At 71.1% G+C, this 53058-nt stretch carries 60 protein-coding genes and 1 pseudogene (1 of these 61 only partly in view); 35 read left to right on the forward strand and 26 right to left on the reverse strand.

Annotated features, from left to right (window positions below; all coding sequences use genetic code 11):
- The first annotated feature begins 122 nt into the window (after positions 1-122).
- Both ACWC2T_RS27265 and ACWC2T_RS27270 read left to right on the forward strand, forming a co-directional pair.
- Positions 123-245 carry a hypothetical protein gene (locus ACWC2T_RS27265; RefSeq protein WP_450672995.1) on the forward strand — a complete coding sequence of 41 codons (123 nt, stop codon included), beginning with the start codon at positions 123-125 and terminating at the stop codon, positions 243-245.
- 318 nt (positions 246-563) lie between these two features.
- Positions 564-1214, forward strand: a pseudogene (locus ACWC2T_RS27270) (ABC transporter transmembrane domain-containing protein); the annotation flags it as partial.
- Between the two features lie 156 nt (positions 1215-1370).
- On the opposite strand, the gene ACWC2T_RS27275 reads toward ACWC2T_RS27270, so the two are convergent.
- The 7 genes from ACWC2T_RS27275 to ACWC2T_RS27305 all read right to left on the reverse strand — a co-directional run bounded on the left by ACWC2T_RS27275 (position 1371) and on the right by ACWC2T_RS27305 (position 8041).
- A complete protein-coding gene (locus ACWC2T_RS27275; RefSeq protein WP_450672996.1) occupies positions 1371-2018 on the reverse strand; it encodes a Uma2 family endonuclease in 648 nt (215 codons plus the stop codon).
- Between the two features lie 170 nt (positions 2019-2188).
- On the reverse strand, positions 2189-3664 hold the full coding sequence (locus tag ACWC2T_RS27280; protein WP_450672997.1) for a sensor histidine kinase: 1476 nt from the start codon (positions 3662-3664) through the stop codon (positions 2189-2191).
- Entirely contained in the window at positions 3661-4395 is a 735-nt protein-coding gene (locus tag ACWC2T_RS27285) for a response regulator transcription factor (protein WP_450672998.1), read from the reverse strand. Before ACWC2T_RS27285 ends, ACWC2T_RS27280 begins: the two co-directional genes overlap by 4 nt.
- A 340-nt stretch (positions 4396-4735) precedes the next feature.
- On the reverse strand, positions 4736-4975 hold the full coding sequence (locus ACWC2T_RS27290; RefSeq protein WP_450672999.1) for a hypothetical protein: 240 nt from the start codon (positions 4973-4975) through the stop codon (positions 4736-4738).
- 31 nt (positions 4976-5006) lie between these two features.
- The gene (locus ACWC2T_RS27295; RefSeq protein ID WP_450673000.1) at positions 5007-6008 is read right to left on the reverse strand and encodes a S1C family serine protease; all 1002 of its coding nucleotides are present in this window, start codon (positions 6006-6008) and stop codon (positions 5007-5009) included.
- Between the two features lie 131 nt (positions 6009-6139).
- Positions 6140-7165: a LacI family DNA-binding transcriptional regulator gene (locus tag ACWC2T_RS27300; protein ID WP_351213686.1), complete on the reverse strand. Its 1026-nt coding sequence runs from the start codon at positions 7163-7165 to the stop codon at positions 6140-6142.
- 72 nt (positions 7166-7237) lie between these two features.
- Entirely contained in the window at positions 7238-8041 is an 804-nt protein-coding gene (locus ACWC2T_RS27305) for a response regulator transcription factor (protein WP_450673001.1), read from the reverse strand.
- A gap of 193 nt (positions 8042-8234) precedes the next feature.
- Here ACWC2T_RS27305 and ACWC2T_RS27310 point away from each other — a divergent pair, with 193 nt between their 5' ends.
- From ACWC2T_RS27310 to ACWC2T_RS27320, 3 genes are read left to right on the forward strand one after another with little or no spacing between them, the layout of a single operon-like run.
- Positions 8235-9128: an alpha/beta hydrolase family protein gene (locus ACWC2T_RS27310; protein ID WP_450673002.1), complete on the forward strand. Its 894-nt coding sequence runs from the start codon at positions 8235-8237 to the stop codon at positions 9126-9128.
- A gap of 46 nt (positions 9129-9174) precedes the next feature.
- Positions 9175-9429, forward strand: a complete 255-nt coding sequence (locus tag ACWC2T_RS27315; RefSeq protein WP_153543445.1) for a MoaD/ThiS family protein — start codon at positions 9175-9177, stop codon at positions 9427-9429.
- Between the two features lie 4 nt (positions 9430-9433).
- Positions 9434-10543, forward strand: a complete 1110-nt coding sequence (locus ACWC2T_RS27320; protein ID WP_450673003.1) for a hypothetical protein — start codon at positions 9434-9436, stop codon at positions 10541-10543.
- Positions 10544-10651: 108 nt separating this feature from the next.
- Here ACWC2T_RS27320 and ACWC2T_RS27325 read toward each other — a convergent pair whose 3' ends face one another.
- From ACWC2T_RS27325 to ACWC2T_RS27345, 5 genes are all read right to left on the reverse strand, one after another.
- Positions 10652-11308 (reverse strand): hypothetical protein, encoded by a 657-nt coding sequence (locus ACWC2T_RS27325; RefSeq protein ID WP_450673004.1) that lies wholly within the window; start codon positions 11306-11308, stop codon positions 10652-10654.
- A 389-nt stretch (positions 11309-11697) separates the two neighbouring features.
- Entirely contained in the window at positions 11698-11988 is a 291-nt protein-coding gene (locus ACWC2T_RS27330; protein WP_384776111.1) for a DUF1416 domain-containing protein, read from the reverse strand.
- Positions 11989-12046: 58 nt separating this feature from the next.
- Positions 12047-12892 carry a sulfurtransferase gene (locus tag ACWC2T_RS27335; protein WP_450673005.1) on the reverse strand — a complete coding sequence of 282 codons (846 nt, stop codon included), beginning with the start codon at positions 12890-12892 and terminating at the stop codon, positions 12047-12049.
- 129 nt (positions 12893-13021) lie between these two features.
- Positions 13022-13102 (reverse strand): Ms5788A family Cys-rich leader peptide, encoded by an 81-nt coding sequence (locus ACWC2T_RS27340; RefSeq protein ID WP_350751515.1) that lies wholly within the window; start codon positions 13100-13102, stop codon positions 13022-13024.
- Between the two features lie 197 nt (positions 13103-13299).
- Positions 13300-14043 (reverse strand): LmeA family phospholipid-binding protein, encoded by a 744-nt coding sequence (locus tag ACWC2T_RS27345; protein WP_450673006.1) that lies wholly within the window; start codon positions 14041-14043, stop codon positions 13300-13302.
- A 118-nt stretch (positions 14044-14161) separates the two neighbouring features.
- Here ACWC2T_RS27345 and ACWC2T_RS27350 point away from each other — a divergent pair, with 118 nt between their 5' ends.
- Positions 14162-14425 carry a DUF3099 domain-containing protein gene (locus tag ACWC2T_RS27350; RefSeq protein ID WP_450673007.1) on the forward strand — a complete coding sequence of 88 codons (264 nt, stop codon included), beginning with the start codon at positions 14162-14164 and terminating at the stop codon, positions 14423-14425.
- A gap of 4 nt (positions 14426-14429) precedes the next feature.
- On the opposite strand, the gene ACWC2T_RS27355 is transcribed toward ACWC2T_RS27350, so the two are convergent.
- Positions 14430-14792 (reverse strand): DsrE family protein, encoded by a 363-nt coding sequence (locus ACWC2T_RS27355; protein ID WP_450673008.1) that lies wholly within the window; start codon positions 14790-14792, stop codon positions 14430-14432.
- A 104-nt stretch (positions 14793-14896) separates the two neighbouring features.
- Between ACWC2T_RS27355 and ACWC2T_RS27360 the strand changes: the two genes are divergently transcribed.
- The 6 genes from ACWC2T_RS27360 (at position 14897) to ygfZ (ending at position 19575) form a co-directional block, all read left to right on the forward strand.
- Positions 14897-15613 (forward strand): hypothetical protein, encoded by a 717-nt coding sequence (locus tag ACWC2T_RS27360; protein WP_450673009.1) that lies wholly within the window; start codon positions 14897-14899, stop codon positions 15611-15613.
- Positions 15610-16464, forward strand: a complete 855-nt coding sequence (locus ACWC2T_RS27365) for a hypothetical protein (protein WP_450673010.1) — start codon at positions 15610-15612, stop codon at positions 16462-16464. The genes ACWC2T_RS27360 and ACWC2T_RS27365 overlap by 4 nt, the downstream gene beginning before the upstream one ends.
- Positions 16461-17297, forward strand: a complete 837-nt coding sequence (locus ACWC2T_RS27370; protein ID WP_450673011.1) for a hypothetical protein — start codon at positions 16461-16463, stop codon at positions 17295-17297. Before ACWC2T_RS27365 ends, ACWC2T_RS27370 begins: the two co-directional genes overlap by 4 nt.
- Before the next feature lie 235 nt (positions 17298-17532).
- Entirely contained in the window at positions 17533-18108 is a 576-nt protein-coding gene (locus ACWC2T_RS27375; RefSeq protein WP_363216964.1) for an FABP family protein, read from the forward strand.
- A gap of 54 nt (positions 18109-18162) precedes the next feature.
- Positions 18163-18600 carry a Fur family transcriptional regulator gene (locus ACWC2T_RS27380; protein ID WP_450673012.1) on the forward strand — a complete coding sequence of 146 codons (438 nt, stop codon included), beginning with the start codon at positions 18163-18165 and terminating at the stop codon, positions 18598-18600.
- A gap of 9 nt (positions 18601-18609) precedes the next feature.
- Positions 18610-19575 carry a CAF17-like 4Fe-4S cluster assembly/insertion protein YgfZ gene (gene ygfZ / locus ACWC2T_RS27385; protein ID WP_450673013.1) on the forward strand — a complete coding sequence of 322 codons (966 nt, stop codon included), beginning with the start codon at positions 18610-18612 and terminating at the stop codon, positions 19573-19575.
- 161 nt (positions 19576-19736) lie between these two features.
- Here ygfZ and dtd read toward each other — a convergent pair whose 3' ends face one another.
- Positions 19737-20162 carry a D-aminoacyl-tRNA deacylase gene (gene dtd / locus ACWC2T_RS27390; protein WP_450673014.1) on the reverse strand — a complete coding sequence of 142 codons (426 nt, stop codon included), beginning with the start codon at positions 20160-20162 and terminating at the stop codon, positions 19737-19739.
- A gap of 170 nt (positions 20163-20332) precedes the next feature.
- On the opposite strand from dtd, the gene ACWC2T_RS27395 reads away from it, so the two are divergent.
- The 3 genes from ACWC2T_RS27395 to ACWC2T_RS27405 all read left to right on the forward strand — a co-directional run bounded on the left by ACWC2T_RS27395 (position 20333) and on the right by ACWC2T_RS27405 (position 23474).
- Positions 20333-20953, forward strand: coding sequence for an RsiG family protein (locus tag ACWC2T_RS27395; protein WP_450673015.1), 621 nt, complete (start codon positions 20333-20335; stop codon positions 20951-20953).
- 67 nt (positions 20954-21020) lie between these two features.
- Positions 21021-22256 carry a GNAT family N-acetyltransferase gene (locus ACWC2T_RS27400; protein ID WP_450673016.1) on the forward strand — a complete coding sequence of 412 codons (1236 nt, stop codon included), beginning with the start codon at positions 21021-21023 and terminating at the stop codon, positions 22254-22256.
- A gap of 303 nt (positions 22257-22559) precedes the next feature.
- Positions 22560-23474: a winged helix-turn-helix domain-containing protein gene (locus tag ACWC2T_RS27405; RefSeq protein ID WP_450673017.1), complete on the forward strand. Its 915-nt coding sequence runs from the start codon at positions 22560-22562 to the stop codon at positions 23472-23474.
- Positions 23475-23492: 18 nt separating this feature from the next.
- Here ACWC2T_RS27405 and ACWC2T_RS27410 read toward each other — a convergent pair whose 3' ends face one another.
- Entirely contained in the window at positions 23493-23660 is a 168-nt protein-coding gene (locus ACWC2T_RS27410) for a hypothetical protein (RefSeq protein ID WP_450673018.1), read from the reverse strand.
- A gap of 143 nt (positions 23661-23803) precedes the next feature.
- On the opposite strand from ACWC2T_RS27410, the gene ACWC2T_RS27415 reads away from it, so the two are divergent.
- From ACWC2T_RS27415 to ACWC2T_RS27450, 8 genes are all read left to right on the forward strand, one after another.
- Entirely contained in the window at positions 23804-24685 is an 882-nt protein-coding gene (locus ACWC2T_RS27415; RefSeq protein WP_450673019.1) for a winged helix-turn-helix domain-containing protein, read from the forward strand.
- Complete coding sequence (locus ACWC2T_RS27420) at positions 24685-25422, forward strand: HAD family hydrolase (protein WP_450673020.1); 738 nt, start codon at positions 24685-24687, stop codon at positions 25420-25422. Before ACWC2T_RS27415 ends, ACWC2T_RS27420 begins: the two co-directional genes overlap by 1 nt.
- Before the next feature lie 191 nt (positions 25423-25613).
- Entirely contained in the window at positions 25614-26714 is a 1101-nt protein-coding gene (locus tag ACWC2T_RS27425) for a phosphotransferase family protein (RefSeq protein ID WP_450673021.1), read from the forward strand.
- 26 nt (positions 26715-26740) lie between these two features.
- On the forward strand, positions 26741-27355 hold the full coding sequence (locus ACWC2T_RS27430; RefSeq protein ID WP_450673022.1) for a TetR family transcriptional regulator: 615 nt from the start codon (positions 26741-26743) through the stop codon (positions 27353-27355).
- Positions 27356-27431: 76 nt separating this feature from the next.
- On the forward strand, positions 27432-29462 hold the full coding sequence (locus tag ACWC2T_RS27435) for a HelD family protein (RefSeq protein WP_450673023.1): 2031 nt from the start codon (positions 27432-27434) through the stop codon (positions 29460-29462).
- Between the two features lie 19 nt (positions 29463-29481).
- Positions 29482-30105, forward strand: a complete 624-nt coding sequence (locus ACWC2T_RS27440; RefSeq protein WP_450673024.1) for an RraA family protein — start codon at positions 29482-29484, stop codon at positions 30103-30105.
- Positions 30106-30175: 70 nt separating this feature from the next.
- A complete protein-coding gene (locus ACWC2T_RS27445; protein ID WP_450673025.1) occupies positions 30176-30652 on the forward strand; it encodes an HAD domain-containing protein in 477 nt (158 codons plus the stop codon).
- 162 nt (positions 30653-30814) lie between these two features.
- A complete protein-coding gene (locus ACWC2T_RS27450) occupies positions 30815-31354 on the forward strand; it encodes a DUF6817 domain-containing protein (RefSeq protein ID WP_450673026.1) in 540 nt (179 codons plus the stop codon).
- 105 nt (positions 31355-31459) lie between these two features.
- Here ACWC2T_RS27450 and ACWC2T_RS27455 read toward each other — a convergent pair whose 3' ends face one another.
- On the reverse strand, positions 31460-33829 hold the full coding sequence (locus ACWC2T_RS27455) for an ATP-binding cassette domain-containing protein (RefSeq protein ID WP_450673027.1): 2370 nt from the start codon (positions 33827-33829) through the stop codon (positions 31460-31462).
- Between the two features lie 193 nt (positions 33830-34022).
- On the opposite strand from ACWC2T_RS27455, the gene ACWC2T_RS27460 reads away from it, so the two are divergent.
- From ACWC2T_RS27460 to ACWC2T_RS27470, 3 genes are all read left to right on the forward strand, one after another.
- Positions 34023-34499, forward strand: coding sequence for a helix-turn-helix domain-containing protein (locus tag ACWC2T_RS27460; RefSeq protein ID WP_450673028.1), 477 nt, complete (start codon positions 34023-34025; stop codon positions 34497-34499).
- A 76-nt stretch (positions 34500-34575) separates the two neighbouring features.
- On the forward strand, positions 34576-35163 hold the full coding sequence (locus tag ACWC2T_RS27465) for a hypothetical protein (protein ID WP_450673029.1): 588 nt from the start codon (positions 34576-34578) through the stop codon (positions 35161-35163).
- A gap of 120 nt (positions 35164-35283) precedes the next feature.
- Positions 35284-35622, forward strand: a complete 339-nt coding sequence (locus ACWC2T_RS27470; RefSeq protein WP_450673030.1) for a DUF2516 family protein — start codon at positions 35284-35286, stop codon at positions 35620-35622.
- A gap of 131 nt (positions 35623-35753) precedes the next feature.
- Here the strand turns inward: ACWC2T_RS27470 and ACWC2T_RS27475 are convergent, their stop codons facing one another.
- From ACWC2T_RS27475 to ACWC2T_RS27485, 3 genes are all read right to left on the reverse strand, one after another.
- On the reverse strand, positions 35754-37055 hold the full coding sequence (locus ACWC2T_RS27475) for a PP2C family protein-serine/threonine phosphatase (RefSeq protein WP_450673031.1): 1302 nt from the start codon (positions 37053-37055) through the stop codon (positions 35754-35756).
- 370 nt (positions 37056-37425) lie between these two features.
- A complete protein-coding gene (locus ACWC2T_RS27480; protein WP_450673032.1) occupies positions 37426-38517 on the reverse strand; it encodes a C40 family peptidase in 1092 nt (363 codons plus the stop codon).
- A gap of 234 nt (positions 38518-38751) precedes the next feature.
- Positions 38752-39564, reverse strand: a complete 813-nt coding sequence (locus ACWC2T_RS27485; RefSeq protein ID WP_450673033.1) for a class I SAM-dependent methyltransferase — start codon at positions 39562-39564, stop codon at positions 38752-38754.
- Positions 39565-39758: 194 nt separating this feature from the next.
- Here ACWC2T_RS27485 and mshA point away from each other — a divergent pair, with 194 nt between their 5' ends.
- The 3 genes from mshA to ACWC2T_RS27500 all read left to right on the forward strand — a co-directional run bounded on the left by mshA (position 39759) and on the right by ACWC2T_RS27500 (position 43343).
- Entirely contained in the window at positions 39759-41096 is a 1338-nt protein-coding gene (gene mshA / locus ACWC2T_RS27490; RefSeq protein ID WP_450673034.1) for a D-inositol-3-phosphate glycosyltransferase, read from the forward strand.
- Positions 41089-41592, forward strand: a complete 504-nt coding sequence (locus ACWC2T_RS27495) for a YbjN domain-containing protein (RefSeq protein ID WP_450673035.1) — start codon at positions 41089-41091, stop codon at positions 41590-41592. Before mshA ends, ACWC2T_RS27495 begins: the two co-directional genes overlap by 8 nt.
- Positions 41593-41696: 104 nt before the next feature.
- A complete protein-coding gene (locus ACWC2T_RS27500; RefSeq protein ID WP_450673036.1) occupies positions 41697-43343 on the forward strand; it encodes a glycosyl hydrolase family 28-related protein in 1647 nt (548 codons plus the stop codon).
- Here ACWC2T_RS27500 and ACWC2T_RS27505 read toward each other — a convergent pair.
- A complete protein-coding gene (locus ACWC2T_RS27505) occupies positions 43322-44122 on the reverse strand; it encodes an AraC family transcriptional regulator (RefSeq protein WP_450673037.1) in 801 nt (266 codons plus the stop codon). The genes ACWC2T_RS27500 and ACWC2T_RS27505 overlap by 22 nt on opposite strands.
- A 58-nt stretch (positions 44123-44180) precedes the next feature.
- Here ACWC2T_RS27505 and ACWC2T_RS27510 point away from each other — a divergent pair, with 58 nt between their 5' ends.
- The gene (locus tag ACWC2T_RS27510; RefSeq protein WP_450673038.1) at positions 44181-44606 is read left to right on the forward strand and encodes a DUF2000 family protein; all 426 of its coding nucleotides are present in this window, start codon (positions 44181-44183) and stop codon (positions 44604-44606) included.
- A 15-nt stretch (positions 44607-44621) separates the two neighbouring features.
- Here the strand turns inward: ACWC2T_RS27510 and ACWC2T_RS27515 are convergent, their stop codons facing one another.
- Positions 44622-45095 carry a carboxymuconolactone decarboxylase family protein gene (locus tag ACWC2T_RS27515; protein ID WP_450673039.1) on the reverse strand — a complete coding sequence of 158 codons (474 nt, stop codon included), beginning with the start codon at positions 45093-45095 and terminating at the stop codon, positions 44622-44624.
- A 539-nt stretch (positions 45096-45634) separates the two neighbouring features.
- Here ACWC2T_RS27515 and ACWC2T_RS27520 point away from each other — a divergent pair.
- Positions 45635-45844, forward strand: coding sequence for a hypothetical protein (locus ACWC2T_RS27520; protein WP_450673040.1), 210 nt, complete (start codon positions 45635-45637; stop codon positions 45842-45844).
- 207 nt (positions 45845-46051) lie between these two features.
- A complete protein-coding gene (locus ACWC2T_RS27525) occupies positions 46052-46300 on the forward strand; it encodes a hypothetical protein (protein WP_450673041.1) in 249 nt (82 codons plus the stop codon).
- A gap of 152 nt (positions 46301-46452) precedes the next feature.
- Here ACWC2T_RS27525 and ACWC2T_RS27530 read toward each other — a convergent pair whose 3' ends face one another.
- Positions 46453-47706, reverse strand: coding sequence for an MDR family MFS transporter (locus ACWC2T_RS27530; protein WP_450673042.1), 1254 nt, complete (start codon positions 47704-47706; stop codon positions 46453-46455).
- A gap of 150 nt (positions 47707-47856) precedes the next feature.
- Here ACWC2T_RS27530 and ACWC2T_RS27535 point away from each other — a divergent pair, with 150 nt between their 5' ends.
- The 3 genes from ACWC2T_RS27535 to ACWC2T_RS27545 all read left to right on the forward strand — a co-directional run bounded on the left by ACWC2T_RS27535 (position 47857) and on the right by ACWC2T_RS27545 (position 50437).
- Positions 47857-48618, forward strand: a complete 762-nt coding sequence (locus ACWC2T_RS27535) for a phosphoglyceromutase (RefSeq protein WP_351213773.1) — start codon at positions 47857-47859, stop codon at positions 48616-48618.
- Positions 48619-48946: 328 nt separating this feature from the next.
- Positions 48947-49510 (forward strand): hypothetical protein, encoded by a 564-nt coding sequence (locus ACWC2T_RS27540; RefSeq protein WP_450673043.1) that lies wholly within the window; start codon positions 48947-48949, stop codon positions 49508-49510.
- 60 nt (positions 49511-49570) lie between these two features.
- On the forward strand, positions 49571-50437 hold the full coding sequence (locus ACWC2T_RS27545; protein WP_450673044.1) for a tetratricopeptide repeat protein: 867 nt from the start codon (positions 49571-49573) through the stop codon (positions 50435-50437).
- A 63-nt stretch (positions 50438-50500) separates the two neighbouring features.
- On the opposite strand, the gene ACWC2T_RS27550 is transcribed toward ACWC2T_RS27545, so the two are convergent.
- From ACWC2T_RS27550 to phoU, 4 genes are all read right to left on the reverse strand, one after another.
- A complete protein-coding gene (locus tag ACWC2T_RS27550; RefSeq protein ID WP_450673045.1) occupies positions 50501-51103 on the reverse strand; it encodes a hypothetical protein in 603 nt (200 codons plus the stop codon).
- A 100-nt stretch (positions 51104-51203) separates the two neighbouring features.
- On the reverse strand, positions 51204-51836 hold the full coding sequence (locus tag ACWC2T_RS27555) for a LuxR C-terminal-related transcriptional regulator (RefSeq protein ID WP_450673046.1): 633 nt from the start codon (positions 51834-51836) through the stop codon (positions 51204-51206).
- 136 nt (positions 51837-51972) lie between these two features.
- Entirely contained in the window at positions 51973-52128 is a 156-nt protein-coding gene (locus tag ACWC2T_RS27560; RefSeq protein ID WP_351213795.1) for a hypothetical protein, read from the reverse strand.
- A 323-nt stretch (positions 52129-52451) separates the two neighbouring features.
- Positions 52452-53058 carry the 3' portion of a phosphate signaling complex protein PhoU gene (gene phoU, locus ACWC2T_RS27565; protein ID WP_153543386.1) on the reverse strand. It continues 83 nt past the right edge of the window, so only the last 607 of its 690 coding nucleotides appear in the window; its start codon lies off the right edge, out of view — the gene reads right to left on this strand; it ends in the stop codon at positions 52452-52454.

Below are 53058 nucleotides of genomic sequence, written 5' to 3' on the forward strand. Positions count from 1 at the left end.
GACACGGTTCTCTTGGTCGAAAACCCATCTACCAGGGGCTTCACCATGTTGTCAGCCCAACTACCAGGCTGCAGCAGCAGGTTGGAAAAGGCTCAATGACACCAGAAGAGAGAGGTCAAGCCATGAGCTTCCGCAAGATCGTCCCGGTGAAGAAGACCCGCAAGCCCGCCCCGGATCCGGCCCCGAAGCCCCGGAAGCACGAGCCGAAGAAGCACGAGCCCAAGCGCCAGGTGGGCCACAAGTAATCCCGTCGTAAAAGCAAGCTGGGTATAAACCAGGAATCAGGGAGGGAAATTCCATGTCTTTCCGCAAGCTCGCCCCCGTCGGCAAGAAGCACTGCAAGCCCGGCCCGGAGCCGAAGAGGCCGGCGCCGAAGAAGCCCGCGCCGCGGCGCCGCCCGGTCGGAGACAAGCGCTGAGGCAAGCGCTGAGGCAAGCGCTGGGACAAGCGCCGAGGCAAGCGCCGAGGCAAGCGCCGAGGCAAGGGTTGAGCAAGGCCGTCGTGAGGCGGGGTCACCGGTTACTGCGTGGTCGCACCGGTGGCCCCGCCTCGGGCATGTGCGCATGCCGTGTGTCCACAGCTGTGGAAAGGAGTCGTCGATGCTCAGGGAAGCCCGGGAGGCCTTCCACCGTTTCTGGCCGCTGACGCGGGGGGACGGCAGGCGGCTCGGGGTGATCGTCGCGTGCGTGGTCGTGGCCGCGCTCGCCGAGACCGCCGCGATCCTGCTGTTCGCCGAGCTGACCGACCACGCCCTGAAGGCCGGTTCGCTGTCCGCCTTCTGGGGCCCGGCCGGCGCCTGGCTCGGTGTGGCCGCGCGCGCCGCGCTCGTCGGCTACCTCGGCAACTCGCTGGCCACCTGGACGGCGGAGAGATTCGTGCTGCGGTTGCGCGCCGCCGTCTTCCGCCATGTCCAGGACCTGCCCCCGCACTTCTTCCAGCGGCACCGCCAGGGCGACCTGGTCGAACGGCTCACCGGAGACGTCGAGTCCATCGAGCAGTTGGTGGTCTCCGGTGTCGTGGGGGCCGTGTCGGCGGCCTTCTCGGCCGTCTTCTACGCCACCGCCGCCTTCTGGCTGCGCTGGGACCTGGCGCTGGCCACCTTCGTCCTCGCGCCCCTGTTCCTGCTCGCCGCGCGCCGCTTCTCCGGCCGTATCGAGCAGGCCGCCCGGGACGGCCGGGCCGCCGACGGCGCGATCACCTCGGTGGTGGAGGACCGCGGCCGCCTGGTGGAGACGGGCACGCACGAGGAACTCCTCGCGCGGGGCGGCACGTACGCCCGTCTGGCATCACCCCTGCCGGACGCGCTGACGGCACCCGCCCCGACGACCGACGACACGCTGATCCTCCGGTGGTGACCCGAGGATCAGCGGTCAGCTCCGCTTGGGCCCGGTGATGCCCTCCCCGATGACGAACCCTTTGGCGGGGCCTTCCGGGATGGTGACCTCCGTGCCGTACGGGACCCGGTGGATGTCCTCCCAGTCGGCCTTGTCGGGGCGCGGTCCGGTGAAGAGGGTGACGGCGCCCTGACCGTCGTAGTCGTCGATGAGCACGTAGACGGGGATACCGGCGCGGGCGTATTCGCGGCGCTTGCGGACGCGGTCGCGGTCCTGGTTGCGTTTGCCGGGGGAGACGACTTCGACGACGAGGTGCACGGAGTCGGCCTTCACACCCACGTCATCCTCATCACCGCACGGTTCGGTGTCCTCGGGGGCGACGAAGGCATCAGGGACCCATGCCTTGCGCTTGTGGATGACATTCACGTCCTGATGGCAGGCGTACTCGGTCCCATCCAGAAACCTGTCGAGCGCCCTTCGCAGGCGGTTGGTGATCTGACCGTGCGAACGGCGGGCGGTGGGCGACACCTCGATGGCTGCCTCGATGATCTCGGCGCGGTAGCCCTCGGGGAGTTCCATGGCCTTCCATGCCTGCCACAGGACTTCGTCCAGGTCGGGTCCGTTCAGAGTTTCGGCCTGAGCCTCGGACATGGTCTTCGGCCTCTCTTGTGCGAGAGCGGTCAAGGTGGCACCTCCTCCTCAAGTGTGGGCTGGGTGTGCGTACGGCACAAGCAACGCGATCACCGTAGGTGTGGCGGTGTATATGACCAGGGCAAATGACAAGCGTCCACCCGTTCGAGTGAACGCGTGCGAGCCTTGTCGGTGCGCTTGAGCCAGTAGCCGATGGGTTTCGCTCAGTCGGCCAGGGGCCCGGTCGGCTCCGGTGTTTCCGGTGGGGGGGTCGGTGCTCCCGGGAGTCGTACCGTTGCCACCGTGCCGCCGCCCTCCGCGGGGGACAGGGTGACCTCGCCGCCCGACTGGTGGACCGTACGGGCCACGATGGACAGGCCGAGGCCGGAGCCCGGCAGGGCCCTCGCGCTGGGGGAGCGCCAGAAACGGTCGAAGACGTGCGGGAGTTCGTGCTCGGGGACGCCGGGGCCGTGATCGTGCACGGTCAGGACGCCGTCGGTGAGCCGCACCTCGACCGTGCCGCCCTCGGGGCTGAACTTCACCGCGTTGTCGAGGACGTTGACGACCGCCCGCTCCAGCGCGGAGGGCTCCGCCCGGACGTACCAGGGCTCCAGGTCCGCGGTGATCGTCAGCTCCGGGCCGCGCAGCCGGGCACGGCGCAGGGCCGCCTCGACCGCGTCCTGGAACGACACCACCTGGACCCGTTCACCGCGCTGTCCCTCCGAGCGCGACAGCTCCTGCAAGTCGCCGATCAGCGCGGCCAGTTCGGTCATCTGCGCCTTCACCGAGGCGAGCAGCGCCTTGCGGTCCTCCGGCGGGAGCGGGCGGCCCGTCTCCTCGCTGCGGGTGAGGAGTTCGATGTTCGTGCGCAACGACGTCAGGGGCGTACGGAGTTCATGGCCGGCGTCGGCGATCAGCTGCTGCTGGAGGTCGCGGGAGCTGGCCAGGGAGGCGGTCATGGAGTTGAAGGACCGGGAGAGCCGGGCCACCTCGTCCTCGCTGTCGTCCTCCACCGGGATCCGGATGGTCAGGTCCTCGGTCCGCGCCACGTGCTCCACGGCCTCGGTCAGCTTGTCCACGGGACGCAGACCCGCCCGGGCGACGGCGAGGCCGGCGGCGCCCGCGCCGAGGACTCCTATCCCCGACACGAGGAGAAGGACGAGCGCGAGGTCGTTCAGGGTCTTCTCGGTGCTCGCGAGCGGGACGGCGGCCATCCAGGCCGCACCCGGATACACCTGGGGCACGCCGTCCTGGACGACCAGCAGAGGCAGGGTGAGCACCCGGACCGGGTTGCCGTCGGTGTCCGTGCCGTTGCGGAGAATGCCCCGGCCGCTCTCGCGTCCCACGACCTCGCGGTCCGCCCGGGTGATCTTCACGACGCCCGGGGACTCCGTGCTGACGCAGGCCGTGCCGTCCGCCTTGACCAGCTGCCAGTAGAGATTGTTGCGGGGCGGCCCACTGGAGGACTGGGTCGGCTTCTGCGGGCAGGTGGCCAGCAGATCGAGTACCTGCCCGGTCCGCACGGGATGCTGCGACGCGTTCTGCAGATCCTTGTCGACCTGGTCGTACAGTTTCCCCTGCACGATGAACCAGCAGGTCACCGAGACCGCCGCCACGGCGAACGCCACCGCCGCCGCGACCAGCACCGCCAGCCGGGCCCTGATCGGCAGGGACCGGTAGCGCCGTACCAGCCTGCTCACTCGGCGCCGCCCTGGCGCAGCACGTATCCCACGCCCCGCACTGTGTGCACGAGGCGCGGCTCGCCGCCGGCCTCGGTCTTGCGGCGCAGGTACATGACGTAGACATCGAGGGAGTTGGAGGAGGGCTCGAAGTCGAATCCCCAGACCGCCTTCAGGATCTGCTCGCGGGTGAGGACCTGGCGCGGGTGCGCCATGAACATCTCAAGGAGGGTGAACTCGGTGCGGGTCAGCTCCACCTGCCGGCCGCCCCGCGTCACCTCCCGGGTCGCGAGGTCCATGCGCAGGTCGGCGAAGGTCAGCGCCTCGTCCTCCTGGGCCTCGGTGGACACCGCGGCCGCGTACGAGCTGCGGCGCAGCAGGGCGCGGATACGGGCGAACAGCTCGTCCAGTTCGAAGGGCTTGACCAGGTAGTCGTCGGCGCCGGCGTCCAGGCCGGTCACCCGGTCGCCGACGGTGTCGCGGGCCGTGAGCATGAGGATCGGGGTGGTGTCGCCCGCCCCGCGGATGCGGCGCGCCGCGGTCAGCCCGTCCATGCGCGGCATCTGGATGTCCAGGACCACCAGGTCGGGCTTGTAGGCGGTCGCCTTCTCCAGCGCGTCCGCGCCGTCGACGGCCACCTCCGTGTCGTACCCGTCGAAGGCGAGGCTGCGCTGGAGCGCCTCGCGTACGGCCGGCTCGTCGTCGACGATCAGGATGCGCTGGGGGTCACGGTCGCCTTCGGCGGGGCTCATGGCTCGCGGTTCCTCGGGATGCGGTGGTCGGTGTGGACGGATGTCTCTCGCCTGTCTCTCAGCCTGCCACGGCCGACGCCCCGAGAGGCACACCTACGGGGCGGGCCCGGGAGGCGACCACTGGGGCGGTGGTTGGGGCCGGTCGTCCTTCGGGTGACCGGGGCGGTTCGGACCAGGTGCCGGGTCGGCTCCACGGTGTTCGCTGTGGCCGGGCTGGTGGCGGTCGGGCCCGACCCGAAGCCGGGCCCGGCTGGGAGCCAGGTCCGGCTTGGGGGGCGGTGGCCGGCCGAGGTCAGGTCTGCTCGGGGGCAGGTCCGCTCGGGTTCAGGCCGGGTCGGGGTCAGGCGCGGACTGCGGTCAGGCGGTTCAGGGGGACCTTGCGGCGGTGGGTGCGGACGGGGGCGGTGCGCAGGCCCATCAGCTCGGGGACCGGCGTGACGACCACCTCGGGCGCGCGGGCCGCCGACTCGGGCCTGCGCGGCGCCGGGATGGGCAGGTGCAGGTCCCGGGTGACCGTGAGGGCCAGGGCGAGGGCGGCGGGACCGTGGTCGGCGATCTGGTGCGAGACCTTGGTGATCATGACGTACTCCCTGCTGACTGAGGGTGAAGCGTTAGCTGTTGTTGCCCGCCCGCAGCTTGGCCAGGTCGGACTTGACGGTGTTGACGGGGATCGCGAAACCGAGGCCGATGCTGCCCGCGTCCGAGGACGACGAGGACTGCTGACTCGACGAGTACATCGCGGAGTTGATGCCGATGACATGACCGCTCGCGTCGATCAGCGCGCCGCCGGAGTTGCCGGGGTTGAGGGAGGCGTCCGTCTGGATCGCCTTGTACGTCGTCGTCGACGAACCCGTGTCGCCGTTGAACTGGCGGCCGCCGAACTGGAACGGCCAGTTGCCGCCGCCGCCCTGGTCCTGGCCCTGGTTCTGGTCCGTCGAGACCGTCACGTCCCGGTTGAGTGCGGAGACGATTCCGCTGGTGACGGTGCCGCTCAGGCCCTCGGGGGAGCCGATCGCGACCACCGTGTCGCCGACCTGGACGCCGGAGGAGTTGCCGAGGGCGGCGGGCTTCAGACCCGACGCGCCGCGCAGCTTGATCAGCGCGAGGTCCTTGGAGCTGTCGGTGCCGACGACATCGGCGGTGTAGCTGTTGCCGTCGCTGGTGCGCACCTTGATCGACTGTGCGCCGGAAATGACGTGGTTGTTGGTGACGATCTCGCCGTTCGACGTGATGATCACGCCGGAGCCGGTGGAGGAGCCGCTGCTGAGCGTCGCGTTTATCTCGACCACGCTCGGGCTGACCGCGGCGGCGATCGCGGCGACGTCACCCCGCTTGCCGGTCGGCACCACGGTGGTGCTGGTGCCGGCCGAGGCGACCGTGTCCTTGCCGGTCAGCTCCTGGAAGCCGTACGCCGTGGCGCCGCCGACCGCCGCCGCGACGATCGCGACGGCCGCGAGCAGAGCCGCCGGACCCCGGGTGCGCTTCCGCTGGTGGGGAGCGGGTTCCGTGGCCATGGCCGGCTCGTACGGCGGCGGAGGCGGCCACTCCGGGTTCACGGGAGCGGCGTAGCTGTGCTGCTGCGGCTGGGTGTAGTCACCCTGGCTCTCGGTCATGTCCACAAGCCTCCCCTGTGACCATGAGAGCTTCCTGAGTGCTCGCTGAGAAGCCCGGCAGAACCTCGTTTGCCCGATATAAAGACCCGCCCGGACCAGGGCCCGCCCGGATCAGGTCCCGCGCGTGCGGCTCAGGACTCGCAGCCGCAGGACGTGCGTACCACCAGCCGGGACGGGAACGTCTTCAGCCGCTCCCGCCGCGACCCCGCCACCCGCAGCCCGTCGTCCAGCACCAGGTCGACCGCCGCCCGGGCCATCGCCGAGCGGTCCGAGGCGACCGTGGTCAGCGGCGGGTCGGCCAGCGCCGCCTCCTTGATGTCGTCGAACCCGGCCACCGCCAGCTTGCCGGGCACGTCGATGCGCAGCTCGCGCGCGGCCCGCAGCAGGCCGATCGCCTGGTCGTCGGTGGAGCAGAAGATCGCCGGCGGCCGCTCGGGACCGGAGAGGACCTCCAGCGCGACCCGGTAGGCGTCGTAGCGGTTGTACGGCGCCTCGAACAGCCGGCCCTCGGTGGACAGGCCCGCCTCGGCCATGGCGCGCTTCCAGCCCTCGACGTGGTCGGAGACCGGGTCGCCGACGGCGGGTGTCTCGGCCGTGCCGCCCATACAGGCGACGTACTCGTAGCCGTGCTCCAGCAGGTGGCGCACGGCGAGCTGGGCGCCGCCGAGGTCGTCGGTGACCACGGCCACGTCGTCGATGGCCTCGGGGCGCTCGTGCAGCAGCACCACCCGGGCGTCCCAGGCGTCGATCTCGGCGGCGGCGAGGTCGTTCAGGGCGTGCGAGACGAGGATCAGGCCCGAGACGCGCATGCCGAGGAAGGCGCGCAGATAGTGGACCTCGCGCTCGCCGATGTAGTCGGTGTTGCCGACCAGGACCATCTTTCCGCGCTCGGAGGCGGCCTGCTCGACCGCGTGCGCCATCTCGCCGAAGAAGGGCTGGCGGGCGTCCGGGATGATCAGGCCTATGAGATCGGTGCGCCGGGACGCCATCGCCTGGGCGACCCGGTCGGGGCGGTACCCCAGTTCCTTGATCGCGGCGAGGACACGCTCGCGCGTGGCCGGGGCGACCGGCCGGGGTCCGTTGTTGATGACATAACTGACGACGGCGGTGCTAGTGCCCGCCAGTCGCGCCACATCATCCCTAGTCACCTTGGCCACGCGCGGAGTCTACGCGGATTGACCCGTTCTGGGCAGGGCGTATCGGTGCTTGGATGTGCGGAAGCAATGCATCTACGCCTCCGCGTGCACCTCGGCACCGTCACGGACGGTGGATGTGTCCGCATCCTCCGCCTTTGCCCGCTCCGCCTTTGTCCGCTCCGCCCTGGCCCGGGCCTCCTCGCCGGCCCGCTCGGCCTTGTCGGCCTTCTCGGGCGTGACGAATCGGTAGCCGACGTTCCGGACGGTGCCGATCAGCGACTCGTGCTCGGGGCCGAGCTTGGCGCGCAGCCGCCGTACGTGGACGTCGACCGTCCGGGTACCGCCGAAGTAGTCGTACCCCCAGACCTCCTGCAGCAGCTGGGCGCGGGTGAAGACCCGGCCCGGGTGCTGGGCGAGGTACTTCAGCAGCTCGAACTCCTTGAAGGTGAGGTCGAGGACCCGGCCCTTGAGCTTGGCGCTGTAGGTCGCCTCGTCCACGGAGAGGTCGCCGTTGCGGATCTCCATGGGGGAGTCGTCGCCCGCGATCTGCTGCCGGCCCATGGCGAGGCGCAGCCGCGCCTCGACCTCCGCGGGGCCGGCGGTGTCGAGGAGTACGTCGTCGATGCCCCAGTCGGCGGTGACGGCGGCGAGACCGCCCTCGGTGACGACGAGGATCAGGGGACAGCCGGGGCCGGTGGAGCGCAGCAGCTGGCACAGGCTGCGCACCTGGGGCAGGTCACGGCGGCCGTCGACGAGGATGACGTCGGCGCCCGGCGTGTCGACGAGGGCGGGGCCCTCCGCTGGAGCCACCCGCACGTTGTGCAGGAGCAGGCCGAGGGCGGGCAGCACCTCCGTTGACGGCTGGAGGGCGTTGGTCAGGAGCAGCAGAGAACTCATACGTCTGGTTCCTCCTCGGTCCCTGCGAGGCTGTGCGGACGGGCACTGCTCTGCGATCCCGAAGGCCCGTACACCGGCGGTCGCCCCCGGCGCCTTCACCTGAGGTTTCCCACTTCGTATACAACGCTTCCGAAAGCACAAAAGGACCCGGGGGCTGCGCTGCCCGAGTCCTCTGCCCAGCAGAATAGCCCACATGAGGAACCGTTCGGCAGGTCAAGTGGCGCATTCCACCGTTCGTCCGAATGCCGAGACGCCCAGACAGGCCCCTACCCGGACGTTTCTGCGCACCGCCGACGGAATTCCGATCGATTCCGTATACGATCCGGGCTCCGTCGTATACGAAACCTCCGGATCCGATCCCGACGCCCACCGTTCGCCCTCCCGTGACCTGGTGTTCGTCGTCGCGCACGGCTTCACCGGGGACGTGGATCGTCCGCACGTACGACGGGTGGCGGGCGTGCTGCGCGGTTACGGCGCGGTCGTCACCTTCTCCTTCCGCGGCCACGGGCGCTCCGGCGGCCGCTCCACGGTCGGCGACCAGGAGGTCCTGGACCTCGCCGCGGCCGTCGCGTGGGCCCGCGGCCTCGGGCACGCGCGCGTGGCGACCGTCGGGTTCTCCATGGGCGGCTCGGTGGTCCTTCGGCACGCCGCCCTGGGCCCCGGCGCGGTCGACGCGGTGGTCTCGGTGAGCGCCCCGGCCCGCTGGTACTACCGGGGCACGGCCCCCATGCGCCGCCTGCACTGGCTGGTCACTCGCCCCGAGGGCCGCCTGGTCGGCCGCTACGGCCTGCGCACCCGCATCCACCACCGCGTGGGGGCACCTCCCACGCCTTTCGGGCAGTGGGGGAGGGACCCGGTGCCGCTGTCCCCGACCGAGGCCGTCCCCGGGATCGCCCCCACGCCGCTGCTGATCGTGCACGGCGACCGCGACGGCTACTTCCCCCTCGACCACCCCCGGATGCTCGCCGAGGCGGCCGGTGACCACGGCGAACTCTGGGTGGAGGCGGGCATGGGCCACGCCGAGCACGCGGCGGACGACGCCCTGCTCGCCCGGATCGGGGAATGGGCCGCCGCCAGGGCGGGCTAGCCTGACAGCACTCTTATTTCTTTCTTGCCGTCGATTGAGGAAACAGATGCCCAAGGTCACGGTGCGCTATTGGGCCGCCGCCAAGGCCGCGGCCGGTGTCGCCGAGGAGCCGTACGACGCGGACACGCTGGCCGACGCGCTGGCCGCCGTGCGCGCGCGACACCCCGGTGAACTCACGCGCGTGCTGCAGCGATGCTCCTTCCTCGTCGACGGTGACCCCGTCGGGACCCGCGCGCATGAGACGGTACGGCTGGCCGAGGGCGGCACGGTCGAGGTGCTCCCGCCGTTCGCAGGAGGGTGAGGCAGTGACCGACCAGCCGTATCAGGGGCCGTACGACGGCTACGACCCGTACCAGCAGCAACAACAGCAACAGCAGCAGCAGTGGCCCGGGTACGAGCGGCAGCAGTACAGGCAGTACGACCCCCAGATGACCCAGCAGTGGCAGGGCCAGACCTGGGAGACCCAGACGCACGGGCACGTGCAGATGCCGGTGCAGACGTACGAGGCGCAGCAGCAGTACCAGCACCAGCAGGCGTACCAGGCGTATCAGCAGCAGTACGCGCAGCCGGAAGTCGCACCGGAGCCCGCGCCGGAGCCGGAATCGGAGGCGGAGTCCGGTCCGGACTACGGCCCCGCCACGCTCGCCGGGAACTCCCGGATCACCGATGCCCAGCGGGCGCGCCTGGAGGGCCGTTCGCCGGTCATCGAGCCCGGTATGCAGCCGGCGCTGCTGACCGCGCTGCTCGGCCTGCTGCTGGCCGCGTCGGCGCCGGTCGCCTCGTACGCGCTCGTCGTGCCGCTCGTGGTGCTCCAGGGCGTGACGGCGGCGGGCTGGTTCCGGCTGAACGGCATGTGGCCGGCCCGGCAGGGCATCGCGCTGGCGTTCCTGGGCGGGCTGACGGCCGACGCGGCGGTCCTGGCCGCCGGCCGCGACCACGCCCCGGCGGCCATCCTCGGCCCGCTCGGCGTCTGGGTCCTGCTGGCCCTGGTCCTGCAGCTGCGCTCGCACGCCTCGCCGGACGAGCGGATGTACGGCCTGATGGCCACGGTCGTCTCGGCGGCGCTGTCGGTGCTGGCCACCGGGTATCTGGGCGCCGACGCGCACGCGGTGTCCGTGGGGGCCGCGGCGGTGGCCGTGGCGGTCCTGGCCCGGGCCCTGCCGCTGCCGGCACCGGCGTCGGTCGTGGTGTCGCTGCTGGCGGCGGCGGGCGCGGGGATCGCCGTGGGCGGGATGACCGGACTGGGCGCGAAGGGCGCCCTGCTCGGCGCGGCCGCGGGGGTGTGCGCGCTGATCGGTCACCGCGTGGCCAGTTACGACTACCCCTCCCGGTTCGTGCACTTCACCGCCGGCGTGGCGTTGCCGCTGTCGGCTGCCGCGCCGGTGGTGTGGGTACTCGGGCGGGCGCTCGGTTAGCGCCGTTCCGGCTCTATCACGTCCCGTGCGTCGTCGGACGCCGGACAAGCCGGAGCCCCGGCCCGATTCCGGCGGGCCGGGGCTCCATTTCATGCAGAGGGCTGCGGGTTACCGGCCACCGTCCTCGCCGCCCCAGCCGCCGCCCCAGCCGCCGCCCCAGCCGCCGTCCTCGAAGCCGCCTTCGCGGCCACCGTCGCGGCCGCCCCAGCCCCAGCCTTCGTGGCCGACCACGCGGAAGCTGCCGACCACGCCGTCCTTGACGTGGATGCCTTCCGTGCGGTGGACGCGCACGCCGTCACTCTGGCTGAAGGGGCCGACGGTGGCGACGGGAGCGCCGTTGTCGCAGACGGCACCGCGGAACACCTCGACGACCTTGTGGCTGTCGTTGCGGATGTTCAGCGTCTTGGCGCCCAGGCCGCTGATCACGGTGATGCAGTCACCCGGGTGGGCGGAGTAGGACCGCTCGTTGATCTGGATCCGACCCTCGAAGTGACGGCGGCCCTCGCGACCCTCGCGACCCTCCTCACCCTTGCCCTCGTTGCCCTTGCCGTTGTTGTTGTTGACGTTGTTGTTGCCGTTGCCGTTGCCGTTGTTCTCACCGGCGCCACCAAGAGGTGCGGCGGCGGCCGGGGCCGCCTGGGGCGCGGGAGCGGCCGGCGCTGCCTCCGGCGAGGAGGCGGCCGAGGCGTAGGTAACGCCAGTCGCCGCCAGAGCCGCGGCCCCCAGGCCGGCGGCGGTGACGATCGTGGAACGAGAGAACTTCATGGTGCAACTCCAGTCTCTGAGACGCCGACTCGTTGGCCGGTCGTGATGAACGTACGGACCGACCGCCATGGCTGTCATGTCGGGAATGCCGGGAGACGGAGATTTTGTGCACCAAACGGGGGAATTGCGGCACATGACGGCCGCTCAGCGTTCCTCGAGGAGATGTCAATTCCCCATAGAAAAGGGGTAATTGACAGAGCGCTAGACCTTTTGGATGATCTTATGACAAGTCGCTACCCCAGCGGCAAGCGTGTCGTTGCTGGCGCAATGAGGCGAGTCGCGCTAGCAACGGGCGGCCGCGCATGCCGAAGGGCCGCACCCCCACTGGCGTCCAACCCAGGGGTGCGGCCCTTCGACCGTCACTGTGCCGCTGCTGCGCGCAGGCCCGTTCAGACCGCGATGGCGACCTCGGCCAGCGCGCCCTTCTCCGCCACGACGACCGTGCGGTCGGCCGTCGCGCCCGGGATCAGCGCCCGGACCGTCCACGTGCCCTCGGCCGCGTAGAACCGGAACTGACCGGTCGCCGAGGTGGGCACCTCGGCCGTGAACTCGCCGGTCGAGTCCAGCAGACGGACGTAGCCCGTCACCGGCTCGCCGTCGCGGGTCACCTGACCCTGGATCGTGGTCTCACCGGGCTTGATCGTCGAGGCGTCGGGGCCGCCGGCCTTCGCTCCGCACATGTCTTTCTCCAGAGGGGTCTGACCGGAAGGAAGGCCGGTCGGGATGTGTGGGTGGGACTTACTTGTTGGCGCCGAGCTCGATCGGCACGCCGACGAGGGAGCCGTACTCGGTCCAGGAGCCGTCGTAGTTCTTGACGTTCTCCACGCCGAGCAGCTCGTGCAGCACGAACCAGGTCAGGGCCGAGCGCTCACCGATGCGGCAGTAGGCGATCGTGTCCTTGGCGAGGTCCACGTTCTCCTCGGCGTAGAGGGCCTTCAGCTCCTCGTCCGACTTGAAGGTGCCGTCGTCGTTGGCGTTCTTCGACCACGGGATGTTGCGCGCGCTCGGGACGTGACCGGGGCGCTGCGACTGCTCCTGCGGCAGGTGCGCCGGGGCGAGCAGCTTGCCGGAGAACTCGTCGGGCGAGCGCACGTCGACCAGGTTGTGCGAGCCGATCGCGGCGACGACGTCGTCACGGAAGGCGCGGATGGAGGTGTCCTGGGCCTTGGCCTTGTAGTCGGTGGCCGGGCGCTCGGGGACCTCGTCGCCGGCGACCAGCTCGCGGGCGTCCAGCTCCCACTTCTTGCGGCCGCCGTCGAGGAGCTTGACGTTCTCGTGGCCGTACAGCTTGAAGTACCAGTAGGCGTACGAGGCGAACCAGTTGTTGTTGCCGCCGTAGAGGATCACCAGGGTGTCGTTGGCGATGCCCTTCTTCGACAGGAGCTTCTCGAAGCCCTCCTGGTCGATGAAGTCGCGGCGGACCGGGTCCTGCAGGTCCTTGGTCCAGTCGATGCGGATCGCGTTCTTGATGTGGTTCTTGTCGTAGGCGGACGTGTCCTCGTCCACCTCGACGATGGCGATGGCCGGGTCGTCCAGGTGCTCCTGCAGCCAGTCGGCGTCGACCAGGACGTCTGTGCGGCTCATGCTCTTTCTCCTCCGGGGCAGTTGCGGCGGGGCGTGCGAGTACAGGGGTGCGCGCTCGTGAGAGCCGGGCGGCGCACGGGTGCCCTTCCAGCAGGGCGGGGGTGAGATGCGGAAGTCGGGGACTTTCGCTCAGAAGGGGCGACAGAGCATGGCGGCAACGCGGCACAGGTCCACTGCCCGCCGCTTCGTGAGATCCGCCTGTCGCTTCATGGGAGCGATCGTAGGGACGTCCGGGTGGGCGTGTCACCGGTGTGTCATATGACGAGACACGATCGTCCGTATGGCGGGATGAGAAGAGCGCCCGGGGAGCCCCTCGGGGCCGCCGGACGCTCGGGAGGGCCGCCGTATCTGCGGTACGGACCTGATCGTCTCGCCAATCGGACGCTCCGCGTCCACCAGCTCTGGTCCTACCCCGCCAGCCTGACGTCCGAACCCTTCACCGTGATCTCCACGCCGTCCTTCGCCGCCTGCACCTTGTCCAGCTTGATGCCGCCGGGCAGCCGGTCGACGGCCTGCTGGAAGTCGGTGATCTCGCGGACGCGGTTCTCCGCCAGGGACAGGGCGGCCAGGCTGGGCAGGGAGTCGGCGTGCACCTCGACCTTGTCGTTCAGCACGCTCACGGAGCTGAGCACGGACAGCGTCTGGTCGACCGGGACGGTGAGGAACCTGCCCGTCACGTGCACCTGGACCTTGATCTTGCCGTTGCCCCCGTCGGAGAGGCCCACGACCTTGGCCTCGATCCCGGGGGCCACCTCGGTGGGCTCGGACTTGGCGGTCTTCAGCAGCTCGGCGTAGGAGATCGTCGCGGTGCCGGTGGCGCTGGCCGCGGTGGCGGAGCTGTAGTCGCCGGAGAAGGAGACGCCCTTCATGTCGGCGTGCAGATCGTCGATCCGGATGGTCTTGCCGGCGGTCCCGGTGGCGGCCTCGTAGTCCTTGATCCCGACCTGGACGTCGTCGAGCGACCCGCTCGCGACCTGGGTGAGGAACGGGAACCCGTCGATGCTCACATCCGGCGTCGAGGCCAGGTTCTGCCTCGACTTCAGCTTGTCGGCGGCCTCCCCCTCGGCGAAGTGCACGGCCACCCGGTCCGCGATCACGAACAGCCCACCCAGGATCACGACGAGGATCAGGAGTATTCGCAGGGCGCGCATGTGGTGTTCCCCCGGGACGAGAGCGGTCTTCGGCTACGTCACGGTAACCCCACGGGCGCCGGGCGGGCGGCGATTGTGGATCAGTTGTGACAGGTACGACCCGGCCTACCCTGGACCTATGTACGCGCGGCGGCGGCACATCTACTTCGCCATGATGGGGACGTGCATCGGCCTCTTCGTCCTGGCGTGGGGAGTCGTGCGCCTCTGGTCGGTGCCGGCGGCCGTCGGCATGTGCATCGTGGCCATGATCATCCCGCCGGTGGCCGCGATGATCGCGAATCGCCGGGGCCCCGAGGACCGCTGGTGGGACGACCCCTCCGGCGATCCCCAGTCCGACGAGTGGTGGGACGAGCTGGACGGCAAGAAGCCGCCGCGTACCTGACGGGTCAGTAGACAAGCGCCTGGGTGTCGTCGGCCAGCGTCTCCTGCACGAAGACCTGCGCGCCCGCGATCCGTACGCCCTCGATGACGTCCTTCTCGGTGATCTCCCGGCGGGCCGCGCACTGGGTGCACAGCGTGATGCGGCCGGCCGCGAGGACCGAGTCGATCAGATCCGGCAGCGGGGCCGCGTGCGGCAGCTCGAACTCGGCGGCCCGGCCCGGCAGCGCGAACCAGGACGACTCCCCGGTCAGCCACAGCGACACCTCGACCCCGCTGGCCACGGCCACCGCGGCCACCGTGAACGCCTGCGAGCAGCGCTCGGGGGCGTCCGCCCCGGCCGTCACCTTGATCACGAGCTTTTTGGTCATGGCTGAATCGTAATCAAGTCACGCACAACTCCATGTGCATGCCATGGGTCTCCTGTGCGGCGCGGATGACGGAATCCGCGCTCCCTCTTCCGTAGGGAGACATCTTGGAATCGCCTGAAAGACCGGGCCGGGGCCGCCGGACCACCGTGCTTCTCGCGGGGGCCGCCGTGCTCGGTGTCGTCGCCGGTGTCTGCACCGGGTACGTCGTCCAGGCCGGCCGCCCGCCCACGAAGCTGCCCTCCCTGTCGCAGCCCGTCGTCGGGCAGGCCAAGGGCGCCGTCGAGCCCCTGTCGGCGGCGCAGGACCGCCGGGTGAAGACCGACGGCGACCTGCGCAAGCTGCTGCTGAGGCGGCCCGCGGGCGCGCGTGCCGACGACTTCGGGAGCTCCGACGGCTGGATGGACCTGGCCGGCTACGCGAGCACCTTCGAGCAGCCGACCGGGGCTTTCCGGTACCAGCTGGGGACCGAGTTCCGGCGCGCGGCCCGGACCGCCTGGCGGGTCGGCACGTACGACGTCGAGATACGGCTCGTCCAGTACCGCCAGGTGTTGGAGCCGGGCGCCGCCAAGCAGGTGGAGAGCCAGCGGAAGTGGGCCGAGCAGGTGCCGGACACCGGTAGCTCGCCCATCCCCGGGACCGGCGACGGCATGGTGTACGTGCACCGGACGCCCGAGACGAAGAGCGGGTATCTGCCGGTGTACCTGGCCGAGGCGATCGCCTCACGCGGTGACGTCTACATGGACATCTGGATCAGCGACACTCGGCCGATCCCCGAGAACAAGATCATGGATCTGGCGAAGCGGCAGGTGGCCCAGCTGTGAACGAGGCTGTGAACGAGTCGCTCGCGGAAGACCCGCGTCTGCCGGAGACCACCGAGGCCGGGGAGCCCGCCGCAGCGGCCCCCGGTCGGCGGCCCGTGGGCCGCATCGTCGCTGTCGCGCTGCTGGCTCTCGCCGTCGTCGGCGGCGTCGGGTTCACCGCGGTGACGGTCGCAGGGGCCGACCGGGATGCCGGGGACCCCGTCTGGAAGTTCCCCAAGGCCGCCAAGGCGGACCGGAGCGGCCAGGACGAGCAGCAGGGCACGGACGTCTCGGGTCTGCGCGGCCTGCTGATGCCGTACGACAGGCCCGGGTCCCAGGGCTACGTCCAGGGGCCGGACATCGGCGAGTTCGGCTCCGACGTCGCGCTCGACGGGCGCGAGGCCACCGCTCTGCGCAAGCGGGAGATCATCGGCCTGCCGTCGGCGACCCGGCAGGCGATGGACCGTGTGATCGACAAGGAGCACATCCAGGGCCTGGCGATGCGCAGCTACGCCCCGTTCAACAACTTCGGCGGTTACGACAAGTCCTTCACGCTCACCTTCGAGCTGGTCCGGATGGCGAACCGCGAGTCCGTGCGCGAGCTCTCCGCCGGCCGGGACGAGATCTTCAAGGCCCTCGGGGTCTTCCCCAAGGGGCCGCAGATACCGGGCCACAAGGAAGCGGCCTGCTTCCGGATGCCCAAGGCGAGCGACGAGAAGATCGACCGCATGGTCTGCTCCGCCTCCGTCGGTGACGTGCTCGTCACCGTCAACGCGGCCGGGAGCCGCCCGCTCGACACCGGCGCCATCGCCGTCTTCGTCGGCAGACAGCTCGACCGCATCAAGGACAAGGACCCGGGGAAGGCCGTATGAGCGAGCAGCAGATTCCCGTCACCCCCGCGCTGCCCGTGCCGGAGCCCACACCGGAGCCCGCGCCGAAGGACCGCCGGGTCCTGCGGAGCGTCCTGCGCTGGACCGCGGCCGTCGTGGTCTTCGCGGTGGCCGGCACCTCGACGGCGTACGGCATCACCCGGATGCAGCGCACCGACCTGCCCGGCCTGGCCACGCGACCGGACGGCCGCTGGGACTACCCGCAGATCGTCCGTCCGCCGCTGCCCGCCGGCCGGCCCGCCCCCTTCGCCCCCGGCAATGCGGCCGACATCCACTACGCCGACCTGCGCAAACTGGTGCTGCCCGCGCCGAAGGGCGCCAAGGCCGACCCCGCGCTCGCCGGTGACCACGGATGGACGAAGCCGACGGTGTTCCTCGCGGAGTACGCGAACAAGGACGACCGGGACACCCTCCAGGGCGAACTCACCGACCACGGCCTGCGGCACATCACCGCGCGTGGCTGGACCATGCCGGACGGCACCCGGACCCGGATCTACCTGCTGCAGTTCGAGACCGGCCTGATCGCCGGCGAGGTCCAGCAGGACGAGTTCGCCGGCTACCAGGACCCGGGGCTGGCCCTGCGCGGAGCTGCCTCCAACGTGATGGACGAGTCGTTCCCGGAGGCGGCCAGTGCCGACGGGAACGGCATTGTGGAGGAGTTCGCCGAAAAGCAGCCGTACGGCGCCGAGCAGGTCCGGCAGGCCTACATCTCCTCCGGCGACGTCATCGCGCTCGTCGTGCAGTCCCGCCCGGGCGGTGCGAAGGAGATCCCGTTCCAGCAGACGGTGGTCCTGCAGCAGCAGCTGCTCGGCTGAGCCCACCCGGGTGACGCCGTTACGGCCCACCTCGCAGGGAGAGCCGGCGCCCGGCCGCGTAAGCTGGGCTCCGGCTCTGTCGTATGCCCACCCTCGCTCAAGGAGCACCCGTGGAGATCTTCTTCGAAACCCTGCTGGTCCTGGTCTGCGTCGGCGTGCTCGCCTTCGCCGGTCTGACCGTGAAGAAGCTGTACCAGGGCCAGCGCTGACCACTCCCACCCAGGAACCGCCCCTCATGATCGAGATCCCGTCCGACCTGCACAAGGACCTCGTCCCGCTCGCCTTCCTGCTCGGCAACTGGGCCGGTGCGGGCGTGCACGACTTCCCCGGCTCCGAGAAGTGCAACTTCGGCCAGGAAGTCAGCTTCACCCACGACGGCCGGGACTTCCTGGAGTACCACTCCCAGACCTGGGTGCTGGACAACGACGGCAACAAGGTCCGTCCGCTGGAGTCGGAGCACGGCTTCTGGCGGATCGACGCCGACCGCAAGGTCGAGGTCACGATGACCCGCGACGACGGCGTCATCGAGATCTGGTACGGCGAGATGGCCGACAAGAAGCCGCAGATCGACCTGGTCACGGACGCCGTCGCCCGGACGGCCGCCTCGCAGCCGTACAGCGGTGGCAAGCGGCTCTACGGCTACGTCAAGAGCGACCTCATGTGGGTCGGCGAGAAGCAGACCCCCGAGGTCGAGCTGCGCCCCTACATGTCGGCCCATCTGAAGAAGGTCGTCACCCCGGAGGACGTCGAGCGCTGGGCCAAGGCCCTCCCGGACGACCTGCCGGACGACGGGATCGCCTTCTTCAAGTGAGCCCTGCTGTTCTTCGAGTGAGCCTTCCCCGGCCGTAGCTCTAGACTCGTCGGTGTGGTGAGCACCGACTGGAAGAGCGACCTCAGGCAGCGCGGCTACCGGCTGACGCCGCAGCGGCAGCTTGTCCTCGAAGCCGTGGACACCCTTGAGCACGCGACCCCCGACGCCATCCTCACGGAAGTGAAGAAGACGGCGTCGGGGGTCAACATTTCCACGGTCTACCGCACGCTGGAGCTGCTGGAGGAGCTGGGCCTGGTCAGCCACGCCCACCTCGGGCACGGTGCGCCGACGTACCACCTCGCCGACCGCCACCACCACCTGCACCTGGTCTGCCGCGACTGCGAGAACGTCATCGAGGCCGACGTGGACGTGGCCGCGGAGTTCACCGCCAAGCTGCGGCAGCAGTTCGGGTTCGACACCGACATGAAGCACTTCGCGATCTTCGGTCGGTGCAGGGACTGCTCCCTGAAGAGCTCAACTGCCACGTCGTAGGCTGGCGGTATGAAGAGCCCCCTGCTGTCCCTGCCCGGCGCCGTCCCCGCCGAGGGTGTGGACGAAGGTGTCGCCGCCCACTACGGCGACCTGTTCCGCGAGCAGCGCGCCCTCGCCGACGGCACCGGTTTCGTCGACCTGTCCCACCGGGGCGTCGTCACCGTGAGCGGCGAGGACCGGCTGAGCTGGCTGCACCTGCTGCTCACCCAGCACGTCAGCGAGCTGCCGCCCGGTGAGGCCACCGAGGCGCTGATCCTCTCCGCGCACGGGCACATCGAGCACGCGCTGTACCTGGTGGACGACGGCAGCACCGTGTGGGCGCACGTGGAGCCCGGTACCCAGGACGCGCTGATCGCGTACCTGGAGTCGATGAAGTTCTTCTACCGGGTGGACGTCGCCGACCGCACGGCCGATTTCGCGGTCGTCCACCTGCCCGCCGGGTCCATCGCCGAGGTGCCCCAGGGCGTTGTCGTACGCGAGACGCCGTACGGCCGCGACCTCTTCCTACCCCGCGAGGACCTGGAGTCCTTCGCGGCCACGCACGGCCCGGCCGCCGGCCTCCTCGCCCACGAGGCGCTGCGCGTCGAGCAGCACCGGCCCCGGCTCGGCTTCGAGACCGACCACCGGACGATCCCGCACGAGCTGGGCTGGATCGGCACGGCGGTGCACCTGCAGAAGGGCTGCTACCGGGGCCAGGAGACGGTCGCCCGCGTCCAGAACCTGGGCAAGCCGCCGCGCCGCCTGGTCTTCCTCCACCTCGACGGCAGCGAGGTGCACCTGCCGGTGCCGGGCACCGAGATCCGCCTCGCGGACGAGGGCCCGGAGGGCCGCAGGATCGGATTCGTGACGACGTCCGTACGCCACCATGAACTGGGCCCGGTGGCGTTGGCCCTGGTCAAGCGGAACGTCCCGGTCGACGCGAGGCTCCTGGCCGGAGAGACGGCCGCCGCGCAGGAGGTCGTGGTCGAGCCGTAGTACCCGTTCGGCTTCGTAGCGCCGCCGCCGCTGCGGGCAGTCGTGCCGCCAGGGGCGGCACGGGTGGGCGATGGGGGTCCCCCCGCGCGAGCGAAGCCGAGCGTGGGGGAGGCACCTCACAGCGAGCAGCGCCTGTCCCCCTAGCGACACCCGGCCCGCGCCTAGATCTCCAGCAGCACCGTGAACGGCCCGTCGTTCGTCAGCGACACCCGCATCTTCGCGCCGAACCGTCCCGTCGCCACCGTCGCGCCCAGCGCGCGCAGCTGGGCCACGACCTCCTCGACCAGTGGCTCGGCGACATCGCCGGGGGCGGCGGCGTTCCAGGTGGGACGGCGGCCCTTGCGGGCGTCGCCGTAGAGCGTGAACTGGCTGATGACCAGCAGCGGGGCGTCGATGTCGCTGCACGACCTCTCGTCCTGCAGCATGCGGATCGACCAGAGCTTGCGGGCCAGCTGCGCCGCCTTCTCCTTGGTGTCCTCATGGGTCACCCCGACCAGGACGCACAGCCCCTCGCCCTCGATCGCGCCGACCGTCTCGCCGTCCACGACGACGCTCGCGCCGTCCACTCTCTGCACCACCGCACGCATGCGGACCATCATGCCGGGTGCCCGGCACATGGGCACAGAGAGCCAATCATAGATCCCTTATAGATCCCTTACCCCCCATCTGGGGCTGTTCGGGGGCACTCGGTCACATAGTGGCCGGTTGGGGTGGCACGATGCTTCCACACGCCGGTCGAGGGGACGGTCACACGCACATGAGCACACCGAGTACGAGCGGGGGGCTGGGCACGCAGGGGACGTACCGGCCGCCCGCCCAGCGCGCCGACGCTCCAGCGGGCCCGGTGGCCCCGGCGGGCCCCGCGCTGCCCGCCGAGCCGCCCGAGCCCGAGCTGGCCCGACTGAGCCTGCCCGAGCTGCGCACGCTGCGCCGCGACGCCCAGCGCGACGAGGCGGACCTCAGCTATGTCCGGCGGCTGCTGCAGGGGCGGATCGACATCCTGCGCGCGGAGCTGTGCCGGCGCGGCCGCGCGTCCCTGCCGGCGCCGGCGGACGGTTCCGTGGTCGACCGGCTCCCGGAGATCCTCAAGGACGCCCCGGCCCGGCACCGCTCCTCGGCCCGCCACGTCACCCTCGGCACCCCGCACAACGAGGAGTACCGGCAACTGGCCGCCGAGATGCTCGCCGAGGTCGAGCTGTCGGACCTTGAGGCCCGCACGGATCTCGAACTGACCACGGCCATGGGGCGCCTGGTGCGGTACGAGCAGGAGGTCTCCGGGCGCCGTCAGCGGCTGCAGCGCACGACCGACGACTGCAGCGCGGAGATCGCCCGCCGGTACCGGGTGGGTGAGGCACAGGTGGACGACCTGCTGATCTGACGAGGGCGGACACGGGACGGGGGAAAACGGGAGGACACCCGGCGGGGCGCCCGCCTACCGTGGGCCCATGAGCGACGTCCGGATCGTCACCGAGGCCGATTTCGAGGACTGGCAGCGCGCGCTGGCCACCGGCTTTCTGCAGCCACCCGTCCTGACACCCGAGGAACTCGACGCCCGCCGCCTGCAGTTCGTGCCGGGCCGGCTGCTCGGGGCCTTCGACGGCGGCCGGTGCGTCGCCACCTTCCGTTCCTTCGCGCAGGAAGTCACCGCGGTGGGCGGCGGCCTGGTCCCGGCGGACGCGATCAGCAACGTCACCGTCAGCCCCACCCACCGCCGCCGCGGCCTGCTCACGCAGATGATGAACCGGGACCTCGCGGCGGCGAAGGAGCGCGGTGACGTGGTCGCCACGCTGATCGCCGCCGAGTACCCCATCTACGGCCGCTACGGCTTCGGCCCGGCCACCTGGTCGACCCAGTGGACCGTCGAGGTGCCCCGGGCCGGCCTGGATCCGCGCTGGTCGGGGCCGGACGACGGAGGCCGTATCGAGCTCGTGGACGGGGCGGAGGTCCGCAAGCTGGGCCCGGAGTTCTACGAGCGGTTCCGGCGCACCCAGCCCGGCGCGGTCAGCCGGAACGAGCTGTGGTGGCAGTTCAACACCGGGGCCGCCCGGATCCACAGCGACTGGACCGAGCCGTTCTACGCCGTCCACCGCGCAGCCGACGGCGAGGTCCAGGGCCTGGTGGCGTACAAGTCCGACGAGACCTGGAACGGCAAGCAGCCGGATCAGACCGCCTCCGTGCTCAGGCTCACCGCCACCACCGTGGCGGCGGAGCGCGCCCTGTGGCACTACCTGTGTTCGATCGACTGGATCACCAAGGTCAAGAGCGGCTACCGCGGCCCCGACGACCTGCTGCCCCACTACCTCCCCGATCCGCGCGCCGCCCGGATCACCGGGCACGCGGACTGGCTGTGGGTGCGGATCCTCGACGTCGTACGGGCCCTTGAGGCGCGGACGTACGAGGGGGCGGGCTCGGTGGTGCTGGAGGTCGTGGACGGCGCGGGGTTCGCAGGCGGGCGGTTCCGGCTGGAGGCCTCGCCTCAGGGGGCTTCCTGCGCGGTCACCGCCGAGGGTGCCGATCTGACGCTGGGCATCGGCGAGTTGGCCTCGGTGTGGCTCGGTGGTGAGTCGCTGCTGCGGCTCGCGGCGCTCGGGCGGGTGCAGGAAGAACGGGAGGGCGCCGCCCGGAAGGCCGACGCCCTGCTTCGCTCGACCGGGCGCCCCTGGTGCCCGGACATGTTCTGAAGGCTCCTCTCTCCTGGCGACACTGACGGTGCATCCGTAGCGAGCTGTTCAGTTGTGGCTGTGCAGACGGTGTTCGGTTGTGGCTGTGCGATGTCGTGTTCAGTTGTGACTGTGCGCTTCGGTGGCCGTCCCCTGTCCGGGCTCCCGGCTCCCCTCCGGAAGGGAGCCCGGTCGGCCAACCACTGGGAAGCTTGACCATGTCGTGCAAGTTGGCAGCCAACTTCACCGTACTTATGTCCGTTGGGAAGCGACTCATAACCAGCCGTCGGCGAACTGCCGCAACTTGGCGGGAAGTTGTAGTGTTTGTCCGTGGACCCGGAGCACGCCTCCGCCAGTGGACGGACGAGGTCACAGCGGCCCCACACGTCCCACCGCGACATCGCCGACGCCCTGCGCAGCCGGATCAGGACCGGCCTGCTGCAGCCGGGTCAGCGCATGCCCACGCAGGCGGAGCTGGCCGTCGAGTTCGGTGTCGAACGCGGGGCCGTGCGCCAGGCCCTGCGCATCCTGCAGTCGGAGCACCTGCTCACCAACGTGTCCAAGGGCAGCCCGGCCACCGTGGCCCCGGTGCCGGGACCGGCCCTGCCGCCGGCCGGACCGGCGGCGCCGCCGCAGCCCACCATGGTCGGCCTGGCGCCCCGGATAGCGGAGGCCTTCGCCGCCCCCCACGTGCGGATCGACGCGCTCTGCCTGACCGCGGTCTCGCTCACGCTGGCCGTCGGCGAGCCGCTGCGGCAGATCCACGCGGGACGGCTGAAACCGGCCAAGATCGACGTCCGGGTGCTGCTGCCCAGCCGGGACATCGACCTCGCCTTCCCGGCGCCGGTGGACATGGGCGACCGCGATCTGCTGCACCGGCGCTGGCTGGCCCAGCGCAACGCCCAGGGCATGGTGCTGCGGCAGAACCTGCTGGCCCTGTGCACCACGCACGGCGTCGACGTCCGGGTCTCCTTCCGCGCCCTGCCGTTCACCCCGCCGGTCAAGCTGTATCTGCTGGGCGGCTCCGAGGCGCTGTTCGCGTACTACACGCTCAAGCGCCGCGAGCGGGAGATCGACCACGAGCACCTGGAGATGTACGACGCCGACGGCACGCGCTCGATGCTGTTCGCCTTCGAGCGGCGTGCCGGGCGGCGGGACGCCGCGTTCGTGGACCAGTCGCGGCGGTGGTTCGACGCGCTGTGGGAGACGATCAGTTCGGAGCTCCTGCTCAGCACCTGACGCCGGACCCCCGGGGAGTCACAGCGCCGGGCCCGCGAGGAGCACGGCGAGCAGGACGGCGCCGGCCGAGAGCGCCTTGTGGCTCCTGGTCTCGATGCCGACGGAGACCAGGAGCAGGCCTACGGCGCCGGCGAGGCCGTACTTCCACTGGACGAGCTGTTCGACGAGGAGAGCGAGGGCGGGCACGGCGGTTCCCCCTTCAGAAGATTGGCCAACTTGGAAAAGTTCCAAGAAGTTGGCAACCAACTCCAACTAAGTTGTCCCCGCTTGGTTGGAGTTCATAAACAACTTCTCGGCAACTCCCCAAAGATGGATCAGAGTTATAGCGTTTGGTCGTGACTCAGGAGCATGTGGCAGTGAACGGCAGCAGAAGGCTCACGCCCCAGGAGATCGCCGACACCCTGCGCGAGCGGATCCGCACCGGCGAGCTGCAGCCGGGCGAGCGGCTGCCCACGCAGGCGGAGCTGGCCGGCGAGTTCGGCGTCGAGCGGGGTGCCGTACGCCAGGCGCTGCGGGTGCTCCAGGAGGACGGGCTGCTCGCCGACGTCAGCAAGGGCAGCCCGCCGCGGGTCGCCGAGCCGCGGACCGCGCGGGGGGAGCCGCAGCCGACCATGGTGGCGCTCGCGCCCCGGCTGACCGAGGCGTTCTCCGCGCCGCACGTGCGCATCGATGCCGTCTGCCTGACCGCGCAGAGCCTGATCCCCGCGCTCGGCGAGCCGCTGCGCCTGATCCACGAGGGCCGGCTGCACCCCGAGCGGATCGACGCCCGCATCCTGCTGCCGTCCCGCGACATCAACCTCGCCTTCCCGGTCTCGGTCGACGCCGGAAGCGAGGAGGACGACGCGGTCCACCAGCGCTGGCTGGCCATGCGCAACGCCCAGGGCCAGGTGCTGCAGTACAACCTCCAGGCGCTGCGCGGCACCCACGACATCGACGTCCATGTCACCTTCCGGGCGCTGCCGTTCACCCCTTCGGTCAAGCTGTACCTGCTCAACGGGGTGGAGGCGCTGTTCGCGCACTACGTGATCACGCGACGCGAGGAGCCCACCGACAGCGGCACCCTGGAGATGTACGACACCCTCGGCTCGGAGTCCCTGCTGTTCTCCTTCGAGCAGCGGGCCGGACAGCGGGACGCGGCGTTCGTGGAGCAATCGCAGAAGTGGTTCGACGCCCTCTGGGAAACCATCACCACGGACCTGACACTCTCCTAGTGACTTCTGATGCGACGACGAAGACCGATCAGACCGCGAACGAGACCGAGAAGCTCCGGATTCTGATCGGGAGTGCCCGGGTTGTCCTGTGGGACTTCGACGGACCGATCTGCCGTCTGTTCGCGCGGCACACGGCCGAACGGGTGGCGACCGAGCTGGTGGACTGGCTGGCGGGGCGCGGGCTGCGCAATCTGCTCAGCGACTCCGAGCGCGACTCGCTCGACCCGCACGAGGTGCTGCGTGCCGTGGACCTCCGGCACCCCGGCAGCGACCTCGTGACCGAGCTGGAGGAACGTCTCACCCAGGAGGAGCTGCGCGCCGCCGGCTCCGCGCTGCCCACCGCCTACGCCGACCCCCTGATACGCACCTGGACCGCGGTGGGCGCCCGGCTGGCCATCACCACCAACAACTCCCCGAAGGTGGTCCGCACCTACCTGGACGACCGCGGCCTCACCGCCTGCTTCGCCCCTCACATCTACGGCCGCACCACCGAGCTGCACCTCCTCAAGCCCGACCCGCACTGCCTCAACCGGGCCCTGGCCGCGATGGGCTCCGCCCCCTCGGCGGCCCTGATGATCGGCGACTCGCCCTCCGACCTCGCCGCCGCGCACGACGCCGGCGTGCCGTTCCTCGGCTACGCGCGCAACGAACGCAAGGGCAAGCTCCTGCGGGAGGCCGGGGCCGGGTGCGTGGTCGCGTCCCTTGAGCCGTTGCTGCGGACGCTGCGGGGCTGGTGACCGTCCGGAGTACAGGTCATTGCGGAGCGCGGGCGCGGGAGGTCGTGCGGGGCACAAGTGTGCGTCCGGTCGCCGTCCAGCGCGACCGGGTTCGATGAGTCGACGGCGTCTGACACGATGCACGCCCGCGGAAGGAGTAGCGTGCTGCCACTTCCGCACCTTCAGCGGTGGCAAGGCGAGAGAAACGGGCGATGTCCCTCCAATCAGCTTCGGTTGCTCGACTGCACGCGGTCGAGGTGAGCGGCGACGAGAGTCTGGTCGAGGGCCCGCTCCACGGGTACCACCACGAGACGTATGTGTTCCCGCTGCTCGGCGAGGCGGGCCGGGTGCAGCCGGGGCGGTGGAAGTGCCGGGAGCCGCGGCCCGATCTGCTGTGGTTCGACCGGCGCTGCTTCGTCTCGGAGGAGCAGTTGCTGCAGGATCTCCAGGGGCGGATCCGCGGCATTCCCGAGATCGCCGAGGTCGGCGGCATCTCCCTGATGCGCTTCATCGAGGGCCGCACGCTCGGCTCCCTGCACACCTCCGGCACGCCCGTCCCGGACGTCTACCACGGTCAGATCGTCGAGCTCTTCCGGCAGCTGGCCGCCGTGGAGCCCAGGAGCCTTCGGGCGGCGCGTCGATGCGATCCGGAGGACCGCCCGGACGACGGCGACAGCGAGGGCTTTCTGGAGCGGCTGGTCCATTTCACCGAGCACCGGGTCTACCGGCACAACCTCGACCGGTTCGAGGGGCTGTTCGGCGAGCTGGGCGTGGCCGACGACGCCTTCGCCCACCTCCGCAAGCACGTCTCCGGCCTCACCCGGCGGCCGTTCCGCCTGCTCCACGCCGACCTGCACCGCGAGAACTTCATCGTGGACGCCGAACAACGCCTGTGGACCATCGACTGGGAACTCGCCATGGTCGGTGATCCGCTCTACGAGCTGGCGACCCACCTCCATCTGATGCGCTACCCGGCGGGACAGGCGCGCAGGGTGGCCGAGCTGTGGCACGCCACCGTGGAGGAGGTGCGCCCCGGCAGCGGGAGGGGCTGGCACGACGATCTGCCGCTGCTGCTCGGCTACAAGCGGGCCCAGTCCGTCATCACCGATGTCATCCGCTGCGCCCTGATGCTGGGCGCCGCACCGGACCTCGGCTGGCGGCAGCTCGCGTCCGCGGCGCTGAAGCTGCGCCGGGTCCTCGCCCAGGCCGCAGTACCGCTGGGCCTCGACCCGGTACCGGGTCCGCACCGGATCGCGGCGGCGCTGATGCGCTGGTGCCGCGAGCACGGCAGCCGCCCGGAAGCCGTTCTCTGACCGGAAATGGTGCGTACGCTCGCCCCATGGGTGAGATGGGCCTGCGTGAGCGCAAGAAGCAGCGGATGTACCAGGACGTGTCGGACATCGCCGTGCGGCTGTTCCTGGAGCGGGGCTTCGACGCGGTGTCCGTGGCCGAGGTCGCGGCGGCGGCCGGGATCTCCAAGCCGACGCTGTTCCGGTACTTCCCCGCGAAGGAGGACCTGGTCCTGCACCGGATCGCGGACCACGAGACGGAGGCCGCGCGGGTGGTGGCCGGGTCGGCCGACCCGGTGGACGCGCTGCGCCGGCACTTCCTCGCCGGTCTTGAGCGGCGCGATCCCGTCACCGGACTGAACGACCATCCCCAGGTGCTCGCCTTCCACACCCTGCTCTACGGCACCCCGGCCCTGGTGGCGCGGGCGCACTCCCATCTGGAGCGCTCGGAGGCGGCGCTCGCCGAGGCACTCGGCGGGGGGCTGGACGCACGGCTGGCCGCCGGGCAGATCGTCGCGGTGCAGCGCATCCTCGCGCAGGAGAACTGGCGGCGGGTCGCGGCGGGGGAGCGCATCGAGGAGGTGGAGGAGGACGCCGTACGGGCGGCCGAACGGGCCTTCCGGCGGCTGGGGGAAGGGCTGCCGGAGCTGCGGCGGGTGCACTGAGACGCGGCAGTGAGACGCGGCCGTGAGACACGGTTAAAAATGTAACTCGGTTGCGTTTTTGTCGTACGCTGGCGCCATGACGTCACTCGACCCCGCCCTCACCGACACCCTGCACACCGAGCGCGCCTACCACGACACCTGCCGTGCCGCCCTCGACGCCATGGTCGAGGGCGCCGCCGAACAGGTCGTCATCGGCGAGGACGTCTCCGCCTCCGGAGCCGACGCCGAGGTCCTCGGCTACCAATTGCGCAGCCAGGCCAAGGCGCTGCGGGAACTGCCGCCCGGCCCGCTGTTCTTCGGCCGCCTGGACTTCGCCGACGGCGACCCCGAGCACGGCGGGCAGCACTACCACCTCGGGCGCCTGCGCATCACCGAGAACCCGGCCGCCCCGCCCCTCGTCGTCGACTGGCGGGCCCCCGTCTCCCGCGCCTTCTACCAGGCGAGCGCCCGCGAACCGCGGGGCGTTGAGGTGCGGCGCCGGTTCGGCTGGGCGCCGGGCAGCCGGGGCGAGTCCAGCGGCCTCACCGGGCTGGAGGACGAGCACCTCGGCCGGGGCGAGTCCCGGACCAGCGACATCGTCGCCCGCGAGATCGAGCGGCCCCGCGTCGGACCCATGCGGGACATCGCCGCCACCATCCAGCCCGAACAGGACGACCTCGTCCGGGCCGCCCTCACCGACTCGGTGTGCGTCCAGGGCGCGCCCGGCACCGGCAAGACGGCGGTGGGCCTGCACCGCGCCGCGTACCTGCTGTACAGCCACCCCCAGCGGCTCCAGCGCGCCGGACTGCTGATCCTCGGCCCCAACCGCACGTTCCTGCAGTACATCGCCGAGGTACTGCCGTCGCTCGGCGAGATCGGGGTGCGCCAGTCCACCCTGCTGGAGGAGATCGCCCGGCACCCCGTCACCGGCACCGACCCGGCGGACACGGCAGCGCTCAAGCACGACGCCCGCATGGCCGAGGTGCTGCGCCGCGCGCTGTACGGCAGGGTCACCACCGAGGGTGTGACGGACCTCGCCGTGAAGGACGGCTCCAGCTGGTGGCGGGTCCCCGCCGGTGAACTCGCCGGCATCGTGGCGGCGGTGCGCACCGAGGAGCCGCCGTACGCCATCGGCCGTGAACGGGTGCGCACCCGGGTGGTACGGCGGCTGCGCGAGCGGGCCGAACGGCGCGCCGGGGTGCTGCCCGCCTCCTGGGTGCGCCGGATGGAGCGGGCCCGGCCGCTCACCGAGCACCTCGACCTGGTCTGGCCGAAGGTCCGCCCCGAGGAGGTGCTGGCCCAACTTCTCTCCGACGCAGGGGAGTTGGCCGGGTCGGCCGACGGCCTGCTGGGCCAGGACGAGCAGGCGGCACTGCTGTGGCCCCGCCCGCCGCGCTCGTACAAGTCGGCCCGCTGGTCGGCCGCCGACCTGGTCCTGCTGGACGAACTCTCGGGCCTGATCGAACACCCCGAGGGCTACGGCCACCTCGTCGTCGACGAGGCGCAGGACCTCTCGCCCATGGAGTGCCGGGCCATCGCCCGCCGCGCCGCCTTCGGCTCCCTGACCGTCCTCGGCGACCTCGCCCAGGGCACCACTCCCTGGGCCGCCCGCGACTGGTCCGTCCAGCTGCGCCACCTCGGCCGCCCGGATGCGGCCGTGGTCCCGCTGACCACCGGTTTCCGGGTGCCGGGAGCCGTCGTGGACCTGGCCAACCGCCTGCTGTCCCGCCTGGACGTGCCGGTACCGCCGGCCCACTCCCTGCGCGCGGACGGCGAGTTGCGGATGCGCCCGACCGACGACGTGCCGGGCACCACCGTGACCGCGGTGCGCGAGGCGCTGGCCCACGAGGGCTCGGTGGGGGTCGTGGCGGCGGACGCGGACGTGGACGCCGTACGGGCAGCCCTCACCGCGGCCGGCCTCGACCCGGCCGGCCCGGACGCGCTCGGCGCCCGCGTGACCCTCGTCCCCGCGACCCTGGCCAAGGGCCTGGAGTACGACCATGTCGTGGCCGTGGAACCGGCGGCGGTGGCGGAGGCGGAGGAGCGGGGCGCGCACCGCCTGTACGTGGTCCTCACCCGCGCGGTCTCCCGCCTGGACGTGGTCCACGCCCGCCCACTGCCCTTCTGACACCGGTAGCGTGCGGACCATGACCGAAACAGAAGCGTTCCGGGACGTCCCCACCACGACCCTCGCCGACCTCCTCGGCCGCGAGCAGGTCATGGACATCGGCATACGGCCGCTGTGGCAGCCGGTCCCGCGGGTGGCCGGACCGGCGTTCACCGTCAGCTGCCCGCCGGGCGACAACCTCATGCTGCACGCGGCCGTCCACCGCGCCGCGCCCGGCTCGGTCGTCGTGGTCGAGTCCGGCGACCTCGACTACGCGCTGGCCGGGGGCAACGTGTGCGCGGTCGCCCGGCGCCGCGGGGTGGCGGCGTTCGTCGCCGACGGCCTGATCCGCGACCTGGCCGAGGTCCGGGATCTCGCCTTCCCCGTCTTCGCCCGCGGAGTCATTCCCGTCCCCGGCGCCAAGAAGGCCGTACGGCCGCTGAACGGGCCCGTGCGCTGCGGGGGCGTACGGGTCGAGTCCGGGGACGTGGTCGTGGCCGACGAGGAGGGCGTGGTGGTCGTGCCGGCCTCCCGCGCGGAGGACACCCTGCGGGCCGCCTGCGCCAAGCTCGCCAAGGAGGCGGACGAGACCCTGGACGACTGGGAGAAGGCCCATCGGGCGCGGATCGACGAGATCCTCACGGCACAGGGCTTCCAGGGTTGACACCCGCTGCGCGGGGCTTGGGGGGTTGTTCCTCGCCGCGCTGGGCTTCCAGGGGTGATCCTGGACGGTGATGCTGCTCTTCCTCGATGTCGACGGCCCGCTGATCCCCTTCGGCGGGGGCCCCTACCCGCGTTACGACGGCCCCTCGACGGCCGGCGCAGGACACCCGCTGCTGCACCGGGTCGATCCAGCGCTGGGCCACCGGCTGGCCGCGCTGGGCTGCGCACTGGTCTGGGCCACGACCTGGACGGACGAGGCCAACGCCGTCCTCGCACCCTGGCTGGGCCTGCCCGCGCTGCCGGTCGTGGCCTGGCCGGACGAGGACGAACCACCGGGTCCGGTCCACTGGAAGACCCGGTCACTGGTCGCCTGGGCGGCGGGGCGGCCCTTCGTCTGGCTGGACGACGAGATCACCGACCCCGACCGAGACTGGACCGCCGACCACCACCCCGGCCCCGCCCTGCTGCACCGGGTCGACCACCGGCACGGGCTGACGGCGGCCGACTTCGGCGCCCTGGAGGAGTGGCTGGCGGTGACGGGGTGCTGATCCCGGACCCCGGGCACCGTGGGGCACCGGGGTGGGGTGGGGCGGGCGCGGGTGAAGCAAGAGCTCGGGTCCGGTGTAGGCGGACCGAGGATTGACCGCCCGTACCGGCCGGCGGAGGATCGGCAGGGCGATGTCCCGCGAACCGACGGACGGAGGAGACCCGTGCCGGATTCCCGAGCTGCCGCGGTCGCGTTCCTGCGCGACCTGGGAGCCGCCGGGCTCGCCCATCCGGGCGGCACCCTCCTCGCCCATCTCCAGCGCGTCGAACGGCAGTTGGCGGAGTGGGACGCGCGCCCGGCTCTCCGCCTCGCGGGCCTGTGCCACGCCTGCTACGGAACCGACGGCTTTCCCGAGGCCCTGCTGCCGCCCGACCGCCGTACCGAACTCGCTGCCGTCATCGGTCCCGAGGCCGAGGCGCTCGTGTACCTGTACGGCTCCTGCGACCGCAAGGCCGCCTATCCGGCCCTTGCCGAGGCCGACGGGGTCTTCCGGGACCGGTTCACCGGCCGCGCCCACGTCCCCGATCCCGGCCCGCGCCGGGACTTCGCCGAACTGACCGCCGCCAACGAACTCGACCTGGCCCGCCTGGATCCCGCGTTCCGCGCTCAGTGGGGGTCCGCTCTGCTCGCCCTCTTCACCCGGACGCGGCCCCTGCTGAGCCCGCCGGCCTGGTCGGCGTGCGAGACGGTGCTGACCGGGTAGGGGCGGGCCGCTTGCCCGCGCCGCCGGGGTGCCGTCGCGCGCCGCCCGCACCAGGGATACGGCCCTCAGCTCAATGGCGCCGAATCAATGGGCCGAACCGCCCCCTCACACCCCCACGTACTGCGCCAGGTGCTCCCCCGTCACCGTCGAGCGCGCGGTGACCAGCTCGGCCGGGGTTCCCTCGAAGACCACGCGGCCGCCGTCGTGGCCGGCGCCGGGGCCGAGGTCGATGATCCAGTCGGCGTGGGCCATGACCGCCTGGTGGTGTTCGACCACGATGACCGACTTGCCGGAGTCGACCAGGCGGTCCAGGAGGGCGAGGAGCTGTTCGACGTCGGCCAGGTGGAGGCCCGTCGTCGGCTCGTCCAGGACGTAGATTCCGCCCTTGTCGGCCATGTGCGTGGCCAGTTTCAGCCGCTGGCGTTCGCCGCCGGAGAGCGTGGTGAGCGGCTGGCCGAGGGTGAGGTAGCCGAGGCCGACGTCCGACATCCGCTCGAGGATCTTGTGGGCGGCCGGAGTGCGCGCCTCGCCCGCGGCGAAGAACTCCTCCGCCTCGGTCACCGACATCGCCAGCACCTCCGCGATGTCCCGCTCGCCGAAGGTGTACTCCAGCACCGAGGCCTGGAAGCGTTTGCCCTCGCACTCCTCGCAGGTCGTGGCGACCCCGGCCATCATCGCCAGGTCGGTGTAGACGACCCCGGCGCCGTTGCAGGTGGGGCAGGCGCCCTCGGAGTTGGCGCTGAACAGCGCCGGCTTCACCCCGTTGGCCTTGGCGAACGCCTTGCGGATCGGCTCCAGCAGCCCGGTGTACGTCGCCGGGTTGCTGCGCCGCGAGCCGCGGATCGGGGTCTGGTCGATGGACACGACGTCCGCCCCCGCCGGCATCGATCCGTGCACCAGCGAGCTCTTGCCGGAGCCGGCCACACCCGTGACGACGCAGAGCACGCCCAGCGGGATGTCCACGTCGACGTTCTGCAGGTTGTGCGTGGTCGCGCCCCTGATCTCCAGGGATCCGGTGGACTTCCGCACGGTGTCCTTGACGCGGGCCCGGTCGTCGAGGTGCCGGCCGGTGAGGGTGCCGCTGGCCCGCAGCCCCGCCACGGTGCCCTCGAAGCAGACCGTGCCGCCCGCCGTACCCGCGCCCGGACCGAGGTCGACCACATGGTCGGCGATCGCGATGGCCTCCGGCTTGTGCTCCACGACCAGCACGGTGTTGCCCTTGTCGCGCAGCCGCAGCAGCAGCTCGTTCATCCGCTGGATGTCGTGCGGGTGCAGGCCGATCGTGGGCTCGTCGAAGACGTACGTCACATCGGTCAGCGAAGAGCCGAGGTGGCGGATCATCTTCACGCGCTGGGCCTCGCCGCCCGACAGCGTGCCCGCCGGCCGGTCGAGCGAGAGATAGCCGAGGCCGATCTCCACGAACGAGTCGAGGGTGTGCCGCAGGGAGGCGAGGAGGGGTGCCACCGACGGCTGGTCCAGCCCCCGTACCCACTCGGCCAGGTCGCTGATCTGCATCGCGCACGCGTCGGCGATGCTGACACCCTCGATCTTCGAGGACCGGGCCGCCGCGGTGAGCCGGGTGCCCTCGCACTCGGGGCAGACGGTGAAGGTGACCGCCCGGTCGACGAACGCCCGGATGTGCGGCTGCATGCCCTCCTTGTCCTTGGCGAGCATCGACTTCTGGATCCGCGGGATCAGACCCTCGTAGGTCATGTTGATGCCCGCGATCTTCATCCGGGTCGGTTCCTGGTACAGGAAGGCCTGCAGCTCCCGCTTGGTGAAGTCGCGGATCGGCTTGTCCGGGTCGTACAGGCCGGACTCGGTGTAGAGGCGGTAGTTCCAGCCGCCCGTCTTGTAGCCGGGGATGGTGAGCGCGCCCTCGTTGAGGGAGAGGGAGTCGTCGAAGAGCTGGGCGAGGTCGAGGTCGGTGACCGTGCCCCGGCCCTCGCAGCGCGGGCACATGCCGCCGGTGATGCTGAAGCTGCGCCGCTCCTTCACCTGCTGCCCGCCGCGCTCCACGGTGACCGCACCGGCACCGCTGATCGAGGCGACGTTGAAGGAGTACGCCTTGGGCGAGCCGATGTGCGGCTTGCCGAGCCGGCTGAACAGGATGCGGAGCATGGCGTTGGCATCGGTGGCGGTGCCCACGGTGGAGCGCGGGTCGGCGCCCATCCGCTGCTGGTCCACGATGATCGCGGTGGTGAGCCCGTCGAGGACGTCGACCTCGGGGCGCGCGAGCGTCGGCATGAAGCCCTGCACGAACGCGCTGTACGTCTCGTTGATCAGCCGCTGCGACTCCGCGGCGATCGTGTCGAACACCAGCGAGCTCTTGCCGGAGCCGGACACACCGGTGAACACGGTCAGCCGGCGCTTGGGCAGCTCCACGCTGACGTCCTTGAGGTTGTTCTCCCGGGCGCCGTGCACACGGATCAGGTCGTGGCTGTCGGCTGCGTGCGGTGCGGTGGCGTCGTCCATGGCGGTCACGGTAGCGGGGGCGGACCGCCCGCCGCTTCTCGAATCCTGACGACCTCGACCTGGCGTCTGCGGTGTGGCTCAACGGCGCCCCGGCCCGCCGAACTCACACGGTGACTCCGCCCGCCCCACCCCCGACACACTCTTGCAAGCAGGATGCTTGCAATTGTTAGCGAGAATGCGGCATGGTGGAGGCATGGCATCGCTGAACGTCGGCAATCTCGGTGAGTACCTGCGCGAGCAGCGGCGCAACGCACAGCTGTCGCTGCGGCAGCTCGCCGACGCCGCCGGGGTGTCCAATCCCTACCTGAGCCAGATCGAGCGCGGGCTGCGCAAGCCCAGCGCGGAGGTGCTCCAGCAGGTCGCCAAGGCCCTGCGCATCTCCGCCGAGACGCTGTACGTCCGCGCCGGGATCCTCGACGCCGAGCGGGACCGGGACGACGTGGAGACCAGGGCGGTCATCCTCGCCGATCCCTCGCTCAACGAGCGGCAGAAGCAGGTGCTGCTCCAGATCTACGAGTCCTTCCGCAAGGAGAACGGATTCGGGGTCGGCGAGCCCGCCGTCGACGAGGACGGCGCGCAGGGAGCGGACACCGACGGCACCGCCGTGCCCGGCACGGGCACGGCCGGCGGACACGATGCCGATGCAGGCCCGCGGCGGACGGCCGGATAACCGGACCAGGGCGCCGGCTCCCACCGCGGACCACACCAACCTCAGCCGAACGCGAATCCGGGAGGACCAGATCACCATGGCCATCACCGACGACCTGCGCAAGACCCTCAGCGACCCGACTCCGCTCTACTTCGCCGCCGGCACCGCCGACCTCGCCCTCCAGCAGGCCAAGAAGGTGCCCGCCCTGGTCGAGCAGCTGCGCGCCGAGGCGCCGGCCCGCATCGAGGCCGTGCGCAACACCGACCCCAAGGCCGTGCAGGAGAAGGCCGCCGCCCGGGCCAAGGAGGCGCAGGAGACCCTCCAGACCAAGGTCAACGAGTTCCTCGGCACCCTCGACGTCGACTTCAAGAAGCTGGGCGAGCAGGCCCAGGACCTCGCCCTGCGCGGCGTCGGCGTCGCCGCCGAGTACGCCGTCAAGGCCCGCGAGACCTACGAGAAGGTCGCCGAGCACGGCGAGCAGGCCGTGAAGAGCTGGCGGGGCGAGGCCGCCGAGGAGATCGAGGACTTCGCGATCGCGGTCGAGGGCAGGCCGGAGCAGGCCCAGGCCGAGCCGAAGCCGGCCGAGGCCCAGGCCGAGTCCGCCGAGAAGAAGCCGGTGGCGAAGAAGGCGCCGGCCCCCCGCAAGTCCACCACCGCGAAGAAGGCGACGCCGCCGGCCAAGTGAGCGGCAGCGCCGGGAGCACAACGGGATGACAGCGGGCCGGGCACCTTGGGGGTGTCCGGCCCGTTGTACGGGTACGGTGGCAGTACGGACGACTCGACTCGGGTGGTGGGCATTGTGCTGATGACGGCAGTCGGCGGAGTGATGTGGCTGATCTTCACCGCCATGCTGGCGCTCGCCATCGTGGCGTTCGTGATGGCCGCGATCTTCCGCGAGGACGCGTACCGTGCCGCGGACAAGCAGAACAAGGGCTTCTGGCTGATCATCCTCGGCATCGCGGTCGCCGTGAACCTCTTCGTGCCCATGCTGTTCCTGCAGCTCGCGGGCCTGGTGGCGACGATCGTCTTCTTCGTGGACGTACGCCCCGCGCTGCAGCAGGTCTCGGGCGGGAAGGGTTTCCGCCGCCGGGGACGCGGGAGCAGCAGCGACGGTCCTTACGGCCCGTACAACGGGGGCCGCTAGCCGATACCGGGTGCGCGTTCCTACCCAAGGGGCGCGGGGCTGTGTTCGATATGCGGCTCCGCCGCGTGGGCGCGACCAGCCACAACGGACCCGCACCCGGCGACGGCGAAGCACCCCCTACGGCGAGACCCCTACGGCGCCCGGTCCAACAGCACCACGGCGACGTCGTCGGTCAGCTCCCCACCATTGAGCTCCCGCACCTCACTGACCGCCGCCCGCAGCAGCTCCTCCCCCCGCAGACCCTCGGAGAGCTGGCGGCGGATCATCGACACCATCCCGTCCTGGCCCAGCCTTTCGCCGCCCGCGCCGACCCGGCCCTCGATGAGGCCGTCGGTGTAGAGCATCAGGCTCCACTCGGAACCCAGCTCCACCTGCATCCGCGGCCAGCGGGCGCCGGGCAGCAGGCCGAGGGCGGGGCCGTTGTTGTCGTACGGCAGCAGCCGGGCCTGGCGGCCGGGGCGGGCGAGCAGCGGGGCCGGGTGGCCGGCCAGGCACAGGCCCGCGCTGCGGCCGTCGGGTGCGATGTCCACTGTGCACAGGGTCGCGAAGATCTCCTCGTCGGCCCGCTCGTGCTCCAGCACCTGCTGCAGGGTGCCGAGCAGCTCGTCCCCGCACAGGCCGGCCAGCGTCAGCGCCCGCCAGGCGATGCGCAGCTCCACGCCGAGTGCGGCCTCGTCCGGGCCGTGGCCGCAGACGTCGCCGATCATGGCGTGCACGGTGCCGTCCGGGGTGCGGACGGCGTCGTAGAAGTCGCCGCCGAGCAGCGCACGGGAGCGGCCGGGGCGGTAGCGGGCGGCGAAGCGCAGCGAGGAGCCCTCCAGCAGCGGGGTGGGCAGCAGGCCGCGCTCCAGGCGGCGGTTCTCCTGCGCGCGCAGCTTGCCCTCGGCCAGGCGCCGCTCGGCCGTGTCGGAACGTTTCCGCTCCACGGCGTAGCGAATGGCGCGGCTGAGCAGCCGGCCGTCCAGCTCGTCCCGGAAGAGGTAGTCCTGCGCGCCCACGCGCACGGCCTCGGCGCCGCGCTCGGCGTCGCCGGAGGCGGTCAGGGCGAGCACGGCATGCCGGGGCGCGAGCCGGAGCACGTGCTTGAGCACGGCCAGCTCGTCGTCGGCGTCGCGGCCGCCCGGCGCCGGGAGGGCCAGGTCCAGCAGGATGCAGTGGACGTCGTCGGTGAGCAGCCGCTCGGCCTCGGTGAGGTTGCGGGCGGTACGGACACGGATCGGCTTGCCGGCCGAGTCCAGCAGGTCGGGCACGATCGGCGAACCGGCCGGATCGTCCTCGATCAGCAGCAGGGTGAGAGTGGCGCCGGTGCCGTTGGTGGGCATGGCGTCGTGGTGGGCCTCTTCCTTGAGGGGGCCGCCTGCTGCGGAAGCGGCCTGCGCCTGACCACTCTCCACGGCCGGGATCGCTCGCTGCCGCGGTACGGGTACGGGCATCGTCCTGGGTTCCTTCCCTCCCCCCGAGGGCGTGGTGGGCGTCGAGGGTCTCGAAGCCACCGACGGGGACCATAGCGGGTGCTGCCGCCCCGATGGAATGGTGTGAGCCGCGTCGCTCGCGTGCAGGCCGCTGTCATATGCCGCGTTCCGTACGACAGTTGGACAGGCCGCCCCGCCACAGGGGATGACGAAGCTCACGTCCGGCCGGGGTTTGGGCGGCGGTTGGCGGTGCGGTGGGTCACATGACGTGGGTCACGAGCACACAGGCGGCGCGTACCGGGGGACGTATGGGGACGTGTATGGCGTGCGTCACGAGGATTCCCCAAGGCGCGCGGGGCTGTGTTCGATCCGCCGTGCCCCCGCCGGAGGCCTACGCGTCCGGTCGTACGACCCCCAGGATCGGCATCGAACCGGCGCCCGCGACCGTCACGGTCCGCCCGGGGCGCGGGGCCTGGATGATCGCGCCGTCGCCGACGTAGATGGCGACATGGCTGGCGTCGTCGAAGTAGATGATGAGGTCGCCGGGGCGCATGTCCTTGATGTCGACGTGCTTGAGCTGCTGCCACTGCTCCTGCGAGGTGCGCGGGATGGGGTGGCCGGCCGCCGCCCAGGCCTGGGAGGTCAGGCCGGAGCAGTCGTAGGACGCGGGGCCCTCGGCGCCCCACACATAGGGCTTGCCGAGCTGGGCGGTGGCGAACGCGACCGCCTTCTCGCCCTGCGCGGACGCTGCTGCGTGGATCCTCTTGAGGATGCCGGTGTCCAGCCACTGCGTCTGCGCCTTCAGCGCGGCCTGGTCCTCCAGCTGCGCCAGTCGCTCCCGGTCCTTCTTCTCCAGCTCGGACTCGAGCTTCTGGGCGGCGGAGATCTGCTGCTGGATCTTCCTCTGGGCGGCGGCCTTGGCCGTGCGCTCGGCGTCCAGCTTCTGCCACTGCGCCGCGGCGTCGTCGGCGTACGCCTGCAACTGCTGCTGCGTACTGGTCAGTTCGCTCATCAGCGACCGCGTCGCCCGCTGGCCCTGGAGCACCAGCCCGGCCCCGTCCAGGACCTGCCCGGGGTCGTCGCTGAGCAGGAACTGGGCGGTGGGCGGGATGCCGCCGGTGCGGTACTGCTCGCGGGCGGCCGCGCCCGCCTGGTCCTGGAGCCTGGCGAGCCTCTGCTGCCCCTCGTCGATCTTCTTGGCCAGCGCGACGATCTGGGCGGACTGCTGCTTCGCCTTCTCCTCGGCCGCGTTGTAGGCGTCGGTGGCGACGGCCGCCGCGTGGTAGAGCTGGTCGAGCTTCTCGCGAACCTTCTCGAGATCCTTGCTCGGCGGGGGAGTCGGGGAGGTGCTCGGGGTGGGAGACGGGGAGGTGCCCGGCGTGGGTGCCGGGGCGGCGAAGGCCGTACCGGGCGCTGCCAGCACGGTCACCGCGCAGACCACGGTCACGGCGGCCGAGAGGATGCTGCGCTTGCCCCAGCCCATCACACATTCCCCCAAAGCTGATTTACCGTCAGTAACTTACGATGTCTGGGGGATGGTGCCACGTTGCGCCACAAAACGACAGAGGCAGGCGGCGCAGTGAGGAGTTCCCCCCGGCAGAGGAGTTCCCCCCGCAGAGGAGTCCCCCCGCATCCGCCCCGGCGTGACCATCTCCCCGCCCATGTGACGAACGGCGCACGGAGTTCGTTCCGTCTCACCGCCCCCGAACGGGTGTTGTCAGCTCCGGGGCGCCAATGCCGCCCACGTCACCGTCACTTCACCCTGCCGCCAGCGCGCCGGGCCGTCCGCCACCGGCCAGTCGGCTCTCAGGTCCCGCACCGCGCGCAGCCAGCGCTGCCGGGCGCCGTAGGAGGCGTAGGGCGCCGCGGCGGCCCAGGCGCGGTCGAAGTCGCGCAGGAAGGCGTGCACCGGTTCGCCGGGGACGTTCCGGTGGATCAGCGCCTTCGGCAGCCGCTCGGCGAGGTCGGAGGGCCGCTCCAGCGAGCCCAGCCGGGTGGCGAAGGTGACGGTCCGCGGGCCCTCCGGGCCGAGCGCCACCCAGACGTGCCGCCGCCCGATCTCGTCGCATGTGCCCTCGACCAGCAGTCCGCCGCGCGAGCCGCCGTCGGCCGGGGCGAGCCGCGCGCACAGCCGTGCCCAGACGGCGGCGACCTCGGCCTCGTCGTACTGGCGCAGCACATTGGCGGCCCGGATGAGCTGGGGCCGCCCCGGCACCGGCACCTCGAAGCCGCCGTGCCGGAAGGTCAGCCCCTCCCGCTCGTACGTCTTCGCCGCCGCGACCCGCTCGGGTTCGATCTCGATGCCGACGACGCGGGCGCGCGGCGCGGCGGTTCGCAGCCGGCCGAGCAGTTCCACGGCGGTCCAGGGGGCGGCGCCGTAGCCGAGGTCGATGGCCAGGGGGTCCCCGGCGCGCCGGAGTTCGCCGCCGTGGGTCGCTGCTATCCAGCGGTCCATGCGGCGGAGCCGGTTGGGGTTGGTGGTCCCGCGCGTCACATTTCCCACGGGTCGGGACGGTGCGCGGGCTGTCATGCATACGAGAGTAAGCGGGGGCGCGCCCCACAGCGGGCGTCGAACGGTTGATCGATCGTGGGTGATGGTCGCAGGTAATGGTTGAGTAAAGCCCCGTGATCGGGAAATGGCACGCCCCCGGCAACTGTTGGACCCCTCGGAGGGCGAGACCGGTCCTCCGTCCGGCATGCCCGCTGCAAGGAGAGGACCGCCAGGTGAGCCAGTACGTCAGCAGGCTCGGGCGACGCTCCCCGTCGGCCGCCTCACGGCTACGACTGCACCGCAGGCCCCGCCGCGTCGCCATGCTCTCCGTGCACACCTCCCCGCTCCACCAGCCCGGCACCGGCGACGCCGGCGGGATGAACGTCTACATCGTGGAGCTGGCCCAGCGGCTGGCCGCGCTGGGCATCGAGGTCGAGATCTTCACCCGGGCCACGGCGGGCGGCCTCGCGCCCACGGTCGAGCTGGCCCCCGGCGTCCTCGTCCGGCACGTCGACGCCGGCCCCTACGAGGGCCTCGCCAAGGAGGACCTGCCGGCCCAGCTGTGCGCGTTCACGCACGGCGTGATGCAGGCCTGGGCCGGTCACCGCCCCGGCTACTACGACCTCGTCCACTCCCACTACTGGCTCTCCGGCCACGTCGGCTGGCTCGCCGCCCAGCGCTGGGGCGTGCCCCTGGTGCACGCCATGCACACCATGGCCAAGGTCAAGAACGCCAACCTGGCCGACGGCGACACCCCGGAGCCCGCCGCCCGCGTCATCGGCGAGACCCAGATCGTGGCCGCCGCCGACCGGCTCATCGCCAACACGGCGGAGGAGGCCGACGAGCTGGTACGGCACTACTCCGCCGATCCCGGGAAGGTCGCCGTCGTCCACCCGGGCGTCAACCTCGACCGCTTCCGCCCCGGCGACGGCCGCGCCGCCGCCCGCGCCCGCCTCGGCCTGCCCCAGGACGCCCTGATCCCGCTCTTCGCGGGCCGCATCCAGCCCCTCAAGGCCCCGGACATCCTGCTGCGCGCGGTGGCGGTGCTGCTTCAGGAGCGCCCCGAGCTCCGCTCCCGCATCCTCGTCCCGGTCGTCGGCGGCCCGAGCGGCAGCGGGCTCGCCAAGCCGGAGGGGCTGCAGAAGCTGGCGGCGCGGCTGGGCATCGCGGACGTGGTCCGTTTCCGTCCCCCCGTCGGGCAGGAGCAGCTCGCGGACTGGTTCCGGGCCGCGTCCGTGCTGGTCATGCCGTCCTACAGCGAGTCCTTCGGGCTGGTCGCGATAGAGGCGCAGGCGGCCGGCACGCCGGTGCTCGCGGCCTCGGTCGGCGGACTGCCGGTGGCCGTGCGCGACGGCGAGACCGGCTTCCTGGTCCACGGCCACCGTCCCGCCGACTACGCGCGCGTGCTGCGCCGTTTCGCCGACGAGCCGTCCCTGCCGGCGAGCATGGGCGAGGCGGCCGCCCGGCATGCGCAGTCCTTCGGCTGGGACCGGGCGGCCGCCGAGACCGCGGACGTCTACGCGGCCGCGACCCACTCCCACCGCCGTCGCGTACGCTCCCACCATGGGTGATGGCGAGAAGGCGGTCGGGCAGGTGCTGGAAGGCGTCCTGAAGGACGCCGAGCTGGAGTGGGAGAGCCCCGAGCCCGGAAACTACGTGGTCAAGCTCCCCGGCACCCGCAAGCTCACCACGACCGTCTCCTTCCTGGTGGGCCGTCACTCCCTCTCCCTGAACGCCTTCGTCGTCCGCCACCCCGACGAGAACGAGGCGGGCGTCCACCGCTGGCTCCTGGAGCGCAACCTCAAGCTGTACGGCGTGAGTTACGCCGTCGACCGCCTCGGCGACGTCTACGTCACCGCCCGCCTGCCCCTCGCCTCCGTCACTCCCGACGAGATCGACCGCCTCCTCGGCCAGGTCCTGGAGGCGGCCGACGGCGCCTTCAACACCCTCCTGGAGCTGGGCTTCGCCTCCTCCATCCGCAAGGAGTACGCCTGGCGCGTGTCCCGGGGCGAGTCCACGCGCAACCTGGACGCGTTCAGGCACCTGATCGACCGCCCTGCGGACTGACTTCCGTACGACCCCTTCCGTCACCGACAGGGGCAGTGGCATGCTCACGGCCGACGCAATCCTGAACGTCATTCATATACATGAATATGAAGGGGCGGGTGGACATGAGCAGCACGCACCTCACGAGACGGACCCTGCTGGCGGGGGCCACGGCCGTGGCGCTCGGCGCGGCGACCGGCAGGGCGGCAGCGGCCGAACGCACCGAAGTGCCCTCCCTCTGGAAGGAGTTCGTCCGCACTCCCTTCACCCACCCGCAGATCCCGTACATAGGCCGGGCCGGATGTGGCCCCCGAAGCCCCGGGCGGTTCGTCGCCGACGTCACCGAGTACGGCGCCGTACCCGACGGCACCACCGACTGCGCCCCCGCGATCAACCGTGCCATCGCCGCCGCCGGACGGGCCGGCGGTGGCACGGTCACCATCCCGCCCGGCACCTTCCGCATCGACGGCCTGATCCGCATCGGCGACTCGGGCGTCGTCCTGCGCGGCGCAGGCAGCGGCCGTACGACCCTGTACGCGACGAAGTCCCTCACCGAACTGATCGGCGCCTACGGCTCCCGTTACGGCGGCGACAAGTCCGCCTGGTCCTGGGCCGGCGGCCTGATCTGGCTGGCGCCGAGGGCGCGTTGGGACTCCCTGGTGGCCGCGATCCGGTCCCGTGCCTGGCCCTTCGAGGGCTGGACCGGCAACAGGCGGGACGAGTGGACGCCGCTGACGGCGGTGGAACCGGCCCGGCAGGGCTCGTGGACGGTCACCGTCGCCGATCCGGCCGGGCTGCACCCCGGCCGCCTCGTCCTCCTCCGCCTGGCCGACGACCCCGCGCACACCCTGCTCCAGCACATGGCGGGCGGCGGCCCGGGACCGGCGTCGTACTCCTGGGACGACAAGACCAAGCTGCTGTCGTACGTCCCCTACGAGTGGCCGGTGCGCATCACCCGCGTCCGGGGCCGCCGGGTCACCCTCGAACGCCCCCTCCCGCTCGACGTACGCCCCGAGTGGAACCCGCAACTGACCACCCACGTACCCGAGTTGACCGGGTCGGGGGTCGAGGGGGTGACCCTGGAGGCGGTCGAGACCCCGCAGTCCCCGCACCTGCTCGACAAGGGCTACAACGGTGTGGTCCTGCAGTGCGCCTACGACTGCTGGGTGGACGACGTCACGGTGACGAACGTCGACAATGGCTTCGGCCTGGTCGCCGCCTCCGCCTGCACCCTGCGCCGCACGCGCGTCACCGGCCGCGGTTCGCACCACCCGTACTTCTGCCGCGAGGGCTCCCACGACAACCTGATCGAGGACTTCACCATCGCACAGCGCACGGTCCCGGCCCCGCCCAACACCCAGCTGCACGGCATCAACGTCGAAGGACTCTCCTCGTACAACGTCTGGTCGCGCGGCAGGATGGAGATGGGCACCTTCGACAGCCACCGCGGCCTGCCCTTCGCCGACGTCCGCACGGACATCACGGTGAACAACAACGGCCGCCACGGCGGGGACGCCAACGCGGGCCCGCTCTTCGGCGCCCGCTTCACCCACTGGAACATCCGGGTCACCAACGGCCGCGCGGGCCTGATGAAGATCGACGGCCTGGCGCCGTACTCGGCCACCGTCGGCCTGAACACGGTGACCGAGTTCGACCAGATCGACGTGCCCGACTTCGCCGGAGACCTGCACTCCCGCCTGGAGCTGTACGGCACCACGGACGCCGTACGCCCGCGCAACCTGTACGACGCTCAGCGCGAGCTGCTGCGGTAACGCCCGGGCGTCACTCCCACCAGCTTCTTGAAGTGCCGGGTGAGATGGGCCTGGTCGCAGAACCCGGTGGCCGGGGCCACCTCGCCCGGCACCAGCCCGTCCAGCAGCAGCCGCCGCGCCCGCCCGACCCGCCGGGACATCAGGTACTGGTGCGGGGCGATGCCGTAGGCCCCGCTGAACGCCCGCACCAGATGGGCGGGATGGGCGTGCAGCAGCCGCGCGGCCTGCGCCAGCGAGACGCCCTCGACCACCCGGGCGTCGAGCAGCTCGCGCAGCGAACGGGCGAGAGCGGGATCCGGGCGATGCGCCGGTGCGTCGGTCCGTCGCCGCAGATGGCCGTGCAGCCGCTCCCCGACCAGGACCAGCCTGCTCTCCGCCTCCAGTTCGTCACCGGGCCGGGCGAGAGCGGAGTGCAGCTGCCCGACGCGCCGCCGCAGCACCGGGTCCCGCAGGTCGGGCGTGTCGACGGCGGGCCCGATGAGATCCTCGCCGAGACGGCTGCTGTCGAGGTAGACGACCCGCTTGCGGAAGCCGTCCGGGGTGGCCGGGGAGCCGTTGTGCGGCACGTGCGGCGGGAGCAGGGTGACCGTGTCGTGCGGGGTGCCGTGCTCGTGCCGGTCGAGGTCGTACCGTACGGCCCCGTCGTCCACGATGAGCAGCGTCCAGGCGTCGTGGACGTGCATCGGGTAGGCGTACTCGGTGAAGTGGGCGTGGAAGACCTCCACGACACCCGGGACGCGCGGGCGCCAGGCGGAGACTTCGGGCTGGTCGGCGGCCACGCAAAGAACGTACAAGACCGCGCCGGACGGCGGGCGGCAGTCTCATTCCATGAGTTCCATGAGCGCTGAACCCATCCGTTTCGACACGAAGATCGCCGTGCTGCTGCGCGCGGACCTGGAGCCCTGGCAGCGGCTCAACGTCACCGCGTTCCTGGTCAGCGGCCTGGGCGCGACGGTTCCCGAGGTGATCGGCGAGCCGTACGAGGATGCGGACGGGGTGTCGTACCTCCCCATGTTCCGCCAGCCGGTGCTGGTCTTCGAGGGCTCGAAGGAGACCCTGAAGGCGGCCCACGGCAGGGCGCTGAGCCGCGCCCTGCCCCGTGCCGTCTTCACCTCGGACCTGTTCGCCACGGGCAACGACCGCGACAACCGCGCGGCGGTGCGGGCCGTACCGACGGCGGAGCTGGACCTGGTGGGGCTGGCGGTGTACGGCCCGCGGACCGGTGTGGACAAGGTCCTCAAGGGTGCGCGGATGCACCCGTGAGGGGTGTGCCGCCGGTCAGTCGAACATGCCGGGCTGGTAGTCGCCGGCGGGCTGCTGGACGATGACGTTGACGCGGTTGTACGCGTTGATCAGGGCGATCAGCGCGACGAGCGCGGCGAGCTGGTCCTCGTCGTAGTGCTTGGCGGCGTTCGCCCAGACCTCGTCCGGGACGCCGCCGGCCGCGTCGGCGATGCGGGTGCCCTGCTCGGTCAGCTCCAGCGCGGCCCGCTCGGCCTCGCTGAACACCTTGGCCTCCCGCCAGGTGGCGACCAGGTGCAGCCGCTGCGCCGTCTCCCCGGCGGCGGCCGCGTCCTTGGTGTGCATGTCGGTGCACATCGCGCACCCGTTGATCTGGCTGGCCCGGATCTTCACCAGCTCCTGCGTCGCGGCCGGCAGGGGGGAGTCGGTGACCACCTTCCCCGCCGAGTTGATGAACTTGAAGAACTTCCCGGTGACAGGGTTGGTGAAGAGGTTCAGACGAGCGTCCATGGTGTGCTCCCGGTGCTCCCGTGTGGTTTTTCGTCGGCTACACCTGCCTGACGGATCCCGCCGGGGAGATGTGACGGGGCAGAGCGTGACCTACGTCACCGGCCTCTCGGGGTGGACTCGCCCGGACGTCCGCCTGGACGAGCGCTGCCCGGGCCGCGGATCCATCCGTGAACGGAATCTGCACACCGCGTCCGCAACCACGGGTGGTGCGGGTTCCGTTGGTGTGGAGATGTCCCGGTCGGCGCGGCGCAGGCAAGAGCTGTGCCGCGCCTGTGCGGCCCGGCATGTGGAGGAACTGGCCCCAACGCGTGACCGTCCCCGCACGGATGAGTCACCCGGGGCAGCCAACTGACGGGGTGTGAACGGCGGTTGACTGGATGCCCCGCACGCTCCGTGGTTTGATCGCTCGCACCGCCGGGATCGCGCCAGGTGTCCTGAAAGGGCTGGCGCACGCCTGCGGTCGGCGGCCCACCGTCTGTCCCCAGCGGGCCGCTTCCCCTTGGACCTTGTGGACCACCCATGCGAAGGGCAGTTTCACCATGAACGCCGCTCACCAGATCCAGACCCTCGAGATCACCGACGCCGAGCTCGACGCCGTCTCCGGTGGCCTGAGCCCCGAGGCCAGCCTCACCGCCGACTCCACGACCCTGAGCACCGCCGACGCGCTGTCCCAGCTCGGCGCCGTCCAGGGCCAGGTGCTGGGCGCCCTCGGCCAGTCCCACCAGATCGGCATCGACCTCGCCTTCTGAGGGCGCTGAACCGCCCCGATCGCCGTACCCAGCCCCCTGCCGGTGGAGAAGTCCCAGGTGGGGGGCTAGGTCATGTCTTCTCCAAGCCCTTACGCGGGTAGGGCCATGTGCGGCGCCTATTCGGGTGCTTGTGCGTACGTCGGCGCTTCCGGTCCGTGGGCCGGCGGCATACCTCTGGCGACCACAAACCGACCGAAGGAGACGCTTATGCGTGCACCTGCCGTGCTGGCCGCCATCGCTCTCGCCGGTACCGTTCTGCTGGGAGGCGCGGCCCAGGCCCTCGCCGACGACAACGACGACATGGGGATGGGCAGCGTCATGGGCAACGCCCAAGGCGCTTTCGGGAACTCCTCCCACGCCTCACCCGGCGCCGGCCAGGACTCGTCCGGCTTCGGCAAGGACTCGTCCGGCTTCGGCAAGGTGGGGGGCATTTTCGATCGCGCCGACTCCCGCTGACCGCTGGTCCGTTCTTCCCTCCCCGCCCCGCATCGCGATGCCCGCGGTGCGGGGCGGGGGTCTTCCCCGCGGTGATCGTGCTCTGCGCGCGGACGCCCCAGCGGCCCGGTGTCCACGCGACTCGATGTCCGCGCGGCTTGGTGTCCGGCGGCTCAGGCGGCCTGCTCGGACGCGCGCGGCTGCCGCTGCCCTGCCGGGGCCGCCACGCTCTCCTTCGGCAGGCCGCGCATGAGCAGCCCGTACCCCAGCCCGGCGGCCGTGCCCACCGCGGCGCACATGCCCCACAGCCACGCCGCGCCCAGCCGGTCGATGACCGCGCCGGACATCAGCGGGGCGACGAGTCCGGCGACGGACCAGGACAGTGTGTAGACGCCCTGGTAGCGGCCGCGTCCGTGCACGGGGGACAGCCGGACGACGAGTCCGGTCTGGGTCGGGGCGTTGACGATCTCGGCGAGGGTCCACACGCACACGGTGACCATGAAGACGCCGACCGATCCGGCGAACGCGGTGAGCCCGAAGCCGTAGCCGGCGAGCAGCGAGGAGGCGACCAGCAGGGTGCGCGGGTCGCGGTGCTCGATGAACCGGGTGACCGGGATCTGCAGGGCGACGATCAGGATGCCGTTGACGGCGATGGCGAGGCCGTAGTCGGCGGGCGAGAACCCGGCCCGTCCCATGGCCACCGGCAGCCCCACGGACCCCTGCTGGAAGACGAGGGCGACCAGGAAGGACAGCCCGACGACGGCCATGTACCGCCCGTCCCGCAGCACGGTCCCGAGGCTGACGGCGCCGTCCTTCTCCTTCACCTGCGCCGGCGGCCGGGATTCGGGCACCTTGAGGAAGACCACGAGCGCGCAGGCCAGGGTCATCCCGGCCTCGATGAGGAAGCCCGCGAGATAGCTGAACTCGGCGACGAACCCGGCGGCCATGGAGGAGACGGCGAACCCGAGGTTGATCGCCCAGTAGTTCAGCGAGAACGCCCGCAGCCGGTCCTCGGGCCGGACGATGTCGGCCATCATCGCCTGTACGGCGGGCCGGGAGGCGTTGGAGGCCATGCCGACGAGGAAGGCGACGGCGGCGATGGTGACGGGGCTCGTCATGAAGCCGAGCACCGCGACGGAGGCGGCCGTCGCCGACTGGGCGATGAGCAGCGTCGGCCGCCTGCCGAGCCGGTCGGCCATCACCCCGCCCCCCAGCGAGGAGACGACCCCGCCCAGCCCGTGCAGCGAGGCGACGAGACCGGCGTACGAGGCGGAGTAGCCGCGGTCGAGGGTGAGGTAGAGGGCCATGAAGGTGGCCACGAACGCGCCGAGCCGGTTGACGAGGGTGCTGGTCCACAGCCACCAGAACTCGCGGGGTAGCCCGGAGACGCTCTCCCGGGCGGCACGTCGGAGACGGGTGGCGAACATGACAGGACCCCCAGTGGTAAGTGGCTCGCACGGCAAGCACAACTTACAGATGGGGTCTTTCGCCGGCCACTCAATTAACAGACGCCGTCAACGGTCCACCCACCGGTCGGGCCGGGCGACGCCCCGAACGCGTGGATTACGCTCTGTCCCATGGCCGACGCACCGTACAAGCTGATCCTCCTCCGCCACGGCGAGAGCGAGTGGAACGCGAAGAACCTGTTCACCGGCTGGGTGGACGTCAACCTCAACGAGAAGGGCGAGAAGGAGGCAGTCCGCGGTGGCGAGCTCCTGAAGGACGCCGACCTCCTGCCCGACGTGGTCCACACGTCCCTCCAGAAGCGCGCGATCCGCACGGCCCAGCTGGCCCTCGAGGCCGCGGACCGCCACTGGATCCCGGTCCACCGCAGCTGGCGCCTGAACGAGCGCCACTACGGCGCCCTCCAGGGCAAGGACAAGGCGGCCACGCTGGCCGAGTTCGGCGAGGAGCAGTTCATGCTCTGGCGCCGCTCCTACGACACCCCGCCGCCCCCGCTCGCGGACGACTCCGAGTTCTCCCAGGCGCACGACGCCCGCTACGCGACCATCCCGCCGGAGCTGCGCCCCAACACGGAGTGCCTGAAGGACGTCGTCGTCCGGATGCTCCCCTACTGGTACGACGGCATCGTCCCCGACCTCCTGGCCGGCCGCACGGTCCTGGTCGCGGCCCACGGCAACTCGCTGCGCGCCCTGGTCAAGCACCTGGACGGCATCTCCGACGCCGACATCGCGGGCCTGAACATCCCGACGGGCATCCCGCTCGTCTACGAACTCGACGCCGACTTCAAGCCGGTCACCCCCGGCGGCACATACCTCGACCCCGAGGCGGCCGCAGCGGCGATCGAGGCGGTCAAGAACCAGGGCAAGAAGAAGTAGATTACGTGTTCATGCCCCTGAGCTGCGCAGATGGCGCGGCTCAGGGGCATTTTCACGGGGCAGCGCTGGCCGATCCCCTCCGGTCCGAACGTTGTTGACGCGCACGAGCCCCACAGCACGACCAGGCCCCAGACGATGTGGGCGGCACCCAGACCCCGGAGTGCGCCCCCGACGGTCCTGGAACGACGGGGAACAGCGGGGACTGGCCACGCGCGCGGCAGGGTTGCTACACCGCCCCGCCGCAGGTCGACGGGTGCCGGCGCGGCTGGAAATGATCGTAAGATCTGCTCGCGCTCGTGATGGCACGGCGCGAAGCGGGAGGGGACTCGTGAAGCTCTTCAGGTGGGGAATCGCGGCTGCGGCGACGGGAATGAGCGTGGTGGCCCTGCTGCCCGGCACAGCTCAAGCCGCGCCGACGGCATCCCTCAGTGTTAAGCCGACCTGTGCGTTTGGCGAGATCACCGGTTCGGGCAACGGGTCCGATGAGCCGATCTCCACGAAGGCCGGGCAGAACCTGGTCACCTACACCACCGTGCGCAACGCCAAGCCGGCGCCGCTGTCGGGAGTGCTCTTCGACTACGAGATGGCGGCGCCCAGCAGCCACAAGGGCGCGGCACCAACCGTCTGGTGGAAGTACAACGGCGGGTCGTGGCACCACATGATCATGACCTGGTATCCGGCGACGAAGGCGTCTACCGCACTGTGGGTGGGCGGTGATGCCGTCCTCGGCAACCTTCCCGGCAACACCACCCGCAAGTTGGAGATGACCGTCGACTACCCGTCGGGCGCCACGCGGGGCTTCTACCCGGGGACCCTTATGGCGGGAGCGAAGACGTGCGGACATCAGTTGCTGGGAGCGATCCCGGTGACCACGGCGTACGAACCACGGTAGTGCCGAGCGCTCACCCGAGTTGCTTCGGGACGAAGAGGTCGGGGAGGGAGGGGCAGGGGCGTGGAGAAGTCCGAGGCGAAGCTGCTGCTGGAACGGGCTCGCGAGATGTGGGATGCGAAGGAGTGGCTGCGTTCCGCCGAGCTGTACGAGCAGATCCTTGCTCACTACCCGGACGAGGGCCCCAGCGCGGCGTGGTGGTACGACGCAGCACTGGCGTACAAGTTTCTGCGTAACTGGGCAAAGGCCTACGAACTCGGCCGTGAGGCTGCCGCCCGCTCGCCGCGTGGCGAGCAGGACCCGGCGTTCTGGAACCTGGGGGTCGCTGCAACAATCCAGCGTGACTGGGCGACCGCCCGTGACGCTTGGGAGGGCTTCGGGATCCCGATGCCGGCGGGCGAGGGGGAGATCAACGGCGCCTTTGGCCCGGCGTGCGTGCGACTGGACACGGGTGGCGAGCGCGAGGTGGTCTGGATCCAGCGACTCTGCCCGACGCGAGGACGCGTGATGAACGTCCCTGCCACGAAAGGCCGTCGCTTCGGCGAGATCGTCGTGCACGATGGGGAGCCGACTGGCGAGCGGACGTACAACGGCCAGAGCGTTGCTGTCTTCGACGAATTGCTGCTCTTCGAGCCCTCTTCGCTGCCGACGCTGCATGCGACCGTAAACGCAGCGGATGCATCCGACGTCGATGCCTTGGTGGCTTCATTCTTCGCGCAGGACTTCGGCGCCGAGCCGGCGAGCAGCTTCCACATGCTGTGCGCATGCTGCAGCGAGGGCCGGATCGACTGGGATGAGGCCGGCGTGCCGACACACGGCGGCTCACAGACTGTCTGGCTGGCCGCCCCTGAGACCGAGGCCCGGCGGCTACTGGATGCGTGGGCGGCGGGCGGCGAACGCAGCTGGAATGGACTGGAGCTGTTTGGTTGAGCCCGCGATCATGTCCCTGACCTGCGTTTTTCGGCGCAGGTCAGGGGCATTTTGCTTGGGTGCTCAGCTGCTGGTCGGTGTCACGGTCTCGCCGCCTCCGGTGGTGGCGCCACCGGTCCCCGGTGCGGTGGGCGCTCCGGTGTTCGCGCCTCCGGTCTCGGTTGCGGTGGGCGCTCCGGTCTGCGTGGCGCCGCCGGTCGGCGACCCGGTGCTCGGCGGGCTGGTGGTCGCACCACCGGTGGTCGGTGCGGTGGTCGGCGCCCCGGTGGTCGGGCTTGTGGTGGGGCTCGTCGTGGGGCTCGTCGTGGGTGGGGTCGGGGTCGGCTTCGGGGAGGTCGTGGTCGGTGCCGGCGACGTCGTGATCGGCTTCGGCAGCGACGGTACGACGATGACGGCCGGGGGATTCTTCGGTGTGGGAACCTCCACCAGGATGATCACGATGACGTCGCGGCCGTTGTGGTGCTCGTGCCGCTTCTTGACCTGGTAGCAGACGATCTTCTTCGGATTCTTTTGCGTCCGGTAGCACTTGATGACCTTGGCCGTGGGCGCGGGAGAGGGTGCCTTCGACGTCGCACCGGCGTCGGTTGTCGAAATGCCCCAGGCACCGGCCGCCAGGCAGGAGGAGGCCGTCGCCGCGACACAGATCTTCCTGAGTTTGTTGTCCATAGTCCCAAACCCTGGTGTCGTTTCACACGGACGTACTCGAGGATCGCTGCCGGTCCGCGGAAGCTCCAGAGGCAGAATCACCCAGCCGGTGTGGGGAGAACTACCCCTCCTCGGCGGGCTCCACGGCCGCCATTCCCCGCCTGAGCGCGAGACGCGTGAGATCGGCCCGGCGGCGGTACCCGGTCTTGCTGCTCAGCCGGTCCAGATGGGAATGCACGGTGTGCTGGCTGATATTCAATTCGGCGGCGATTTCGCGGTCCGTGGCACCGTTCGCGACGAGTCGGAGAATCTGCTGTTCCCGGTCGGTGATACGGGGCGGATTCTTGTGCACATCGAGGTCGCCGAAAAAGCTGGTGGAGAAATAGCTGCGGCCGGAGGCGACGGTACGCAGCGCGGTCAGCAGCTCCTTCTCGCCCGCCCACTGATTCACATATCCCCGGGCCCCGGCCTCGATCAGCAGCACGAGGTCGGTCTGCGTCGCGGCGGCCGACAGCACGACCACCCGGCGGCCTTTCCGGTGCAGCCGGGCCACCAGGTCGCAGACCTCACGGACCGGGACGCGCAGATTGAGCAGGACCACGTCCGCCTCGCCGACCTCGTGCGGCGCCGCGCCGTTCCTGCCCGCCGAGAGCAGCCGCTGCAGCTCCGGCGCGCTGTCGACGACGCGGATCAGGCCGTGCAGGAGGAGGGGGCAGTCGGAGACGACCGCCACATGCGTTGGTTCTCGGGCCATAGTCCTCCCAGCATCCCGGGCCGGGACCGGCCCCGCCCGCCGGACTGGACCAACCGGAGGCCGCCGATGTGAAAGGCCGATGTGAAAGGCCGGTGTGAATCGCGTCCACACCGGCCCTACGACGTCGTACGGCTCCTCAGCCGCACTGGCAGGGGGCGCCCGACTGGCACCCGCAACCGCAGCCGGAGCCGCAGCCGCACGCGCCGATCAACGGAAGGCTCCTGGTCTCGGCGGGCTGGTCGCTCTCGCGCTCCTGCGTGGGGTCGGGCGTGGTGCTGGGGGATTCGGCCATGGGTCCCTCCTAGACGCTGGGGCAGGGGTGCCCTCGCCTATTTCATGCCCGGATGCCTGGGCGCATCAACGGCGCACGGAGGCGCCCACGCGCCCCCGAAACCACCCTGCAGCCCCTGCGCAAGCCCCGACACGACTGGCAAGCCCCGACACCACCTGGCAAGCCTCTGCAAGCACCGCGGGCGGCCGCGCGAGGGCCGCCCCTCAGTGGCACCCGGTGGGGGCCGGCAGACGCCGGCGAGCGACCGGGACCCCGCCCGGCGCCGGCGCCGGAGCAGCCCTGGAGCCGAGGCTCGGCGAAACCCGCCCGCGCGCCCCGGAGGGTTACGCGCCCTCGACCCCGGTCACCGGCTGGATATCCGGCTGGAGCTCGTCCGCGTGCTCGCCCGTGACCAGGTAGACGACGCGCTTGGCGACGGCCACGGCGTGGTCGGCGTACCGCTCGTAGTACCGGCCCAGCAGGGTGACGTCCACCGCCGTCTCGATGCCGTGCTTCCAGCGCTCGTCGATCAGGTGCTGGAACAGCGTGCGGTGCAGCAGGTCCATCTCGTCGTCGTCCTGCTCCAGCTGCAGCGCGAGGTCGACGTCCTTGGTGATGATCACCTCGGCCGCCTTCGCCATCAGGCGCTGCGCGAGCTGGCCCATCTCCAGGATCGTGGCGTGCAGGTCGCGCGGCACCGCGCGCTCGGGGAAGCGCAGCCGGGCCAGCTTCGCCACGTGCTGGGCGAGGTCGCCGGACCGCTCCAGGTCGGCGGACATGCGCAGCGAGGTGACGACGATCCGCAGGTCGGTCGCCACCGGCTGCTGCCGGGCGAGCAGGGCTATGGCCCGGGCCTCCAGGTCGTGCTGGAGCTCGTCGACCTTCTGGTCGGCCTCGATCACGCTCTCGGCCAGCTTGAGGTCGGCGTCCAGCATGGCGGTCGTGGCGCGC

This window comes from Streptomyces sp. NPDC001393 (assembly GCF_053597455.1).

What these genes read in the sequence shown, in the direction of transcription:
- ACWC2T_RS27295 (WP_450673000.1), bottom strand. Translation starts at nt 6,008, where the DNA reads ATGACCGAGAGCCAGGGTGACTACACCCAGCCGCAGCAGCACAGCTAC.
- ACWC2T_RS27340 (WP_350751515.1), bottom strand. Translation starts at nt 13,102, where the DNA reads ATGAAGCGACAGGCGGATCTCACGAAGCGGCGGGCAGTGGACCTGTGC.
- ACWC2T_RS27465 (WP_450673029.1), top strand. Translation starts at nt 34,576, where the DNA reads ATGGCCATCACCGACGACCTGCGCAAGACCCTCAGCGACCCGACTCCG.
- ACWC2T_RS27370 (WP_450673011.1), top strand. Translation starts at nt 16,461, where the DNA reads ATGAGCGAGCAGCAGATTCCCGTCACCCCCGCGCTGCCCGTGCCGGAG.
- ACWC2T_RS27395 (WP_450673015.1), top strand. Translation starts at nt 20,333, where the DNA reads ATGAGCACACCGAGTACGAGCGGGGGGCTGGGCACGCAGGGGACGTAC.
- ACWC2T_RS27560 (WP_351213795.1), bottom strand. Translation starts at nt 52,128, where the DNA reads ATGGCCGAATCCCCCAGCACCACGCCCGACCCCACGCAGGAGCGCGAG.
- ACWC2T_RS27290 (WP_450672999.1), bottom strand. Translation starts at nt 4,975, where the DNA reads ATGATCACCAAGGTCTCGCACCAGATCGCCGACCACGGTCCCGCCGCC.
- ACWC2T_RS27520 (WP_450673040.1), top strand. Translation starts at nt 45,635, where the DNA reads ATGAACGCCGCTCACCAGATCCAGACCCTCGAGATCACCGACGCCGAG.
- ygfZ (WP_450673013.1), top strand. Translation starts at nt 18,610, where the DNA reads ATGAAGAGCCCCCTGCTGTCCCTGCCCGGCGCCGTCCCCGCCGAGGGT.
- ACWC2T_RS27325 (WP_450673004.1), bottom strand. Translation starts at nt 11,308, where the DNA reads ATGAAGTTCTCTCGTTCCACGATCGTCACCGCCGCCGGCCTGGGGGCC.
- ACWC2T_RS27460 (WP_450673028.1), top strand. Translation starts at nt 34,023, where the DNA reads ATGGCATCGCTGAACGTCGGCAATCTCGGTGAGTACCTGCGCGAGCAG.
- ACWC2T_RS27375 (WP_363216964.1), top strand. Translation starts at nt 17,533, where the DNA reads ATGATCGAGATCCCGTCCGACCTGCACAAGGACCTCGTCCCGCTCGCC.
- ACWC2T_RS27555 (WP_450673046.1), bottom strand. Translation starts at nt 51,836, where the DNA reads ATGGCCCGAGAACCAACGCATGTGGCGGTCGTCTCCGACTGCCCCCTC.
- ACWC2T_RS27500 (WP_450673036.1), top strand. Translation starts at nt 41,697, where the DNA reads ATGAGCAGCACGCACCTCACGAGACGGACCCTGCTGGCGGGGGCCACG.
- ACWC2T_RS27475 (WP_450673031.1), bottom strand. Translation starts at nt 37,055, where the DNA reads ATGCCCGTACCCGTACCGCGGCAGCGAGCGATCCCGGCCGTGGAGAGT.
- ACWC2T_RS27315 (WP_153543445.1), top strand. Translation starts at nt 9,175, where the DNA reads ATGCCCAAGGTCACGGTGCGCTATTGGGCCGCCGCCAAGGCCGCGGCC.
- ACWC2T_RS27310 (WP_450673002.1), top strand. Translation starts at nt 8,235, where the DNA reads ATGAGGAACCGTTCGGCAGGTCAAGTGGCGCATTCCACCGTTCGTCCG.
- ACWC2T_RS27435 (WP_450673023.1), top strand. Translation starts at nt 27,432, where the DNA reads ATGACGTCACTCGACCCCGCCCTCACCGACACCCTGCACACCGAGCGC.
- ACWC2T_RS27440 (WP_450673024.1), top strand. Translation starts at nt 29,482, where the DNA reads ATGACCGAAACAGAAGCGTTCCGGGACGTCCCCACCACGACCCTCGCC.
- ACWC2T_RS27330 (WP_384776111.1), bottom strand. Translation starts at nt 11,988, where the DNA reads ATGTGCGGAGCGAAGGCCGGCGGCCCCGACGCCTCGACGATCAAGCCC.
- ACWC2T_RS27530 (WP_450673042.1), bottom strand. Translation starts at nt 47,706, where the DNA reads ATGTTCGCCACCCGTCTCCGACGTGCCGCCCGGGAGAGCGTCTCCGGG.
- ACWC2T_RS27480 (WP_450673032.1), bottom strand. Translation starts at nt 38,517, where the DNA reads ATGGGCTGGGGCAAGCGCAGCATCCTCTCGGCCGCCGTGACCGTGGTC.
- ACWC2T_RS27535 (WP_351213773.1), top strand. Translation starts at nt 47,857, where the DNA reads ATGGCCGACGCACCGTACAAGCTGATCCTCCTCCGCCACGGCGAGAGC.
- ACWC2T_RS27470 (WP_450673030.1), top strand. Translation starts at nt 35,284, where the DNA reads ATGACGGCAGTCGGCGGAGTGATGTGGCTGATCTTCACCGCCATGCTG.
- ACWC2T_RS27515 (WP_450673039.1), bottom strand. Translation starts at nt 45,095, where the DNA reads ATGGACGCTCGTCTGAACCTCTTCACCAACCCTGTCACCGGGAAGTTC.
- ACWC2T_RS27525 (WP_450673041.1), top strand. Translation starts at nt 46,052, where the DNA reads ATGCGTGCACCTGCCGTGCTGGCCGCCATCGCTCTCGCCGGTACCGTT.
- ACWC2T_RS27445 (WP_450673025.1), top strand. Translation starts at nt 30,176, where the DNA reads ATGCTGCTCTTCCTCGATGTCGACGGCCCGCTGATCCCCTTCGGCGGG.
- ACWC2T_RS27550 (WP_450673045.1), bottom strand. Translation starts at nt 51,103, where the DNA reads ATGGACAACAAACTCAGGAAGATCTGTGTCGCGGCGACGGCCTCCTCC.
- ACWC2T_RS27285 (WP_450672998.1), bottom strand. Translation starts at nt 4,395, where the DNA reads ATGAGCCCCGCCGAAGGCGACCGTGACCCCCAGCGCATCCTGATCGTC.
- ACWC2T_RS27305 (WP_450673001.1), bottom strand. Translation starts at nt 8,041, where the DNA reads ATGAGTTCTCTGCTGCTCCTGACCAACGCCCTCCAGCCGTCAACGGAG.
- ACWC2T_RS27495 (WP_450673035.1), top strand. Translation starts at nt 41,089, where the DNA reads ATGGGTGATGGCGAGAAGGCGGTCGGGCAGGTGCTGGAAGGCGTCCTG.
- ACWC2T_RS27430 (WP_450673022.1), top strand. Translation starts at nt 26,741, where the DNA reads ATGGGTGAGATGGGCCTGCGTGAGCGCAAGAAGCAGCGGATGTACCAG.
- ACWC2T_RS27425 (WP_450673021.1), top strand. Translation starts at nt 25,614, where the DNA reads ATGTCCCTCCAATCAGCTTCGGTTGCTCGACTGCACGCGGTCGAGGTG.
- ACWC2T_RS27345 (WP_450673006.1), bottom strand. Translation starts at nt 14,043, where the DNA reads ATGCGCGCCCTGCGAATACTCCTGATCCTCGTCGTGATCCTGGGTGGG.
- ACWC2T_RS27335 (WP_450673005.1), bottom strand. Translation starts at nt 12,892, where the DNA reads ATGAGCCGCACAGACGTCCTGGTCGACGCCGACTGGCTGCAGGAGCAC.
- ACWC2T_RS27455 (WP_450673027.1), bottom strand. Translation starts at nt 33,829, where the DNA reads ATGGACGACGCCACCGCACCGCACGCAGCCGACAGCCACGACCTGATC.
- ACWC2T_RS27265 (WP_450672995.1), top strand. Translation starts at nt 123, where the DNA reads ATGAGCTTCCGCAAGATCGTCCCGGTGAAGAAGACCCGCAAGCCCGCC.
- ACWC2T_RS27510 (WP_450673038.1), top strand. Translation starts at nt 44,181, where the DNA reads ATGAGCGCTGAACCCATCCGTTTCGACACGAAGATCGCCGTGCTGCTG.
- ACWC2T_RS27485 (WP_450673033.1), bottom strand. Translation starts at nt 39,564, where the DNA reads ATGACAGCCCGCGCACCGTCCCGACCCGTGGGAAATGTGACGCGCGGG.
- ACWC2T_RS27400 (WP_450673016.1), top strand. Translation starts at nt 21,021, where the DNA reads ATGAGCGACGTCCGGATCGTCACCGAGGCCGATTTCGAGGACTGGCAG.
- dtd (WP_450673014.1), bottom strand. Translation starts at nt 20,162, where the DNA reads ATGCGTGCGGTGGTGCAGAGAGTGGACGGCGCGAGCGTCGTCGTGGAC.
- ACWC2T_RS27350 (WP_450673007.1), top strand. Translation starts at nt 14,162, where the DNA reads ATGTACGCGCGGCGGCGGCACATCTACTTCGCCATGATGGGGACGTGC.
- ACWC2T_RS27355 (WP_450673008.1), bottom strand. Translation starts at nt 14,792, where the DNA reads ATGACCAAAAAGCTCGTGATCAAGGTGACGGCCGGGGCGGACGCCCCC.